Annotated in this window: 57 protein-coding genes (2 of these 57 only partly in view); 32 read left to right on the forward strand and 25 right to left on the reverse strand. The window is 63.2% G+C overall.

From position 1 onward, the window contains the following. A protein-coding gene (locus LMTR13_RS03470; RefSeq protein ID WP_065726686.1) for a hypothetical protein crosses the window boundary here: on the reverse strand, positions 1-216 show its start. Its footprint begins 555 nt before the window's first position; only the first 216 of its 771 coding nucleotides appear in the window; it begins with the start codon at positions 214-216; the stop codon falls past the left edge of the window. Positions 217-428: 212 nt separating this feature from the next. On the opposite strand from LMTR13_RS03470, the gene LMTR13_RS03475 reads away from it, so the two are divergent. From LMTR13_RS03475 to LMTR13_RS03490, 4 genes are all read left to right on the forward strand, one after another. After that, positions 429-1,193: a tetratricopeptide repeat protein gene (locus tag LMTR13_RS03475; RefSeq protein WP_065726687.1), complete on the forward strand. Its 765-nt coding sequence runs from the start codon at positions 429-431 to the stop codon at positions 1,191-1,193. Between the two features lie 199 nt (positions 1,194-1,392). Continuing rightward, positions 1,393-3,303, forward strand: coding sequence for a propionyl-CoA synthetase (locus LMTR13_RS03480; protein ID WP_065726688.1), 1,911 nt, complete (start codon positions 1,393-1,395; stop codon positions 3,301-3,303). A gap of 245 nt (positions 3,304-3,548) precedes the next feature. Continuing rightward, positions 3,549-3,818, forward strand: coding sequence for a hypothetical protein (locus tag LMTR13_RS03485; RefSeq protein WP_065726689.1), 270 nt, complete (start codon positions 3,549-3,551; stop codon positions 3,816-3,818). 12 nt (positions 3,819-3,830) lie between these two features. Then, positions 3,831-4,037, forward strand: a complete 207-nt coding sequence (locus tag LMTR13_RS03490; RefSeq protein WP_065726690.1) for a DUF6494 family protein — start codon at positions 3,831-3,833, stop codon at positions 4,035-4,037. Positions 4,038-4,236: 199 nt separating this feature from the next. Here the strand turns inward: LMTR13_RS03490 and LMTR13_RS03495 are convergent, their stop codons facing one another. Next, entirely contained in the window at positions 4,237-4,932 is a 696-nt protein-coding gene (locus tag LMTR13_RS03495; RefSeq protein WP_065726691.1) for a DUF1013 domain-containing protein, read from the reverse strand. Between the two features lie 218 nt (positions 4,933-5,150). Here LMTR13_RS03495 and ispH point away from each other — a divergent pair, with 218 nt between their 5' ends. The 3 genes from ispH to rnhA are packed head-to-tail and all read left to right on the forward strand — an operon-like array spanning position 5,151 to position 7,566. Further along, a complete protein-coding gene (gene ispH, locus LMTR13_RS03500) occupies positions 5,151-6,119 on the forward strand; it encodes a 4-hydroxy-3-methylbut-2-enyl diphosphate reductase (protein ID WP_065726692.1) in 969 nt (322 codons plus the stop codon). A gap of 5 nt (positions 6,120-6,124) precedes the next feature. After that, positions 6,125-7,105 (forward strand): homoserine kinase, encoded by a 981-nt coding sequence (locus LMTR13_RS03505; RefSeq protein WP_065726693.1) that lies wholly within the window; start codon positions 6,125-6,127, stop codon positions 7,103-7,105. Next, positions 7,102-7,566 carry a ribonuclease HI gene (rnhA, locus tag LMTR13_RS03510; protein WP_065732391.1) on the forward strand — a complete coding sequence of 155 codons (465 nt, stop codon included), beginning with the start codon at positions 7,102-7,104 and terminating at the stop codon, positions 7,564-7,566. The genes LMTR13_RS03505 and rnhA overlap by 4 nt, the downstream gene beginning before the upstream one ends. 212 nt (positions 7,567-7,778) lie before the next feature. On the opposite strand, the gene LMTR13_RS03515 is transcribed toward rnhA, so the two are convergent. From LMTR13_RS03515 to LMTR13_RS03550, 8 genes are all read right to left on the reverse strand, one after another. After that, positions 7,779-8,264 carry a peroxiredoxin gene (locus tag LMTR13_RS03515; RefSeq protein WP_028348108.1) on the reverse strand — a complete coding sequence of 162 codons (486 nt, stop codon included), beginning with the start codon at positions 8,262-8,264 and terminating at the stop codon, positions 7,779-7,781. 212 nt (positions 8,265-8,476) lie between these two features. Then, positions 8,477-9,028: a DUF924 family protein gene (locus LMTR13_RS03520; RefSeq protein ID WP_065726694.1), complete on the reverse strand. Its 552-nt coding sequence runs from the start codon at positions 9,026-9,028 to the stop codon at positions 8,477-8,479. Between the two features lie 20 nt (positions 9,029-9,048). Next, entirely contained in the window at positions 9,049-10,731 is a 1,683-nt protein-coding gene (locus LMTR13_RS03525) for a long-chain fatty acid--CoA ligase (RefSeq protein WP_065726695.1), read from the reverse strand. Between the two features lie 297 nt (positions 10,732-11,028). After that, positions 11,029-12,480 carry a D-alanyl-D-alanine carboxypeptidase family protein gene (locus tag LMTR13_RS03530; protein ID WP_065726696.1) on the reverse strand — a complete coding sequence of 484 codons (1,452 nt, stop codon included), beginning with the start codon at positions 12,478-12,480 and terminating at the stop codon, positions 11,029-11,031. Between the two features lie 210 nt (positions 12,481-12,690). Next, positions 12,691-14,469, reverse strand: a complete 1,779-nt coding sequence (locus LMTR13_RS03535; RefSeq protein ID WP_065726697.1) for a glucan ABC transporter ATP-binding protein/ permease — start codon at positions 14,467-14,469, stop codon at positions 12,691-12,693. Positions 14,470-14,786: 317 nt separating this feature from the next. Further along, positions 14,787-15,230 carry a hypothetical protein gene (locus tag LMTR13_RS03540; RefSeq protein WP_065726698.1) on the reverse strand — a complete coding sequence of 148 codons (444 nt, stop codon included), beginning with the start codon at positions 15,228-15,230 and terminating at the stop codon, positions 14,787-14,789. Between the two features lie 118 nt (positions 15,231-15,348). Further along, positions 15,349-15,708: an ElaB/YgaM/YqjD family protein gene (locus LMTR13_RS03545; protein ID WP_065726699.1), complete on the reverse strand. Its 360-nt coding sequence runs from the start codon at positions 15,706-15,708 to the stop codon at positions 15,349-15,351. Positions 15,709-15,774: 66 nt separating this feature from the next. Then, entirely contained in the window at positions 15,775-16,908 is a 1,134-nt protein-coding gene (locus tag LMTR13_RS03550; protein ID WP_065732392.1) for an AI-2E family transporter, read from the reverse strand. Between the two features lie 281 nt (positions 16,909-17,189). Here LMTR13_RS03550 and LMTR13_RS03555 point away from each other — a divergent pair, with 281 nt between their 5' ends. The 3 genes from LMTR13_RS03555 (at position 17,190) to LMTR13_RS40260 (ending at position 18,984) form a co-directional block, all read left to right on the forward strand. Continuing rightward, positions 17,190-17,960, forward strand: a complete 771-nt coding sequence (locus tag LMTR13_RS03555) for a L,D-transpeptidase (protein WP_065726700.1) — start codon at positions 17,190-17,192, stop codon at positions 17,958-17,960. Between the two features lie 35 nt (positions 17,961-17,995). Beyond that, positions 17,996-18,637, forward strand: coding sequence for a DUF2865 domain-containing protein (locus LMTR13_RS03560; RefSeq protein WP_083218661.1), 642 nt, complete (start codon positions 17,996-17,998; stop codon positions 18,635-18,637). Between the two features lie 191 nt (positions 18,638-18,828). Beyond that, entirely contained in the window at positions 18,829-18,984 is a 156-nt protein-coding gene (locus LMTR13_RS40260; RefSeq protein ID WP_156795419.1) for a Thivi_2564 family membrane protein, read from the forward strand. Between the two features lie 62 nt (positions 18,985-19,046). Here the strand turns inward: LMTR13_RS40260 and LMTR13_RS03565 are convergent, their stop codons facing one another. The 4 genes from LMTR13_RS03565 to cysD all read right to left on the reverse strand — a co-directional run bounded on the left by LMTR13_RS03565 (position 19,047) and on the right by cysD (position 24,364). Beyond that, complete coding sequence (locus LMTR13_RS03565; protein ID WP_065732393.1) at positions 19,047-19,247, reverse strand: CsbD family protein; 201 nt, start codon at positions 19,245-19,247, stop codon at positions 19,047-19,049. Positions 19,248-19,331: 84 nt separating this feature from the next. Then, on the reverse strand, positions 19,332-21,494 hold the full coding sequence (locus tag LMTR13_RS03570) for a malate synthase G (protein ID WP_065726702.1): 2,163 nt from the start codon (positions 21,492-21,494) through the stop codon (positions 19,332-19,334). Positions 21,495-21,628: 134 nt separating this feature from the next. Further along, the gene (gene cysC / locus LMTR13_RS03575; RefSeq protein WP_065726703.1) at positions 21,629-23,545 is read right to left on the reverse strand and encodes an adenylyl-sulfate kinase; all 1,917 of its coding nucleotides are present in this window, start codon (positions 23,543-23,545) and stop codon (positions 21,629-21,631) included. A gap of 24 nt (positions 23,546-23,569) precedes the next feature. After that, positions 23,570-24,364, reverse strand: a complete 795-nt coding sequence (gene cysD / locus LMTR13_RS03580; protein ID WP_065732394.1) for a sulfate adenylyltransferase subunit CysD — start codon at positions 24,362-24,364, stop codon at positions 23,570-23,572. A 253-nt stretch (positions 24,365-24,617) separates the two neighbouring features. Between cysD and cysG the strand changes: the two genes are divergently transcribed. The 12 genes from cysG (at position 24,618) to LMTR13_RS03640 (ending at position 36,167) form a co-directional block, all read left to right on the forward strand. Next, a complete protein-coding gene (gene cysG, locus LMTR13_RS03585; RefSeq protein ID WP_065726704.1) occupies positions 24,618-26,054 on the forward strand; it encodes a siroheme synthase CysG in 1,437 nt (478 codons plus the stop codon). Beyond that, positions 26,051-26,362, forward strand: a complete 312-nt coding sequence (locus LMTR13_RS03590) for a DUF2849 domain-containing protein (RefSeq protein ID WP_065726705.1) — start codon at positions 26,051-26,053, stop codon at positions 26,360-26,362. Before cysG ends, LMTR13_RS03590 begins: the two co-directional genes overlap by 4 nt. A gap of 12 nt (positions 26,363-26,374) precedes the next feature. Continuing rightward, entirely contained in the window at positions 26,375-28,030 is a 1,656-nt protein-coding gene (locus tag LMTR13_RS03595) for a nitrite/sulfite reductase (protein ID WP_065726706.1), read from the forward strand. Then, positions 28,017-28,532, forward strand: a complete 516-nt coding sequence (locus tag LMTR13_RS03600; RefSeq protein ID WP_065726707.1) for a DUF934 domain-containing protein — start codon at positions 28,017-28,019, stop codon at positions 28,530-28,532. Before LMTR13_RS03595 ends, LMTR13_RS03600 begins: the two co-directional genes overlap by 14 nt. Positions 28,533-28,534: 2 nt before the next feature. Next, positions 28,535-29,260, forward strand: coding sequence for a phosphoadenylyl-sulfate reductase (locus LMTR13_RS03605; RefSeq protein WP_065726708.1), 726 nt, complete (start codon positions 28,535-28,537; stop codon positions 29,258-29,260). A gap of 137 nt (positions 29,261-29,397) precedes the next feature. Beyond that, the gene (locus LMTR13_RS03610) at positions 29,398-30,387 is read left to right on the forward strand and encodes a sulfate ABC transporter substrate-binding protein (RefSeq protein ID WP_065726709.1); all 990 of its coding nucleotides are present in this window, start codon (positions 29,398-29,400) and stop codon (positions 30,385-30,387) included. A gap of 89 nt (positions 30,388-30,476) precedes the next feature. Beyond that, positions 30,477-31,262, forward strand: coding sequence for a sulfate ABC transporter permease subunit CysT (cysT, locus tag LMTR13_RS03615; RefSeq protein ID WP_065732395.1), 786 nt, complete (start codon positions 30,477-30,479; stop codon positions 31,260-31,262). A 10-nt stretch (positions 31,263-31,272) separates the two neighbouring features. Then, on the forward strand, positions 31,273-32,247 hold the full coding sequence (gene cysW, locus LMTR13_RS03620; protein ID WP_083218665.1) for a sulfate ABC transporter permease subunit CysW: 975 nt from the start codon (positions 31,273-31,275) through the stop codon (positions 32,245-32,247). Beyond that, positions 32,237-33,286 carry a sulfate/molybdate ABC transporter ATP-binding protein gene (locus LMTR13_RS03625; protein ID WP_065726710.1) on the forward strand — a complete coding sequence of 350 codons (1,050 nt, stop codon included), beginning with the start codon at positions 32,237-32,239 and terminating at the stop codon, positions 33,284-33,286. The genes cysW and LMTR13_RS03625 overlap by 11 nt, the downstream gene beginning before the upstream one ends. Positions 33,287-33,562: 276 nt before the next feature. Further along, a complete protein-coding gene (locus LMTR13_RS03630; RefSeq protein WP_065726711.1) occupies positions 33,563-34,060 on the forward strand; it encodes a CAP domain-containing protein in 498 nt (165 codons plus the stop codon). 137 nt (positions 34,061-34,197) lie between these two features. Continuing rightward, positions 34,198-35,373, forward strand: coding sequence for a DUF3734 domain-containing protein (locus tag LMTR13_RS03635; RefSeq protein WP_065726712.1), 1,176 nt, complete (start codon positions 34,198-34,200; stop codon positions 35,371-35,373). 5 nt (positions 35,374-35,378) lie between these two features. Next, a complete protein-coding gene (locus LMTR13_RS03640; RefSeq protein WP_065726713.1) occupies positions 35,379-36,167 on the forward strand; it encodes a 3-hydroxybutyrate dehydrogenase in 789 nt (262 codons plus the stop codon). 27 nt (positions 36,168-36,194) lie between these two features. On the opposite strand, the gene LMTR13_RS03645 is transcribed toward LMTR13_RS03640, so the two are convergent. Both LMTR13_RS03645 and LMTR13_RS03650 read right to left on the reverse strand, forming a co-directional pair. Further along, complete coding sequence (locus LMTR13_RS03645; RefSeq protein WP_065726714.1) at positions 36,195-37,025, reverse strand: sulfite exporter TauE/SafE family protein; 831 nt, start codon at positions 37,023-37,025, stop codon at positions 36,195-36,197. A gap of 299 nt (positions 37,026-37,324) precedes the next feature. Beyond that, entirely contained in the window at positions 37,325-38,692 is a 1,368-nt protein-coding gene (locus tag LMTR13_RS03650) for an oligosaccharide flippase family protein (RefSeq protein ID WP_065726715.1), read from the reverse strand. A gap of 342 nt (positions 38,693-39,034) precedes the next feature. On the opposite strand from LMTR13_RS03650, the gene LMTR13_RS03655 reads away from it, so the two are divergent. Together LMTR13_RS03655 and LMTR13_RS03660 are read left to right on the forward strand one after the other, a co-directional pair. Further along, positions 39,035-39,232 carry a hypothetical protein gene (locus LMTR13_RS03655; protein WP_065726716.1) on the forward strand — a complete coding sequence of 66 codons (198 nt, stop codon included), beginning with the start codon at positions 39,035-39,037 and terminating at the stop codon, positions 39,230-39,232. 91 nt (positions 39,233-39,323) lie between these two features. Continuing rightward, positions 39,324-39,578, forward strand: a complete 255-nt coding sequence (locus LMTR13_RS03660; RefSeq protein ID WP_065732397.1) for a hypothetical protein — start codon at positions 39,324-39,326, stop codon at positions 39,576-39,578. A 133-nt stretch (positions 39,579-39,711) separates the two neighbouring features. Here LMTR13_RS03660 and LMTR13_RS03665 read toward each other — a convergent pair whose 3' ends face one another. Further along, complete coding sequence (locus LMTR13_RS03665) at positions 39,712-40,545, reverse strand: protein-disulfide reductase DsbD domain-containing protein (protein WP_065726717.1); 834 nt, start codon at positions 40,543-40,545, stop codon at positions 39,712-39,714. Between the two features lie 137 nt (positions 40,546-40,682). Between LMTR13_RS03665 and LMTR13_RS03670 the strand changes: the two genes are divergently transcribed. Further along, positions 40,683-41,333 (forward strand): YqgE/AlgH family protein, encoded by a 651-nt coding sequence (locus tag LMTR13_RS03670; protein ID WP_065726718.1) that lies wholly within the window; start codon positions 40,683-40,685, stop codon positions 41,331-41,333. Between the two features lie 47 nt (positions 41,334-41,380). On the opposite strand, the gene LMTR13_RS03675 is transcribed toward LMTR13_RS03670, so the two are convergent. Both LMTR13_RS03675 and LMTR13_RS03680 read right to left on the reverse strand, forming a co-directional pair. Continuing rightward, positions 41,381-42,268 carry a TauD/TfdA dioxygenase family protein gene (locus LMTR13_RS03675; protein WP_065726719.1) on the reverse strand — a complete coding sequence of 296 codons (888 nt, stop codon included), beginning with the start codon at positions 42,266-42,268 and terminating at the stop codon, positions 41,381-41,383. Between the two features lie 99 nt (positions 42,269-42,367). Further along, complete coding sequence (locus LMTR13_RS03680) at positions 42,368-43,147, reverse strand: SDR family NAD(P)-dependent oxidoreductase (protein ID WP_065726720.1); 780 nt, start codon at positions 43,145-43,147, stop codon at positions 42,368-42,370. A 91-nt stretch (positions 43,148-43,238) separates the two neighbouring features. On the opposite strand from LMTR13_RS03680, the gene LMTR13_RS03685 reads away from it, so the two are divergent. Continuing rightward, positions 43,239-43,778 (forward strand): GNAT family N-acetyltransferase, encoded by a 540-nt coding sequence (locus tag LMTR13_RS03685; RefSeq protein ID WP_065732398.1) that lies wholly within the window; start codon positions 43,239-43,241, stop codon positions 43,776-43,778. On the opposite strand, the gene LMTR13_RS03690 is transcribed toward LMTR13_RS03685, so the two are convergent. After that, the gene (locus LMTR13_RS03690) at positions 43,729-44,424 is read right to left on the reverse strand and encodes a DUF1326 domain-containing protein (RefSeq protein WP_065726721.1); all 696 of its coding nucleotides are present in this window, start codon (positions 44,422-44,424) and stop codon (positions 43,729-43,731) included. The two genes, LMTR13_RS03685 and LMTR13_RS03690, sit on opposite strands and share 50 nt — an antisense overlap. A 51-nt stretch (positions 44,425-44,475) precedes the next feature. Next, entirely contained in the window at positions 44,476-45,318 is an 843-nt protein-coding gene (locus tag LMTR13_RS03695) for an MBL fold metallo-hydrolase (RefSeq protein ID WP_197520991.1), read from the reverse strand. Positions 45,319-45,695: 377 nt separating this feature from the next. Here LMTR13_RS03695 and LMTR13_RS03700 point away from each other — a divergent pair, with 377 nt between their 5' ends. The 4 genes from LMTR13_RS03700 (at position 45,696) to LMTR13_RS03715 (ending at position 49,426) form a co-directional block, all read left to right on the forward strand. Further along, a complete protein-coding gene (locus tag LMTR13_RS03700; protein ID WP_156795422.1) occupies positions 45,696-46,706 on the forward strand; it encodes an AraC family transcriptional regulator in 1,011 nt (336 codons plus the stop codon). A gap of 202 nt (positions 46,707-46,908) precedes the next feature. Continuing rightward, complete coding sequence (locus LMTR13_RS03705; RefSeq protein WP_065732400.1) at positions 46,909-47,943, forward strand: IS110 family RNA-guided transposase; 1,035 nt, start codon at positions 46,909-46,911, stop codon at positions 47,941-47,943. A gap of 292 nt (positions 47,944-48,235) precedes the next feature. Further along, positions 48,236-48,970, forward strand: coding sequence for an SDR family NAD(P)-dependent oxidoreductase (locus LMTR13_RS03710; RefSeq protein ID WP_065726723.1), 735 nt, complete (start codon positions 48,236-48,238; stop codon positions 48,968-48,970). 81 nt (positions 48,971-49,051) lie between these two features. Beyond that, positions 49,052-49,426, forward strand: a complete 375-nt coding sequence (locus LMTR13_RS03715; protein ID WP_065726724.1) for a CsbD family protein — start codon at positions 49,052-49,054, stop codon at positions 49,424-49,426. Between the two features lie 134 nt (positions 49,427-49,560). Here the strand turns inward: LMTR13_RS03715 and LMTR13_RS03720 are convergent, their stop codons facing one another. Next, entirely contained in the window at positions 49,561-51,273 is a 1,713-nt protein-coding gene (locus LMTR13_RS03720) for an SGNH/GDSL hydrolase family protein (protein ID WP_065726725.1), read from the reverse strand. A gap of 156 nt (positions 51,274-51,429) precedes the next feature. Further along, a complete protein-coding gene (locus LMTR13_RS03725; RefSeq protein WP_236843273.1) occupies positions 51,430-52,794 on the reverse strand; it encodes a lytic murein transglycosylase in 1,365 nt (454 codons plus the stop codon). 242 nt (positions 52,795-53,036) lie between these two features. On the opposite strand from LMTR13_RS03725, the gene galU reads away from it, so the two are divergent. Next, positions 53,037-53,915, forward strand: a complete 879-nt coding sequence (galU, locus tag LMTR13_RS03730) for a UTP--glucose-1-phosphate uridylyltransferase GalU (RefSeq protein WP_065726726.1) — start codon at positions 53,037-53,039, stop codon at positions 53,913-53,915. Between the two features lie 4 nt (positions 53,916-53,919). Here galU and LMTR13_RS03735 read toward each other — a convergent pair whose 3' ends face one another. After that, entirely contained in the window at positions 53,920-55,446 is a 1,527-nt protein-coding gene (locus LMTR13_RS03735; RefSeq protein ID WP_065732402.1) for a GGDEF domain-containing protein, read from the reverse strand. Between the two features lie 131 nt (positions 55,447-55,577). On the opposite strand from LMTR13_RS03735, the gene LMTR13_RS03740 reads away from it, so the two are divergent. Further along, positions 55,578-55,862, forward strand: coding sequence for a DUF7662 domain-containing protein (locus tag LMTR13_RS03740; RefSeq protein ID WP_065726727.1), 285 nt, complete (start codon positions 55,578-55,580; stop codon positions 55,860-55,862). Positions 55,863-55,957: 95 nt separating this feature from the next. Here the strand turns inward: LMTR13_RS03740 and LMTR13_RS03745 are convergent, their stop codons facing one another. Continuing rightward, on the reverse strand, positions 55,958-56,123 hold the 3' portion of the coding sequence (locus LMTR13_RS03745; RefSeq protein ID WP_065726728.1) for an EAL domain-containing protein. Its footprint extends 2,711 nt past the window's final position; 166 of the gene's 2,877 nt are visible here — the last part of the coding sequence; the start codon falls outside the window, past its right edge; it ends in the stop codon at positions 55,958-55,960.

Below are 56,123 nucleotides of genomic sequence, written 5' to 3' on the forward strand. Positions count from 1 at the left end.
GAATGCGAAATAGAGCGACCAGGCGAAGAATAGCAGGCCGTGAAAGTGCACGACCGGCGAGGCCGAGAACGATCGTTTCGCCAGCGGCAGCCAGTAGGTCGGCGCGAAGCCGAGAAAGGCGACGGCCGTGCAGGCCAGCGCCATGTAGAAGTAGAAGTAGCCTGATTGGGATTGCGCGATGGCGCGCGGCGGATGGAAGTCGGTCAATGTGGTCATGCTTGTTGAGTCCGCGAGAACTGCCAAAGGTTCACGGCAGATTTTCTCACGGATCGTATTCTTCCGTGTGTGAAGAGAATTACGTTCCCGCAGGTCACTTTTCGACCAAAGTCTGTTCTCGCGCGAACAGGAAATTTGCGGGCAGCTTGTCGAAAACGCAGGTCGCTTGCTAGGATCGCGGAGCAATCGATAGCGCTTTTCCGGATCAATTGATGCGAGGCAATCCCGATATCCGCAACCTGGTCGCGGCCTCTCTGCTGTGGATGGCGTTTGCGCATGGTGCATCGGCGACCGGGACCGAGCCAGCAAAGGATTTGCGGATCGATCCTGCGTCCTGTCTGGCTGCTGGCCTTGCACATGATCACGACAGGACGGTGCATCTCTGCGGTGCGCTGATCGACAATGCAAAGACCGAAAAGCCCGACCGCATCAAGGCGCTGATCGCGCGCGCCGCCGCCTACGAACGGAAGGACATGATCGATCGCGCCATCGCCGACTATGACGGCGTGTTGCGGCTCGATCCGGCGCACGCCGATGTTCACAACGCGCGCGGCGAACTCTGGCGCAAGAAAGGTGATCTGCCCAAGGCGGTGGCCGATTTTGCCGCGGCGATCAAGCTGAACCCGGACCACGTCGTCGCAAGAGCCAACCACCGGGCGCTGGCGCAGGAGGCGGAGCGGCAGGGCGCGCTGAAGGCGGTCGCCGGAAAGCCGAGCTTCAACTGCGGCACTGCCCGCCGCAAGGTGGAGAAGGCGATCTGCGCCAATCCCGAACTCGCCGATCTCGATCGCGAGGTTCAAGCGTCCTATATCAGGGCGGCCGCTGGGAAGATGACCCCACAGCAGGCGCGCAGGCTGCGGCGAGAGCAGGAGGAATACATCGCCCGCCGCAACGCGGAATACGGCCGGCCTGGCTATGATCTGAAGAAGGAGATGCAGCAGCGGCTGCAGCAGATCAACGGAATCGACGGATACTAGGCCGCCTCCGCCAGGCCATGGAGGACCGGAGAAGCTCAATAGCATCGCCGCCGGTAGAGCTTTAGCCGAACGGCCAAGCCCTTCCGGCTTGATCTGGCGCAACTTCCCGTGACAATGCCCTTGAAAGAATATCGCTCAGCCATCGTGGCCTGGACACGCCCGGGCATGACGACACAGGCGGGCTAGCGGGGAGTGCGCCATGAACATCCAAGACAACAGCCGCTACCACGAGGTCCATGCCCGCTCGCTGGCGGACCCGGAAGCATTTTGGGCCGAGGCGGCGCGCGAGATCGACTGGATCGAGCCGGCCAAAAAGATCTTCGATCCCTCGATGGGCGTCTATGGCCAATGGTTCGCCGGCGCCGCGGTCAATACCTGTTACAACGCGCTCGACCGCCATGTCGCGGGCGGACGCGCCGACCAGGTCGCGCTGATCCACGATTCGCCGCTTACCGATACCATCTCGAAATTCACCTACGCCGAGATGCTGAAGGAGGTGCAGACGCTCGCCGCCGTGATGACCGATTTCGGCGTCGCCAAGGGCGACCGCGTCATCCTCTATATGCCGCTGGTCCCGGAAGCGGTTTTTGCGATGCTGGCCTGTGCGCGCATCGGTGCAGTGCACAGTGTGGTGTTCGGCGGCTTTGCTGCGAAAGAACTTGCGACCCGGATCGAGGACGCCAAGCCCAAGCTGATCTTATCGGCGAGTTGCGGGATCGAGCCTGGCCGCATCGTGCAATACAAGCCGCTGCTCGACGAGGCGATCAAACTCTCCAGTGTCAAGCCGCAGGCTTGCATTATCCTGCAGCGGCCGCAGCATCTTTGCGAACTCACGGCCGGCCGCGATCACGACTGGGCGGCGCTGCGCCGCGCGGCGCTCGACGCCGGCAAGGCCGCACCCTGCACGCCGGTGCTCGCGACCGATCCGCTTTATATTCTCTATACCTCAGGCACCACGGGAATTCCCAAGGGTGTCGTGCGCGACAATGGCGGGCATCTGGTCGCGCTGAAATGGTCGATGTTCAATCTCTACGGCGTCAAGCCCGGCGAAGTCTGGTGGTGCGGCTCCGATATCGGCTGGGTGGTCGGCCACAGCTACATCGTCTACGGCCCGCTGATTCATGGCGCGACCTCGATCATGTATGAGGGCAAGCCGATCGGCACGCCGGACGCCGGCGCGTTCTGGCGCGTCATTTCCGAGCACAAGGCCGTCGCGCTGTTCACTGCGCCGACCGCCTTCCGTGCCATCCGCAAGGAGGATCCGGACGGTGCCTTCATCCGCAAATACGATCTGTCGAAGTTCCGCACACTGTTTTTGGCCGGCGAGCGCGCCGATCCGCCGACGGTGGAATGGGCGGAGGCGCAGTTGAAGGTGCCGGTCATCGATCACTGGTGGCAGACCGAGACCGGCTGGTGCATCGCCGGCAACCCGGTGGGCCTTGGCATGTTGCCGGTCAAGCATGGCTCGCCGACGGTGCCGATGCCGGGCTATCAGGTGGACGTGGTCGACGAGGCCTCCAGGCCGGTGCCGGCGGGCACCATGGGCTCGATCGTGATCAAGCTGCCGATGCCGCCCGGCTGCCTGCCGACACTGTGGCAGCAGGATGAGCGCTTCAAGGAAGCCTACCTCACCGAGTTTCCCGGCTACTACAAGACGTCTGATGCCGGCTACAAAGATGAGGACGGCTATGTCTGGGTGATGGGCCGTACCGACGATATCATCAATGTCGCCGGCCATAGGCTTTCCACCGGCGGCATGGAGGAAATTCTGGCCTCTCACCCCGATGTCGCCGAATGCGCAGTGCTCGGCATCAAGGACGCGATCAAGGGCGAAGTGCCTTGCGGCTTCCTGGTGCTGAAGGCCGGCGTCACACGCAAGCCGGCCGAGATCGAAAAGGAGATCGTGGCGCTGGTGCGCGAAAAACTTGGTCCCGTCGCAGCCTTCAAGCTCGCGATCACGGTCGGCCGTTTGCCGAAGACGCGTTCCGGAAAAATCCTGCGCGGCACCATCAAGAAGATCGCCGACGGCGAAAGCTGGACCATGCCGGCGACGATCGAGGATCCCAAGGTGCTCGACGAAATCGGCGATGCGCTGAAGGGCAGGGTGTGAGCGATCGTCGGCGTTCCGGGGCGATGCAAAGCATCGAACTATGGGGCGCCCTTGCGCCCTGAGAACCTCGAGATTCCGGGTTCGGTCCTACCGACCGCCCCGGAATGACGGTTCCTTGGGCTTGACCCGGACATTCATCATCGTCAAAGCAGGCTGCCATCTTTTCGATGGATTGCAGGGTCATCCCCGATCAAGTCGGGGACAGGCGCCCGGCAATGACGAGATCGGAAGAACGGGAGCCCCGCATGCAGTCCGGAGTCGCAAAGCATTTCGTCGCCCTCCTGCTCATCGCACCACTGCTCGCGGGCTGCCTCGAACGCGGCCAGCCGACCATGGTCGACACCAGCGCCGACGATGACGCGTTCTGTCGCTCCAACAATGTCGCGCCGGGCTCGAACGACTACGTCATCTGCCGCAAGAACCGCGACGTCCAGCGTGCCAATGCCAACGCGCGTACCGACCGCGCGCAGCGCAATCTCGCCGAGCAGATGTTGAACAATCCGACCAGGCCATAACGGGAGGCCACCATGAACGAAGACATCTTCAATACCAGCCTGCGCAAGTTCCTGAAGCAAGTCGGCGTCACCTCGCAGCGCGAAATCGAAAAGGCGGTGCGCGACGCGATCGAGACGGGCAAGCTGAAGGGCCATGAGAAGTTGCCAGCGAAGATGGTTCTGACCATCGGTGGCGTCGCGCTCACGCATGAAGTGAACGACGAGATCGAGCTGGGCTAGCCCAACGACTGTCATCACCCGCGAAAGCGGATGATCCAGTACCCCGGGAAAGCAGTGGTTAGATCGAGAGAGCGCGGCGTACTGGATGCCCCGCTTTCCGCGGGGTCGACGATTGAGTTAGCCGCGCTGTCCGCGGCCAAAAACAAAAACGCGGCAGGTTGCCCCGCCGCGTTCAACGTCAGCCGTAGCCGATAATCCCCTACTCCTCCTCGTCCTGCTTCTTGCCGCCGATATTCTTGAGCTTGGCGAACACGGCATCGACGTTGAGGTCGTCTTCCGTCTTTTCGCTCGGCTCGAATTCCGGCTCCTTCTTCGTGGTCTCGGAGGCCGGGAGCAGGGTGGCGCCGCCGTAGGCCGCGGGCACCGGCTTTTCCTTTGCCGCGCGCTGCACCTCGAAATCGAGCTCGATCTGCGAGCACAGGCCGAGCGTAACCGGGTCCATCGGGGTCAGCGTCGAGGCATTCCAGTGGGTGCGGTCGCGGACGCTTGCGATGGTGGTCTTGGTGGTGCCGACCAGGCGCATGATCTGCGCGTCCTTCAATTCGGGGTGATTGCGGACCAGCCACAGGATCGCGCTCGGCCGCTCGTGGCGGCGCGATACCGGGGTGTAGCGCGGGCCCTTCTTCTTGGCGGCCGGCGGCAGCACCACCTTGCTCTCGCCGAGCTTGAGACGGTAATTCGGGTCCTTTTCGCCCTTTTCGATCTCGTCCCGGGTCAATTGCCCGGTCGAGATCGGGTCCATGCCCTTGATCCCCTGGGCGGCGTCGCCGTCGGCGATGGCGCGGACCTCGAGGGGATGCATCTTGGTGAAATCGGCCACCTGGTCGAAGGTCAGTGCCGTGTTATCGACCAGCCACACGGCCGTCGCCTTGGGCATCAGCGGTGCATTGCTCATGGCAAATCTCCTTTGTGCCTCGCCCACCTCTTTTTGGAGGCGAAGCCTATGGTCATCGGTGATGACGGGAATTAGGGCGCTATATACGCCTTCCAACCCCTTTGGCGCAATGGTCTGCTAAAGTGCCTTGACACAGCCCGAAAGCAGTCCCAAGTCCTTATTCGAATTGGCCGTTCCCTGCCCGCCGGCAAGGGGTGATTCGGTCCCGAGATAGCCCCATGCCAGCCAAACCAGACCTCAGAATCGTGCTTTGTTCCCCCCGTGGCTTCTGCGCCGGGGTTGTGCGGGCTATCGATACCGTGGAGCGCGCGCTCGCCATCTATGGCGCCCCCGTCTATGTCCGGCACGAGATCGTGCACAACCGCTACGTGGTGGACAGCCTGAAGACCAAGGGCGCGATTTTCGTCGAGGAACTGGCTGAAATCCCCGACAATACCAACGCCCCGGTGGTGTTTTCGGCCCACGGGGTTCCCAAATCGGTGCCTGCGGATGCCAGGGCCCGCAATTTCTTCTCGCTCGACGCCACCTGCCCGCTGGTCACCAAGGTGCACCGCGAGGCCGCGATCCATTTCAAGCGCGGCCGTGAAATCCTGCTGATCGGGCATTCGCACCACCCCGAAGTGGTCGGCACGCTCGGCCAATTGCCGACGGGCGCGGTGACGCTGATCGAGACCGCCGACGATGCCAAGACATTTACGCCGAAGGATCCGAACAACCTCGCTTTCGTGACGCAAACGACGCTGTCGATCGACGATACCGCCGAGATCGTAGCTCTGCTCAAGGAGCGCTTCCCGAACATCAACGGCCCGCACAAGGAAGACATCTGCTACGCCACCACCAACCGCCAGCTCGCGGTGAAGAAGGTGGCGCCGGTGGTTGATGCCCTGATCGTGGTCGGCGCGCCGAACTCGTCGAACTCGCAGCGCCTGCGCGAAGTCGCCGAGCGCGAGGGCTGCCCGGTCTCGGTGCTGGCGCAGCGCGCCTCGGATCTCGACTGGTCGCGCTTCGAGGGCATCAAGAGTCTCGGCATCACGGCGGGCGCGTCCGCGCCGGAAGTGATCGTCGAGGAGATCATGGGCGCCTTCGCCGAGCGCTTCGAATTGCATGTGGAGACGGTGTCGGCCGCGGAGGAGAACGAGTTCTTCCCGCTGCCGCGCTCGCTGCGGCCCGAAGCTGCCGCCGAGTAGTCGCGATGGCGGTTTACACCGACGTCGCCGCCGAAGACCTCGCGGAGTTCCTGAAAGGCTACGACATCGGCGAGTTGCTCTCCTACAAGGGCATCGCCGAGGGCGTCGAGAATTCCAACTTCCTGCTGCATACCAGCAACGGCGCCTTCATCCTCACGCTCTACGAAAAGCGCGTGGCGGTGGACGATTTGCCGTACTTCCTGTCGCTGATGGCGCATCTGGCCGAGCGCGGCGTGCGTTGCCCGCAGCCCGCCCGTAACCGCAAGGGCGAGGTCTACAGCGAACTGGCCGGGCGTCCGGCGGCGGTCATCAACTTCCTCGAGGGCATGTGGCCGCGCCGGCCCAACGCCGTGCATTGCACCGGCGTCGGCGAGGCGCTGGCGAAGATGCATCTGGCCGGCCGCGACTTCCCGATGTTCCGCAAGAATCCGTTGTCGGTCGAGGGCTGGCGGCCGTTGTTCGATCTCGCGGCACCGCGCGCCGACAGCGTCGCGCCTGGCTTGCAGGACTTCATCACGCGCGAGCTCGATCACCTCGAGGCGTGCTGGCCGAAAGATCTGCCGCTCGGCGTCATTCACGCCGATCTGTTTCCCGACAACGTCTTCTTCCTCGGCGACAAATTGTCGGGCCTGATCGACTTTCCGTTTTCCTGTAACGACATCCTGGCCTACGACGTCGCGATCTGCCTGAACGCGTGGTGTTTCGAGACCGATCATTCGTTCAACGTCACCAAGGCCCGCGCGCTGCTCAACGCCTACGGCCGCGAGCGGCAACTGTCCGAGGCCGAACAGGAAGCGCTGCCGCTGCTCGCGCGCGGCTCGGCACTGCGTTTCCTGCTGACGCGGCTGGTCGATTTTCTCAACGTGCCGCCGGGCGCGCTGGTGAAGCCGAAAGACCCGCTGGAATATGTCCGCAAGCTGCGCTTCCACCGGAATGTCGCCAGCGTGCGCGATTACGGCCTGACGCAAGCGGGATGCGTCGCTTGAGCGAACTGCCTAACGTAACGGTCTTCACCGACGGCGCCTGTTCGGGCAATCCGGGCCCCGGCGGCTGGGGCGCGATCCTGAGGTTCGGCGACAAAGAGAAAGAACTGAAAGGCGGCGAGCCGCATACCACCAACAACCGCATGGAGCTGATGGCGGCGATCTCGGCGCTGGAAGCACTGAAAAAGCCGTGCGTGGTCGATCTCACTACCGACAGCCAGTATGTCCGCCAGGGCATCAGCGGCTGGATCCACGGCTGGAAGCGCAACGGCTGGCGCACGGCGGACAAGAAGCCCGTCAAGAACGTCGATCTCTGGCAGCGCCTCGACGCTGCGCTGAAGCCGCACCAGGTACGCTGGCACTGGATCAAGGGCCACGCCGGCCACGCCGAAAACGAGCGCGCCGACCAATTGGCCCGCGAGGGCGTGGCGATGGCGAGGCTGCAGCAGAGGGTGGGGAAATAGCGGGGATTCGTAGGATGGGTAGAGCGTACGCTCTACCCATCCTACACGCTGTCGTCACCCGCCAACGGGTCGCGCGAATGCGCGCCCGATGACAGGCTCCGGCGGGTGATCCAGTATTCCAGAGACGTTGAGAAAATTCGGAGAAGCCACAGCGTACTGGATCGCCCGGCCAAGCCGGGCGACGACAGTTCAGTTTGCGGTGAGCACTCCGCTCACAACTGCCCCAGCAGCGTATCGCCGCCGGAAACCTCGACCTTGCCGGGTGCCGGCTCGAGGTTGAGCTTCTTGACGACGCCGTCTTCCACCAGCATCGAGTAGCGCTTGGAACGGATGCCGAGGCCATTGCCGGAGGCATCTAGCTCCATGCCGATCGCCTTGGTGAAGTCGGCATTGCCGTCGGCGAGGAACACGGCTTCGTCGCGCTGGTCCGTGTCGCGCTTCCACGCATTCATCACGAAGGCGTCGTTGACGGAGACGATGGCGATGGTGTTCACGCCCTTGTCCTTGATCGCATAGGCGTTGAGGAAGATGCTCGGCAGGTGCATCTTGTGGCAGGTGCCGGTATAGGCGCCGGGCACCGCGAACAGCGCTACCTTCTTGCCCTTGAAAATGTCGTCGGTGGTTTTGACCTGCGGTCCTTCCGCCGTCATCACGCGAAACTTGGCTTCCGGCAGCTTGTCGCCAACTTGGATCGTCATCGTCAATTCTCCCTCAATGAGCGGTGTGTGTTTATAGCGTTTTCGAGCGAAGTGGGTACCGGTTCGCGTGAAGAAGAAGTGGGTACCGGTTCGCGTGAAGAAAACGCGTCAAAACAAGGATCTGGAGCGGACGCGCCAGACCGGGCGGGTGACCGGCACAATATTCGTCAGGCTCGAAACGGCAACGGTCGAGACCGTTCACGCTTGCGTCATCACGGCGAAAAGCCGCCTTCATCGAGGAATGCTTGCTCCTCGGGCGTGATGGCACGACCTAAAATCCGGTTGCGGTGAGGGAAACGCCCGAAGCGGCGGATGATGTCGGCGTGATGCTCGGCCCATTTCAGGCTTTCGGTATGGCCGGCCGCGCGCGACAGCTCGATACAGCGCAACTGGTCGCCCAGGTGCTCCGAATGCATGAAGGGCAGATAGAGGAATTCACGCAAGGCGGGATCGATCCGCACGTCCACGCCGCGATCGACGGCGCGGTGCGCCACCTCGCGCGCGAGGCGGTCGCTGGCGTAGGTCCTGATGTCGCCGCGGAACATGTTGCGGGGAAACTGGTCGAGCACGATGACGAGCGCCAGCGCGCCGTCATCGCTCGTCTCCCATGACGATAGTTCGCCGGCCGCCGCCTTCTGCCAAAGACCGAGAAAGCGCCGGTGCACCTCCGCATCGAAAGCGTCGTCGCGCATGTACCAGCGATCAGGGCCGGCGTCGCGCCAGAACGCCAGAATGTCGGCCGGCGCGACGGAAGCCTCGGTCATACAAGAACGCCCGGTGCGCCTTACGCCGCGGCCTTCTTCTCGTCGCGCAGTTCGCGGCGCAGGATCTTGCCGACATTGGTCTTCGGCAGATCGGTCCTGAACTCGATCTGCTTGGGGACCTTGTAGGCGGTGAGCTGCGTGGCGCAGTACTTGATGACGTCATCGGCGGTGAGGTTTTGGTCCTTCTTGACGATGAAGGCCTTTACCGCCTCGCCGGATTTGGCGTCGGCGACGCCGATCACCGCGCATTCCAGCACGCCCGGATGGCTGGCGATCACTTCCTCGATCTCGTTCGGATAGACGTTGAAGCCGGAGACCAGGATCATGTCCTTCTTGCGGTCGACGATCTTGGTGTAGCCCCGCTCGTCCATGACGCCGATGTCGCCGGTGCGGAAGAAGCCGTCCGCGGTCATGACGGCCGCAGTCTCTTCCGGCCGGTTCCAGTAGCCGGCCATCACTTGCGGACCCTTGGCGCAGATCTCGCCGGCTTCGCCGAGCGGCACTTCCTTGCCGTCGTCGTCGCGGATCGAGATGTAGGTCGAGGGCACCGGAATGCCGATCGAACCTGAGAACTGGTCGGTGTCCGCGGGATTGCAGGTCAGCGTCGGCGAGGTCTCGGACAAGCCATAGCCTTCGGACAGCGCGCAGCCGGTGACCTTGAGCCACTTCTCGGCGACGGGCTTCTGCGTCGCCATGCCACCGCCGAACGAGGTCTTCAGCTTGGAGAAGTCGAGCTTGTCGAAGCCGGGCGCGTTGAGCAGGGCGTTGTAGAGCGTGTTGACTGCCGGGAAGCTGTTTACCTGGTACTTCTGCAACTCCTTGATGAAGCCCGGTATGTCGCGCGGGTTCGGAATCAACAGGTTGACGCCGCCGGCGCGCATCGCCAGCAGGAAGCACGCCGTCAGCGCGAAGATGTGATAGAGCGGCAGCGCGCAGACGATGAAGAGCTGATCGACATGCGGCGGCTTCTTCAGCGCCGGCTGCAGCCAGGCGTCGTTCTGCAGCACGTTGGCGAGAATGTTGCGGTGGAGCAGGGTGGCGCCCTTGGAAACGCCCGTGGTGCCGCCGGTATATTGCAGGAAGGCGACGTCCTCGCGCGTGAGCTGCGGCTTGTTGAGCTTCATGCTACGGCCGGCGGCGAGCGCCTCGTTGAACGAGACAGAGCCTGGAAGCGACCAGGCCGGCACCATCTTCTTCACCTTGCGCACGACGAGGTTGACGATCACGCCCTTGAAGCCGAGCAGATCGCCCATGCTGCCGACGATCACGTGCTTGACGGACGTCTTCGCGATGACCTGCTGCACGGTGGTGGCAAAATTCTCCAGAACGATGATCGCTTCCGCGCCGGAATCCTTGAGCTGATGCTCGAGCTCGCGCGGGGTGTAGAGCGGATTGACGTTCACCACCGCATAGCCGGCGCGCAGCACGGCGGCGGTCGAGACCGGGTATTGCAGCACGTTCGGCATCATCAGCGCGACGCGGGCGCCCTTTTGCAGGCCCTTGCTCTGCAGGTAAGCGCCGAGTGCGGCCGACATCTCGTCGAGGTCGCGGTAACTGATCGACTTGTCCATGCAGATGAACGCCTTGCGATCGGCGAACTTCTTGAAGCTTTCTTCCAACAGCTCGACCAGCGACGAGTATTGGGTGACGTCGATCTCGGCTGGCACGCCGGCCGGATATTGCTTGAGCCAGATCCGCTCCATGGTATTTCCCCTCTGGTTCCGAGCCCGGCTCCGATTGCATCGGATCCGTGCTCCAAATCTTGTTTTGACGCGTTTTCGTCATGCGAACCGGTATCCACCCCCGGATCAAGTCCGGGCATGCTTCGCTCGAAAACGCTATGGCTCCCTGTTTGTCGGCCGGGCGTGCCTTGTTTTGGGCAGTATTGTGAATGCCGCCGCCGATGGCAAGCGGCTGCGCGCTATCGACGCATTCGTCGACCTAAAATCGCAGCTCGAACCTCAACGAAAACCGGCTATTTGTGCGGCTTCGTGGGCCCGTTAACCAGCCGGCTTGGTTTCGCCCTTGGGTTTAGCAGCCGCCTTGGGTTTGGCAGGCTTCGGCGCGGGCTTGTCACCGGCGGCGACGGGTTTTTCTGCGGGCTTGGCGGCTGGTTTGGCAGCGGCTTCCGGCTTGGCGCCGGCATGCCGCACCGCATCCGGCTTGGCCGCAGGTTTTGCTGCTATCGCGGGCTTGGCTGCGGCCGCAGGCTTTCCTGCAGGTTTGGCGTTGGCCTCCGCCTTTGGCGCTGCTGCGACGTCGGGCTTTTTCGCCGCAATGTGCGGTTTCTTGCCGCGCTTCGCCGGAGTCTGCTTCTCGGCATCGGCCGCGACCGCCGCGATCAGCGCCGGTCCGGTCTTGGTCGGGCCCGTATAGACCGGCACTGGTTCAGAGGGCGCCGCTGCGGCAGCGAGCAATTCCGAAGGTTTTGCCGTCGGCGGCTGCAGCCCGGCCGTGAAGAACGTCACCGCGGTTTCGCCTGTGCTGGCGTTGCCGTTGGAAGCGACGATGTCCGGGTCCTCATCGGTCGCCGGCCGCTTGCGCTTGCCGTTGCACATCTCCTCGCGCAGGTTCGGCGGCGATGCATCGATTGGAACCAGATTGTCGACGGTGCCGAGCGAAGGTTTCAGCCAGCCCAGTCCGTTGCCGAAACCGCGCTCCAGCAATTGCGCCGCGCGAATCGCTCGCTGCTGCCCCGAGGACGAGCCGAGCACGACGGCGATCAGCCGCTTGCCGTTGCGTGTCGCGGACGCAACCAGATTGTAGCCGGAGGCGCAAATGAAGCCGGTCTTGAACCCGTCGGCGCCGGGATAGCGTCCGATCAGCTTGTTGAAATTCTGCGTCACCCTGCGGCCGTAGCGGATCGAGGGGATCTGCATGAAGTATTCGTATTCCGGCAGGTCGCGAATCACGGCGCGTGCCAGGATCGCGAGATCGCGCGCCGAGGTGACCTGTTCATCTGCCGGCAGGCCGTTGGGATTGACGTAGTTCGTCTGCGTCATGCCGAGCCTCGAGGCGGTCTGGTTCATCATCGCCGAGAAACCGTCGACGGAGCCTCCGACGCCCTCGGCGAGCACCACGGCCATATCATTGGCCGACTTCACCATCATCATCTTCAGCGCGTTATCGACAGTGACCTGAATGCCCGGACCAAAACCCATCTTGGATGGCGACTGCGAGGCGGCGACCGGCGATACCGTCAAGAGCGTGTCGAGGGACAGACGTCCTTCTTTCACCGCCTTCAGGGTGACGTAGGCCGTCATGATCTTGGTCACCGAGGCGGGATACCAGGGCATGGTGGCATTGTCGGCCTGCAGCACCTTGCCGGTATCGGCTTCGACGACCAGCAGCGCTTCGGCATGCACGGCGCGCGGCGTCACGATGGCAAGCGCCATCGCCAGGAAAATCAGGTTCGATGAGGAAGCGCGAAGCAACGGGCGAAGAAGATGCACTTTTCCGTTCCGGTCCTTTGAGACCCGCCTTCGAAAAGGAGAGGTCCTGAAATCAATGTTCGGGTTTCAAGCGTGTCCGGCGCCGTCGCATTGCGGCAGGTCGCAAACCTATACCGGCTTGGCGATTCAGAACAGAGGCCCGGCGATTTAATCGTGGACGAAATGGGCGCAATTTCGGCAATAATTGAACCGCAACAGATGCTTGCGGGCCTATTTGACCTTGATGTTGGCCCGCGCATTCTCCTGCACCATGAACTGGGCCTTTGCTAGTTCCGCAAAGCGTCCGCCTTTGGCCACCAGTTCATCGAAAGTTCCGCTTTCGATCACCCGGCCATTGTCGAACATGAGGATGCGGGTGGCATTGCGGATGGTCGAAAGCCGGTGCGCGATCACAAACGTGGTGCGGCCCCTCATCACCTCGTCGAGCGCGGCGTTGACCTTGGCCTCGGTGACGGCGTCGAGTGCGCTGGTTGCTTCGTCGAGGATCAGGATCGGCGGGTCCTTCAATAGCGCGCGGGCGATCGACAGGCGCTGCCGCTCGCCGCCGGATAGCATCCGGCCGCGCTCGCCGGCATGGGTCTCGAATTTCTTCTCGCTGCGCTCGATGAAATCCAGCGCTTGCGCGCGGCCTGCGGCGATCCGCATTTCCTCGTCGGTCGCGTCCGGCTTGCCGACGAGCAGATTGTCGGCGATCGAGCGGTTGAACAGCAAGGCCTCCTGGAACACCACGCCGATGTTTCGCCGCAGTGCCGTCAGCTTCAACGCGCGAATGTCCATGCCGTCGATCTTGATGATGCCGGACTGCGGATCGAAGGCGCGATGCAGGAGCGCGATCGCAGTCGACTTGCCGGCGCCGGTCGGGCCGACCAGGGCGATGGTCTGGCCGGGCAACGCGGTAAACGAAACGTCTTCGACCGCGGGCCGTTTGCCGTCATAGGAAAACGAGACGTCGTGGAATTCGACGAGGCCGGAAAGCCGTCCGGTATCGACCGCTCCGGGCCGGTCGCGCACCGCGGGCACAGCATCCAGCACGTCGAAGAATTCCTGCAGTCTTGGGGCCTCCATGAACACGCTGTTGATGAAGCTCACCACCTGTTCCAGCTTCTGGATCAGCATGGTCGCAAAACTCACGAACATCACGATCTCGCCGACCGTCGTCTGTCCCTGCGCGTGCAGGTAGATGCCGACAGTGAAGATCGCGAGCACGGTGATGGTGGTGGAAGCACGGGTGATGACGGTCACCAGCGCCCACCAGCCTAGCACCGGCATCTGCGCGGCGAGCAGCTTGTCGGCGACGAAACGCAAGCCCTGAACCTCCGCATCGATCCGCACGAAACTCTGCACCAGTGCGACGTTGCCGAGCGCATCAGACGCGCGCGCCGAGAGATCGCTGTACTGCGCCTCGACCTCGCTCTGCATGCCGTAGGTCTTGCGTACCACCATCGTGGTCAGCGCGGTAAACACCACGCACAGCGCGAACAAGAGGATCGCCAGCCGCCAATTGATGTAGAGCGCCAGCGGCAGCAGCACGACCAGCGACAGGATCGCCGCAAAATGCTCGCGAAAGAATGCGAGCCAGAGCCGCCACAGCGCGTCGGTACCGTTCAGCATCACCTTCATCAGCCGGCCGGAATGGGTGCCGGTGTGGAAGGTCAGCGGCAGTTGCATGATGTGCTCGAAATAGTCTGTCAGCACCGCCTGGCGCTGGCGGTGCGCCAGCTTGTCGGCGTGGAGCGCGACGGCGGCGCTGCAGCCGATGGTGAAGAGCCCGAACGCGACCCAGGCTGCCAGCAGCGGCCAGGCCGAGTTCGTGGCCAGCGGCCCGGTCTGCGGCTTGCCGGAGAGCACGTCGACGATCTTGCCGAACAGTACCGGCTCGGCGAATTGCGCGCCGGCCAGGAGGAGATTGGCGACTGCGAGAATCCAGCCCAGCCGCGCCTCCTTGCCAAGCAGTTCGAGGACGCGGATGTAGAGGCGCAGCATGGACATCAGGTGAGGACTCGCAAAGACGATTCAATCGCCCATTGTAAGCAGGGATCGCTTGGGACGACTAGTGAGGCCGGGCGCATTCGTCAGGCGCATGAGCAAGCGGCGCCTCCTTTCCTCACCCTCGCCCTTGCGGGGAGGGCCGGGGAGAGGGGTAAGCCAGAGCACAGCCGATGCCGCCAGCCCGCTCCCTACCTAGCCTTGCCCCGCAAAAGAGGTGGGAATGCAGCGAGTTGCCGCACCCTGTTGGCTCAAGAGGACGACTTCGAGATACGATGCGGTCGCTTCGCTCATGCGGGCCACGGGAGGGCCGCGTGCAGCTACTCCGCGGGCGACTCGCCGCTGCTCGCGTTGGCGCGGCTTGCCAAAAATCCCAGCGCCAGTCCGCCGATTGCGAGAATCGGGATCAGCTTCTTGACGCCGATGGCGCGGATCACCTGGATGCCGGTCGCGACCAGCACCGGATCGGACAGCACCGCCTGCGCGGTGGATCTCGCCTTCGCCGCCTGCTTGGCGCGCGCCTCGATCTGCTTCTTGCGCACCATGTAGCTGCCGGCCGCGATCAGCGCGACCACGAAGAAGATGGCGGCACCGGTGAGACAAGCCTGCACGGGACCGTACCGCTCCAGCACGAACACGAAGGCGGCTGCGCACAGAAAGGCGGCCGTGACCAGCAATGCCATCGCCGCCGCTGCCGCCAGCGAAGTCAGCCGCAACGCGGTGCCGGTCGATTCCTTGAAATCGTCGATCAGTCGCTGAAACATGGCCACGCCTCGATCTGAAAACCGCGTCAACAAAACACGCCGCAGCGCTTCGTCGCCACGGGAATGCAAGAGGCGATGCGAGGCATGGCTGCCCGGCGCACGCGATCCGTCGCCAAACCTACCTACGCCACGCCACACCGATCAGAAAGCCGATCCCCAGCGCCACGGCGACGGTTGCCAGCGGACGCTGCGTGATGGCGTCTTCCAGCGTCTCCTCGATCGAAGATGCGGCGTCCTGGGCGGCGTCCATCATCGCGCTGCCGCGCTCGGACACGTCGTCGACCACTTGTTCCGCATTGGCGCGCGCATGCCGGTAGCCATGTCGCGCCTGCTTGCCGGCGGTGCCGGCAAAACTGCTCAGCGCGTCGGTGATCTGCTCGGTCAGGGCTGCGATATCGTTTTTCACAGCGGTCACATCCCGCTGCAGGCGCTCGTAGGTCGCTTTGTCCGTCAGATTCTTCATTGCGGCGTCAGACATCGAAAGCTCCCGGGTACTGAGTTCATCCGCGGAACAAACGCTCCGCCGAATGGGAAGTTCCTTGCCCTAGTCCTCCGGCAGTTGCGGCGAATCCGGCGGCATCAAGTGCTCCTTCACGATCAGCGCGACGATCAGAAGCGGCGACGACAGGAACGCGCCCATCGGGCCCCACAGCCAGGTCCAGAACGCCACCGCCAGGAATACTGCAAGCGCGTTCAGCGCCAGCCGGCGGCCGACGATCGTCGGCGTCAGGAAATGGCCTTCCAGGAAAGTCATCACGGCAAATATGGCCGGCGCCAGCAGCCCGGCGCTGATGGTCGGGAACGCGACAATGCCGACCACGACCAGCACGGCAAACATCGCCACCGGGCCGATGATCGGAATGAAATTCAGGATCGCCGCCAGTGCGCCGAGACTGGCCGGGTTGGGCATGCCCGTGACCGCGCAGATCAGGCCTGTGGCGATGCCGACGCCGACATTGATCATGGTCACCAGCAACAAATAGTTGCCGAGATGCTCCTCGATCTCGTTGAGGATCCGCAGCGTGCGCAGCCGCCATGCCCGCTCGCCGAAATTCAGGATCAGGGCCCGGCGCAGGTCCCGCCAGCTCGCGATGAACAGGAGCAGCGTTGCGATGAACAGCAGGAATTCGGCAAAGGTCGGCGACAGGAATTCCAGCGTCGGCTGCACCCAGTCGACCTTGGGCAGATGCAGTGTCGTCAGCGTATCGGGCCCGCCGAGCGTGCTCTGCAGCTCCTGCCAGAGCGCGAGCGGCCGGTCAAACACGCGCAGCTTGTCCCTCAAGAGCGCTCCCAGCTCCGGAAGCTTGCTGCTCCATTCGATCGCGGGCGAGGCGATCAGGCCGACCATGAAAGCGGTGGCGGCGCTCGCGGCAGCCACGATCAGCACCGCGGCGACCGCGCGCGGAATGCGGTAGCGCTCCAGGAGGTTGGCGGCCGGGGAAAGCATAGTTCCGACGATAAAGGCCATAGTGATCGGCAGAAGGAATGCCTTGGCAAGATAGAGGCCGGCAATGATGCAGATGACCAACAGGCCGATGAGCGAGATCGCCACCACTTCAGTGCGGCGGATGAGCGGCGGCAAATCGAGCTTGCTTTCGGGGACCGGCGTGCCTTCCTGCTCGTTGGGAAGCTGGCGTTCACCGGGCAACGGCTTTGTCGGCGGGGATTTGGCGGCCAAAGGCTTGGCAGGCGAAGGCTTGGTGGGCGAAGGCTTGGTGGGAATGACGCTCACAATGGCTTTCCCTCGCCCGAAGCGGCGGTGACACGGCAAAAGCGACGTCGCAAACCGGACTGCGATCATAACGTGACGCTAAGGTGCGAGTTCCAATCGCGCTGGCGTGAGCGGTGTCGCACTTGACGTGATGCGACGCGACATCGGCGGTTGGGAACCGCCGGCTTGTGGCCGCGTTTGTTGGTGCATGAGCATCCAATGATGCACACGTCCCACGGGGCAGTCCCATGACACAGTCCTCTGATCGCCGGCGTTCGTCGCGCGCGGCGAGCGTGTTTGTCCTCGTCGCCGCCGTCTTGCTGACGCCGTCGACGCTCTCGAGCGCCGCGAACGCGCAGACGCTCGGCCACGCATCCACCCGGCCGAATGTCTATCCCACCGATGAGGTAATCGCCTCCGACGAGGGCGCGACGCCCGAACGGCTTCGCCGCGCCGTCGTCCCGTTCGGCACGACGGAAGCGCCGGGCACCATCGTCATCGATACCGGCAACACCACGCTCTATTACGTGCTCGGCCAGGGCCGGGCCATCAGGTACGGCGTCGGCGTTGGCCGCGAAGGCTTTACCTGGGCGGGGGTGCAGACCATCAGCCGCAAGGCGGAATGGCCGGACTGGCATCCGCCGGCCGAGATGATCGCGCGACAGCCCTATCTGCCGCGTTTCATGGCCGGCGGTCCCGGCAATCCGCTCGGCGCGCGGGCGATGTATCTCGGCACCAGCCAGTACCGCATCCACGGCACCAACGATCCCTCGACGATCGGAAAATTCGTCTCGTCCGGCTGCATCCGCCTGACCAATGAGGACGTTATCGACCTGTTCAGCCGCGTCGATGTCGGCACCAGGGTTGTGGTGCTGCCAAAGAACGCGCCGGTCATGGCGCGCGGCGGGGATTCCAGGACCGGCATAGCGGCTCGTCCGGCCGGTGCGCATCCGCGCCCGGTCGCGGTCGCGCCTTCGGGCCGCCAGGCGATGAACCTGACGCCGCCGGAGCTGAACTGATGTGATGCGTGATGTGGCGTGAGAGGAGAGCGTTGATGCGATCGGGAAAACTGGCGGTATGGGGAGCAGCCGCGCTGGCCTGCGCGTCGGCACTGGCGCCAGCCGCGCAGGCGCAGGACTTCTTCTCGCAACTGTTCGGCGGCTTCGCCCGCCCGCGCCATCAGCCCTATGTCCAGATGCCGTTCGCCAATAACGACGGCCAGGTGTATGCGCCGCGGGGCGAGGGGCGGGTCCGGTACGGCGGTGGCGGCCAAGCGTATTGCGTACGAACCTGCGATGGGCGCTACTTCCCGCTCACAGCGTCCGACAACGCAAGCCGGGCCGCCTCCTGCAACAAGCTATGCCCGGCGAGCGAGACCAAGGTGTTCTACGGCAGCAGCATCGACGACGCGGCCGCCGAAAACGGCAAGGCCTACTCGGAATTGCCGAACGCGTTCCGCTATCGCAACGAACTCGTCAGCGGCTGTACCTGCAACGGCAAGGACCAGGTCGGGCTCGCCCAGGTCAAGATCGAGGACGACCCGACGCTGCGCAAGGGCGACATCGTCGCCGGCGAGAACGGCCTTCTGGTCGCAGGCCGCAGCGGCGACAAGCGCGGCGCCGAACTGAACTTCTCACCCGCATCGGAAAAGGTCCGCGCCAAGTATGGGCGCGTGCCGGTCGTGGCGCGGGATTGAGAGTGACTGGGTACCGCGCGATCCGTTTGTCTAAGCCCGTCATCTCAGGAATAAGCGCAAGTGCGCTTATTCCGAAGGTGCGAGCAACTTTACAGTGATTGACAGTTCCCTGCGTGGAACCCGGCGCGTCGCTTCACGTTAACAAAACACTACACCAGCGCATTTTCGGCCAAGCCGAGCGGGGACTTCGCATGCTTGTCAGTATCCTGATTACGTTCCTGGTCGTTATCCTCGTCCTCTATCTCATCAACCTCCTGCCGCTCGACGGCCGCGCCAAGCAGATCGCCCGCGTCGTGGTGATCATTCTGGGTGTGATCTCGTTGTTGAGATACATCGCGGTGATCTAGCCGCCGCCCCGAACGAAAAAGCCCCGGCGCAGGCCGGGGCTTTTCATGTTCGGAAGGTGCTCTTATTTCAAGGTCCTGAACCAGTCGTCCACGTCCTTGCGGATCTGGTCCTTGGCGAAGCCGTAGCGCTGCTGCAGCTTGCCCTCGAGCTGGTCGCGGCGGCCCTCGATCACGTTGAGATCGTCATCGGTGAGCTTGCCCCACTTCTCCTTGGCGGAGCCCTTGAACTGCTTCCAGTTGCCTTCGACCCTGTTCCAATCCATCATCATCTCCTCCTCTATCGAGATGACGATCAACGACGCTTCGCGCCGGACGTTCCTGCCGGAACCGCGGCATCATGACATGGCTCAGCCCGCCGCTTTTGCCTCGCGGCGGCGTGCGGTGAGGATGTATTCAGTGTAGCCGTTCGGCTGCTCGCGGCCCTTGAAGATGAGATCGCAGGCGGCCTGGAAGGCAACGCCGTCGAACGAAGGCGCCATCGGCCTATAGAGCGGGTCGCCGGCATTCTGCTTGTCGACCACGACCGCCATGCGCTTCAGCGATTCCATCACCTGGTCTTTGCTGACGACGCCATGCGCCAGCCAGTTCGCCAGATGCTGGCTGGAAATTCGCAATGTCGCGCGGTCTTCCATCAGGCCGACGTCGTGGATGTCGGGCACCTTGGAGCAGCCGACGCCCTGGTCGATCCAGCGCACGACATAGCCGAGGATGCCCTGGCAGTTGTTGTCGATCTCCTGCTTCACGTCATCGGGCGCCCAGTTCGACTGCGACACCGGAATGGTGAGGATGTCGGAGAGCTTTGCACGCTGGCCGCCCTTGGCGAGTTCCTGCTGGCGCGCGATCACGTTGACCTGGTGATAGTGCAGCGCGTGCAAGGTGGCGGCGGTGGGCGAGGGCACCCATGCCGTGGTCGCGCCGGCCTGTGGATGGCCGAGCTTCTGGCTGAGCATGTCCGCCATCTTGTCGGGTGCTGCCCACATGCCCTTGCCGATCTGTGCATGGCCGGGCAGGCCGTCGATCAGGCCCATGTCGACGTTCCAGTCCTCATAGGCCTTGATCCAGGGCTGCGCCTTCATGTCGTTCTTGCGGATCATCGGACCCGCTTCCATCGAGGTGTGAATCTCGTCGCCGGTGCGGTCGAGGAAGCCGGTATTGATGAAGCAGATGCGCTTCGATGCGTTCTGGATGCAGGCCTTGAGGTTGACCGTGGTGCGGCGCTCCTCGTCCATGATGCCAACCTTCATGGTGTTTTCCGGCAGGGCGAGCAGCTTTTCGACTTCGCCGAACAATTCACAGGTCAGTGCGACTTCGTCGGGGCCGTGCATCTTTGGCTTGACGATGTAGACCGAGCCGGTGCGGCTGTTCTTCACCTTCGAATTGCCCTTGAGGTCGTGGATCGCGAGCAGGCCGGCGACGGCGGCATCGAGCAGGCCTTCCGGAATCTCCTCGCCCTTTTCGTCGAGCACGGCATCGGTGAACATGTGATGGCCGACATTGCGCATCAACAGCAGGCTGCGGCCGTGCAGCGTCAGCTCCTTGCCGTCCGGCGTCTTGTAGACGCGGTCGGGGTTGAGAGATCGTTGAACAGTCTTGCCGCCCTTTTCGAAATCGGCCGAGAGCGTGCCGTTCATCAGGCCGAGCGTGTTGCGATAGACCAGCACCTTGTCTTCGGCGTCGACGGCGGCAACCGAGTCTTCCATGTCGAGGATGGTCGAGACCGCGGATTCCAGGATCATGTCGGCGACGCCGGCCGGATCGTCCTTGCCGATTGCGTGGTTGCGATCGATCTTCACTTCGACATGCATGCCGTTGTTGACCAGCAGGACCGCGGAAGGCTGAGCGGCATCGCCCTGATATCCGGCGAACTGCGAAGCAGATTTTAGCGCGGTGGCGTTGCCGCTCTTCAGTTTCACCGCGAGCTGTCCGGCGATCACGCTGTACGACGTTACGTCGGTGTGGCTGCCAGTCGCGAGCGGAGCGGCGGAATCGAGGAAGATCTTGGCCTTGGCGATCACCTTGTCGCCGCGCGCCTTGTTGTAGCCCTTGCCGGTTTCACTCGGATCGTGCGGAATCGCGTCGGTGCCGTAGAAGGCATCATAGAGCGAGCCCCAGCGCGCATTCGCGGCGTTTAGCGCATAGCGCGCGTTGGTCAGGGGGACGACGAGCTGCGGTCCGCAGATCTTGCCGATCTCATCGTCGACATCTGACGTCTCGACCTGCTGCGTGGCGGGCTCGGGGAGGAGATAGCCGATCTCCTTCAGGAACGCCGTGTAGGCGTTCATGTCGAACGCCTTGCCCTTGTTGGCGCGATGCCAGCCGTCGATCTTGACCTGCAGCGCGTCGCGGAGGGCGAGCAGCTCGCGATTTTTCGGCCCGAGCTTCTTGATGATATCGGCGACACCGGCCCAGAACGCGTCGGGGGATATCCCGGTCTTGGGGGTCGCCTCCTTTGCGATGAAATCGAACAGGACGGGGGCGATCTTCAATCCGTGGGCATCGACACGATTCATGACGGGCTTTCTCAGGTAAAAACTGGCGTTTAAAGGCTGGTTTTCAGGTGAAAACAGCAAAAAACGCGCCAAAGGGGCGGCGTTGGCCGCCCTTTTAGCCCTAAAGCCGGGTCGATGAGAAGGCCCCAAAAAGCCTAGATGTTTGCTGCCAGATCCACCAGTTCATCGAACAAAATACCGGTCTCAGCCAGCATTCGTTCGATCTCGTCGGTTGCGTCCGAAACCGTGCGCGCAGAGGTGTCGATTTGCAGCTCCGCCTGGGCCGGCGGCTGGTAGTCGTTGCCGATGCCGGTGAAGGCCTGCAACGTGCCGGCGCGCGCCTTGGCGTAGTGGCCCTTGGGATCGCGGCTCTCGCAGACTTCGGCCGGCGTCGCGACGTAGATCTCGCGGAACGAGGCGTCGGCGATGCGGCGCGCGGCGGCGCGATCGTCCGCCGATGGCGAGACCGCCGCGACGACGGCGATGTGGCCGTTGCGCGCCAGATGGGTCGCAACTTCCGCCAGCCGGCGGATGTTTTCGGTGCGGTCGTGCGCCGAGAAGCCGAGATCGCCGTTGAGGCCGGCGCGCAGCGTGTCGCCATCGAGCAGGATCGGCGAGCCGCCACGCGAAAACAGCCGCCGCTCCAGCGCACGCGCCAGCGTCGATTTACCCGAGCCCGGCAGGCCGGTCAGCCAGATCACCGCGCCATTGTGACGGTAGCGCGCCGAGCGTTCTTCGGGACGTAGTGCGGATTCCACCGGCACGATGTCGATCGGGACGGCGCGCTGTCCGGCGTCGACCGACAGCACGAGGCCGCCGCCGGCAATGCGGCCATTGACCTCGATCACCAGCCGTCCGGTGCGCGGATTGTCCTGATAGGGGTCGGCTGCGATCGGCTGCGCCAGCGAAATGTCGATTTCGCCGACATGATTGCGCGCGATCGCTTTTGTTTCCTCGTTGGAGAGCTCGCCGGGATCGACCGCCTTCTCGATCGCCACCACGCTGGCGCGGGTTTCCCGCGTGCCGAGGCGGACCAGGATTTGGTCGCCCTTCGACAGCGGCTTGTCGTGCAGCCAGAAAATGCGGGCACGAATTCGCCGCGTATCGCGCGGGGTAGCTCCCGCATGGGCGATCACATCGCCGCGCTCGATGAACAATTCGCGGTCGAGCGTGATGCCGACCGAACGGCCGGCGCCGTGGCTGCCCTTGAGCGGCGTCACCGGCCAGCTCTCCACCGTCTTGATCTTCGCGATCTTGCCGGCGGGCATGATGACGATTTCATCGCCGGTTGACAGATGACCGGACTCGATGCGGCCCGCCACGATGCGGCGGTCGTCGAACTTGTAGATCGCCTGCACCGGCAGCCGCAGCGCCAGTTGCTCCAGCGGTCGCGCCGGCTCGAGCGCGTCAAGTGCTTCGACGACGGTTGGTCCCTGGTACCAGTCGATCCGTGGCGTCTGCTCCGCAACGCCGTCGCCGTCGCGGGCGGAAATCGGAATCACCGCCGTGGGCGTCACGCCAAGGCCGATCAGGTGCGCGGAAATCTCGTCGCTGATCTCCTTGAAGCGATCAGCACTGAAATCGACGCGATCCATCTTGTTGACGACGATCGCGACCTGCTTGATGCCCAAGAGATGCAGCAGATAGCCATGACGCCGGGTCTGGTCGCGCACGCCTTCCAGCGCGTCGATGATCAGCACCGCACCGTCGGCCTGCGAGGCGCCGGTGATCATGTTGCGCAAAAATTCGGCATGGCCGGGCGCGTCGATCAGCACGACGTCGCGCGAGCGGGTGCGGAAACGGATTTGCGTGGTGTCGATGGTGATGCCCTGGTCGCGCTCGGTCTGCAGCGCATCGAGCAGGAACGACCATTCGAACGGCATGCCGCGCCGCGCGCTGACGGCTTTGAGCATCTCCAGCTTGCCCTCGGGCAAGCTGCCGGTTTCGTGCAGCAGGCGTCCGACCAGCGTGGATTTGCCGTGATCGACGTGGCCGACGATGACGATGCGGACTTGCGGGCGGGTGGTGCCGTTCGGTGTTGCCGAAACGCTGGCAGGCAGGATCATGTTCATCGCAACGCTCACAGCAAATGTCCGTTAGAGATAGCCGGCGACGCGCAGCCGCTCGAACGCATCTTCGGTTTCATGATCCAGCGCGCGGCCGGCGCGCTCCGGCACCTTGGTGCCGTCGAGTTCGGCGAGGATCTCGTCGATGCTGGAGGCGGTCGACGCCACCGGATTGGTGATGTCCTGATCGCCCAGCGAGCGATAGCGCTTGCCGTCCTTCGAGAGGTAGAGCGGGATGATCGGAATGTTTTCCCGCTTGGTGTAGGCCCAGATGTCGGCCTCGGTCCAATGCAGGATCGGGTGAACGCGTAAGTGTGCGCCTTGCGGCACCGATGCGTTGAACTGATCCCAGAACTCCGGTGGCTGATCGCGCACGTCCCAGCCGCCTTCGAGCCCGCGCGGCGAGAACACGCGTTCCTTGGCGCGCGTCGCCTCTTCGTCGCGGCGGATGCCGGCGATCAATCCGTCGAAGCCATATTTGTTAAGCGCCCACTTGAGTCCCTCGGTCTTGCGGGCGGCGGAGCGCGCGGCTGGCGGCAAGGTTGGATCGACGGCATCGATCGGCGGGCAGGGCTCAATCTTAAGATTCAGGTCCCACTCTTTCCCGAAGCGATCGCGGAAGGCGTACATCTCGGCAAATTTCTTGCCGGTGTCGACGTGCAGCGCCGGAAACGGCACGCGGCCGAAGAAGGCCTTGCGCGCCAGCCAGATCATCACGTTGGAATCTTTTCCGAGCGACCACAGCAGCGCGAGCTTTTTCAACCGTGCGAAGGCCTCGCGCAGAATGTAGATGCTCTGCGCCTCGAGCTCGTCGAGATGATCCATCGAGGGCGGCGGCAGCCGTCCATCAGTGAAAATTTGTTCGACGGTGGCGCCGCTTTTGCGGTCGGCGCCACGCAACCGATCTTTGGCAGAGTCGGGATTGAGAAGATGCATCTCTGGGCCTTGGCCTTGGTGGGCGAAAATTCTATAGTCGCGATGCAGCAGAGAAGAAAAAATTTTCTCTTTGCGAGCGCTGAACGACACATATATAGAAAATAATTCCAGTCAACCCCGAAGTGGGGGAAGCGAGTTTCGCATGCGATTCCTGCCCGTGTTTCTCGATCTGCAAAGCGGCGTGGTGCTGCTCGTCGGAGCCGGCGAACTCGTGCGTGCGAAGCTGCGCCTATTGGCGTCGGCCGGTGCAAACATTCGCTGGTATGCGACCGACGGCAGCCATGACGTTTCGGGACTCGATGCGGCCGCTGCCGCGAGGATCGAACGCGCAACCGGCGATCCGCTCACGGCCGATCTCTCAGGCGTCATCGCGGTGCTCTGCGCCGGTGCTGGTGATATCGGCGTTGCGATGTCCGTGCGCGCGAAAGCGGTCGGTCTGCCTGTGAACGTGATGGATGATCTCGCGCACTCCACTTTCATCGTTCCGGCGATCGTCGATCGCGGCGACGTCGTCGTCGCCGTCGGCACCGGCGGTGCGTCGCCGGTGGTCGCGCGCCGCGTGCGCGAGCGCATCGAAGCGGTGCTGCCGGCGCGCATCGGCGATCTCGCCGCCTTCATTGGCAGGTTTCGTAAATCGATGCATGCGCGGATTCCCGAATTTGCGTTGCGCCGCCGCTTCTGGGAGCGCGTGATCGACGGCCCGATCGGTGCGCTGGTTCTGGCCGGGCGCAAGGCCGAGGCGGAAGCCGCGCTGAATGAAATCGCCGATCCCTCCGCCTTCGCTGGCGCGAGCAAGGACGGCAAGGCCGAGGGCGCGGTGACGCTGGTCGGCGCGGGGCCGGGCGATCCGGATCTGCTCACCATCAAGGCGCTGCGCGCGCTGCAGGATGCCGACGTGGTTTTTTACGACGAGCTGGTGTCGTCGGAAATTCTTGATCGCGTGCGCCGCGATGCATCACGCATTCCGGTCGGCCGCCGCGTCGGCAAGCCGGGTATCGGCCAGGATGCAATCAACAAGCTGCTGATCGAGGCTGCGAAGGCCGGACAGCGCGCGGTGCGGCTGAAGGGCGGCGATCCCTTCATCTTCGGCCGTGGCGGCGAGGAGATCGAAGTGTTGCGCGCCGCAGGAGTCGCCTATTCGGTAGTGCCGGGCATCACCGCAGGTCTCGGCGCTGCCGCGCAATTCGAAGCGCCGCTGACCTATCGGCACGAAGCGCTGCGCATCACCTTCCTGACCGCGCACAAGGCAAAGGACGCCGAAGCCGTCGACTGGTCGGTGCTGACTGACAAGAAGATGACCATCGTGGTCTACATGGGCATGACGGCTGCCCCCTCGGTCCGCGCCGGGCTTCTCGCCGCAGGGCGATCGCCACAAACGCCGGTCGGAATATTTGCGCGCGTGACGCGGCCGGATGCGCAGGCCGTGGTCGGAACGCTCGAAAACCTTCCCGTACTGGTCGAAAAAATCGATGGCGGGCCTGCCATCCTCATCATCGGCGACGTCGTCGCGCATTCCGCGCCATGGCGTCAGTCAGACCTCAACCAAGTCATCTCCAAACTGCTGGATGCTGCCGAATGACCTCTCCGCTCGAACAAAAGAAGATCAGAATCACGGGGCCCTCGGTGGTGACCGCCAACCGCACCTGGGATGGTGTCGTGGTCTATCGGACCGCACAACAGGGTTGGTCGACCGCTCTGCCCGACGCCGCGATCGTGAGCACTTCGGATGATGCGCGTGCATTGCTCGCTGAAAGCGCGGCCGATGACGTCGGCGCGGTCGGTGCCTATATCGCGCCGGTCGAGCTCAAAGGCGGGGTGGTCAAGCCCGGCAATCTCCGCGAACACATCCGGTCGAAGGGCCTCACCATCGACCTTCTTCCGGCCTAAGGCTGATCCATCATGTATGCATATGACGAACTCGATCGCACGCTGATCAACGAGCGCGTGTCTGAATTCCGCGATCAGGTGAAGCGCCGTCTCTCCGGCGAACTCACCGAGGACGAATTCAAGATGCTGCGGCTGCAGAACGGCGTGTACCTGCAACTGCACGCCTACATGTTCCGCGTCGCGATCCCCTACGGCACGCTGTCCTCGAAACAGTTGCGCCGGCTTGCGCATGTCGCCCGCCGCTACGACCGCGGTTACGGCCATTTCACCACGCGGCAGAACATCCAGTTCAACTGGATCAAGCTCGCCGAATTGCCAGATGCGCTGGCCGAACTCGCCGAAGTCGGCATCCACGCGATGCAGACCTCCGGCAACAACATGCGCAACGTCACCTCGGACCAGTGGGCGGGCGTGGCGCCCGGCGAGGTCGAGGATCCCCGCATCTGGTCGGAGATCCTGCGTCAGCACACCACGCTGCATCCGGAATTCTCGTTCCTGCCGCGCAAGTTCAAGATCGCGATCACCGCATCCGAGCACGACCGCGCCGCGATCAAGATCCACGACATCGGCCTGCGCCTGCACAAGAACGCCGACGGCGAAACCGGCTTCGAGGTGCTGGTCGGCGGCGGCCTCGGCCGCACGCCGTTCATCGCCAAGACCATCAAGCCTTTCGTCCACGGCCGCGACATCCTGAGCTATGTCGAGGCGATCCTGCGCGTTTACAACCAGTACGGCCGCCGCGACAACATCTACAAGGCGCGCATCAAGATCCTGGTGCATGAGCTTGGCATTGAGAAGTTCGCGCGTGAGGTCGACGAGGAATGGAGGCAGATGGGCCACAGTGCTCTGACGCTCGACCATTCCGTCATCGAGGAGGTGCGTTCGCGCTTCTCCTATCCGGCTTACGAGAAGCTTCCGCACATGCCGGACGAGCTGAAGCAGGCCGCGCATGATCCGCTGTTCGAGCGCTGGCGCAAGAACTCGGTGGCCCCGCACAAGGTGCAGGGTTATTCGATCGTGACGCTGTCGCTGAAGCCGGTGGGTGGCCCGCCCGGCGATGCCACCGCGGACCAGATGGATGCGATCGCCGATCTCGCCGACAAGTATTCCTTCGGCGAAATCCGCGTCGGCCACGAGCAGAACCTGGCGTTGCCGCATGTTGCCAAGCGCGACCTGCCTCAGTTGTGGAAGGCGCTGGACCGCCTCGGGCTCGCCACGCCGAACGTCAACCTCGTTACCGACATCATTGCCTGCCCCGGGCTCGACTACTGCTCGCTGGCTAACGCGCGCTCGATTCCGATCGCTCAGGAATTGACCCGCCGTTTTGCCAACCACGACACTGCCGACATGATCGGCCGGCTGCACATCAACATCTCCGGCTGCATCAACGCATGCGGCCATCACCATGTCGGCCATATCGGCATTCTCGGCGTCGAGAAGAACGGCGAGGAATTTTACCAGATCACGATCGGCGGCCGTGCCGACGAGAACGCGCAGATGGGCGTGCTGATCGGTCCGGCCGTTCCCTACGCCGAAGTTGCCGATGTGATCGAAGATATCGTCGAAGCCTATCTCGCGCTGCGCGACCGTCCCGAGGAGTTGTTCGTGGACACGGTCAAGCGCCTCGGCGTCGAGCCTTTCAAGGAGCGGGTCTATGCCACTCGTTAAGAACGGAAGAATCACGACCGACTTGTTCGTCCATGTTGCCGAAGGCGCCGAATTGCCGGGCGACGGAGCAGTCCTCATTTCGGCGGCGCGGTTCCTCGAAGATCCGGAAGCCATTCTCAAGCGCGCCGGCAAGACCGGCGTGATCTGGCCGAACAGTCGCGCCGTCGACGACCTCGTGCCCTATCTCGATCGCCTGGCCGCCGTCGCGCTGGTATTCCCGACGTTCCGCGACGGCCGCGCCTACAGCCAGGCCCGCCTGTTGCGCGAGCGGCATGGCTATGATGGCGAGCTGCGCGCCACCGGCCAGGTGCTGCGCGACCAGTTCGTGTTCATGTCGCGCGCCGGCTTCGACGCGTTCGAGGTGAAGAAGGATGCCGACGCCGAGGCCTTCGCCGAAACCGTGAAGCGCTACTCGGTGTTCTACCAGCCGACCGGCGACGGCCGCGTCACCGCGCTGAACCGGCGGATGCAGTTGCGTCATTCGGAGAGTGCCGGCCAGTGACCATGATCGGACAGCATGCCGTCGCCGCTGAAGCGGCGATCCTTCCTTCGGCGCAGACGCTCGACCATAACTTGCGCGACGCTTCGCCGGCGCATGTCATTGAAACCGCGCTGAAGACGGTGGGCCGCGAGCAGCTTGCGCTGGTGTCGTCGTTCGGTACGGAATCGGCGGCGTTGCTCAAGGTGATGGCCGATGTCGATCCCGCGATTCCCGTGATCTTCCTCGATACCGGTTGGCTGTTCGAGGAGACGCTCGCCTATCGCGATACGCTGATTGCGACGCTAGGCCTTCGCGACGTTCGCTCGATCAGGCCGCTGGAAGAAGCGCTCTCGCGCCAGGATCCCGATCGCGAATTATGGTTCTCCGATCCCGACGCCTGCTGCCGTATCCGGAAAGTTGAGCCGCTGGCGCGGGCGCTCAAGCCATTCTCGGGCTGGATCAATGGACGCAAGCGCTTTCAGGGCGGCGCGCGCGCCGAGATTCCCGTGGTGGAGGAGGACGGCGCGAGGCTGAAGTTCAATCCGTTCGCCAACGTGTCGCGCGAGGAGATCGAGGCGATCTACAAGCTCGCCAAATTGCCGCCGCATCCCTTGGTCGCCTCGGGTTACCTGTCGGTGGGATGCATGCCGTGCTCGAGCCGGACGGCGCCGGACGAGGACGCCCGCGCCGGCCGCTGGCGCGGCCGAGGCAAGACGGAATGCGGTATCCATACGATCAAAGCTTCGTAGAGTCCGGACTTCGTAGGACAAGGAAGCTGCGGAACCGCAAACAATGAAATGCGGTTTCGTTGACTAAGTGGCCTTTCGTCGCGACTTATGCGTTCGTGGTTGATGATATGCTTCGTCAAGCCGAATGGAGATCAACGATGATCCGTCGCATTCTGCCGCTTGCTGCCGGATTGCTCTGGGCGGGTTCGGCCTTCGCTGCCGATTATACCCTGCTCAACGTGTCCTACGATCCGACGCGCGAGCTCTACGCCGATTTCAACAAGGCGTTCGCGGCGGCCTACCGGAAGGAAAACGGCAAGAGCGTCGAGATCAAGCAGTCGCATGGCGGCTCGGGCTCGCAGGCGCGCGCAGTAATCGACGGGCTGCAGGCCGATGTCGTCACGCTGGCGCTGGCCTATGACATCGATGCCATCGCCGCCAAGGGGCTGGTGGCGCCGGATTGGCAGAAGCGGCTGTCGCTCAATGCCTCGCCGTATACTTCGACGATCGTTTTCCTGGTGCGCAAGGGTAATCCCAAAGCCATCAAGGATTGGGACGATCTGATCAAGCCCGGCGTGCAGGTGATTACGCCTAACCCGAAGACCTCGGGCGGCGCGCGATGGAATTACCTGGCGGCATGGGGCTTTGCTGAAAAGAAATTCGGTTCCGCCGACAAGGCGAAGAAGTTCGTCGCCGATCTGTTCAAGAACGTTCCGGTGCTCGATACCGGCGCGCGCGGCTCGACGGTAACTTTCATCGAGCGCGGCGTCGGCGACGTGTTGCTGGCATGGGAGAACGAGGCGTTCCTGGCGCAGCGCGAGTTCGGCAAGGACAAATTCGAGATCGTCGCGCCGCCATGGTCGATTCTCGCCGAGCCGCCGATTTCGGTTGTCGACAGGGTTGCCGATAAAAAAGGCACGCGCGCCGTCGCCGAAGCCTATCTGAAGTATTGGTATACCAAGGAAGGCCAGGAAATCGCCGCGCGCAACTCCTATCGTCCGCGCGATGCGGAAATGGCGAAGGAGCACGAAAAATCCTTCGCCAAGGTCGAACTTTTCACGATCGATGACGTTTTCGGTGGTTGGACCAAGGCGCAGAAGGATCACTTCGGCGAAGGCGGCATTTTCGACCAGATTTACAAGAATTGATCTGGCCAACGTCGGCCGTAGCGGAAGCAGGGGGATTTGTGAGCACAGCGGTCGCACGGCGCACGAGCTTGCCCGGGTTCGGTCTGACCATGGGCCTGACGCTGACGTGGCTCTCCGTTATCATCCTCATTCCGCTCGCCGGCCTGTTCCTCAAGACGCTCGAGCTTTCGCCCGCGCAGTTCTGGGAAATTCTCTCCAGCCGTCGCACCCTGAATGCGCTGAAGATTTCGTTCGGTCTCTCGTTTGCCGCAGCCTGCGTCAACCTGGTGATGGGCACCATCATCGTGTGGGCGCTGGTGCGCTACCGCTTTCCGGGCCGCCGGTTGTTCGATGCCATCGTCGACATTCCCTTTGCGCTGCCGACCGCGGTTGCGGGTGTGGCGCTGACGCAATTGTTCGCACAGAAGGGATGGCTCGGCGCGCCGCTGGCTGAACTCGGCATCAAGGTGGCGTTCACGCCGATCGGAATTTTCGTCGCGATGGTCTTCATCGGCATCCCCTTCGTGGTGCGCACGGTTCAGCCTGTCCTGATCGATCTCGATCCGGAAATCGAGGAAGCGGCGGCAAGCCTCGGCGCCGACCGCTGGCACACCGTGTTCCGGGTGATCTTGCCGAGCCTGATTCCAGCGCTGCTGACCGGCTTCGCGCTGGCGTTCGCGCGCGCGGTCGGCGAGTACGGCTCGGTGATCTTCATCGCCGGCAATCTGCCGAATGTGTCGGAGATCGCGCCGCTCCTGATCGTGATCCGGTTGTCCGAATTCCGCTACGCCGATGCGACGGCGATTGCCGTCGTCATGCTGCTGGCCTCGTTCGTGATCATCTTCGCCGTCAATCGCCTGCAACGCTGGGCGCAAACCCGCATTCCTGCGCATTGAGGGCCGATCGATGTCGACGCAAACGAGCTTGGTGACTCCGGCGACGCCGCTAAAGGCCTACGCGTCCACGGCGGGCGTGGCCATTTCCGCGCTGTCGCGCCGCGACGTGCGCGAAGGTCCGCGGGCAATTGCTTCTCCCAAGGACCTGCGGAGCGAACCCGGGCCGGTCCGCTTCGTCATCATCGCGCTTGCCGTCAGCTTCCTCACCGTCTTTGTCGTGCTGCCGTTGGTCGTGGTGTTCGCATCGGCTTTGTCGAAAGGCTTCGGCGCCTATTTCACCGCGCTGGCCGAGCCGGAGGCGCTGTCGGCGATCCGGCTGACCCTGCTGGTGGCGGCGATTTCGGTCGGTCTCAATCTGCTGTTCGGGGTGATCGCGGCCTGGGCGATTGCAAAGTTCGATTTCCCCGGCAAGACCTTCCTGGTCACGCTGATCGACCTGCCGTTCTCGGTCAGTCCGGTCATTTCGGGTCTCGTCTTCGTGCTGCTGTTCGGCGCGCAGGGCTATTGGGGCACCTGGCTGCAGGCGCACAACGTCCATATTCTGTTCGCCGTGCCCGGCATTGCGCTCGCGACCATCTTCGTGACGTTTCCGTTTGTGGCCCGTTCGCTGATCCCGCTGATGCAGGAGCAGGGCACGCAGGAGGAGGAAGCCGCGATCTCGCTGGGAGCATCAGGTCTGCAGACGTTCTTCCGCGTCACTCTGCCCAATATTAAATGGGGCCTGTTGTATGGTGTGCTATTGTGCAACGCGCGTGCCATGGGCGAGTTCGGCGCGGTATCGGTGGTGTCGGGCCATATCCGCGGCGAGACCAACACCATGCCGCTGCTGGTCGAGATCCTCTATAATGAGTATCAGTTCGTAGCGTCATTTGCGATCGCCTCGCTGCTGGCAATGCTGGCATTGATCACGCTGGTCGTGAAGACCGTTCTCGAAGAGCGCCTGGACGAAGGACAAATTCCAAGGGACGATCCAAGTGACCATTGAAGTCAAAAACATCGTCAAGAAGTTCGGCGCGTTCGCCGCACTCGACACTGTCGATCTGAAGGTCGGCAAGGGCGAGTTGCTGGCGCTGCTCGGCCCGTCCGGTTCGGGCAAGACCACGCTGCTGCGGATCATCGCCGGCCTCGACTGGCCCGATGCAGGCGAGGTGCGGATCGACGGCGAGGACGCACTTGGCCATGGCGCCAGCGAGCGCCATGTTGGATTCGTGTTTCAGCACTACGCGCTGTTTCGGCACATGACGGTGTTCGAGAACGTCGCCTTCGGTCTGCGCGTGCAGCCGCGCGCGGTCCGCAAGGACGAGGCCACGATCCGCGCCCGCGTCAAGGAGCTGTTGGATCTGGTGCAGCTCGACTGGCTGGCAAACCGCTATCCCAGTCAGTTGTCCGGCGGCCAGCGCCAGCGCATTGCGCTCGCCCGCGCGCTTGCGATCGAGCCGCGCATTCTGCTGCTCGACGAGCCGTTCGGCGCGCTCGACGCCAAGGTGCGAAAGGAGCTGCGGCAATGGCTGCGCTCGCTGCATTCTGAAATTCACGTCACCTCGATCTTCGTCACCCACGACCAGGAAGAGGCGCTGGAAGTCGCCAACCGCGTGGTTGTCATGGACAAGGGCCGCATCGAACAGATCGGCACTCCCGGCGATGTCTACGACAACCCGGCGACCGCGTTCGTCCATGGTTTCATCGGCGAATCCATCGTGCTGCCGGTGGAGGTCTCAGGCGGCTCGGTGCGGCTCGGCGGCCGGCCGCTCAACATTGCCGCCCAAGGCGTGGCCTCCGGCGCCTCGAAACTTTTCGTCCGCCGCCACGACATGCAGATCGGGCCGGCCGGGACCGGCTCGCTGGAGGGCGCGGTGCGCCACGTCCGCTCGTTCGGCCCGATCCAGCGGGCGGAGATCGCGTTGACGGGCGGGGAGGGCAAGACCGTGATCGAGATCGACGCCCCCCGGGACCGGGAACTCCAGGCCGGTGAGATCATCGGCCTACAGCCCCGCCGCTACCGGATCTTTACCGCGCAGGATTAGATTCTGACCCGACATGCCGCCACAAAAGCGGTCGTCGTACCCGCGAAGGCGGGTATCCAGTAAATCACCGCTGCCCATAATTGCGACGACGCGGAGTACCGGATCGTTCCGCCGGAGCCTGTCATCGGGCGCGCATTCGCGCGACCCGTTGACGGACGATGACAGCGGTGGGTGCCGTTAATGGCCAAAATTCGCTTCCCGTTCACCATTCAGCCACGGTTGGTATGCAACAAGCGGCCATCCAGGCTTCGGGGATTCTATCGGGGGATTCTTTCAGTGAAACGGGCGACCACCGCCATTATCGGCCTATTGCTACTTGCCGGCTGCTCGGCAGACGTCAAGATTCCGGAACAGCCGGCCATGTATCTCGACATGGCCCAACCCGGCGCCACGCTTGATCCCGTCGCCGCGGCGATTCTGATCTCGCAATATCGCCAGAACAACGGCCTCGGCGCCGTCGTGGTCGATCCCGATCTGATCAAGCTGGCGGAGCAGCAGTCCCAGGCAATGGCGGTCCGTAACAAGATGGACCACAATGTGAAGGGCCCGCTGGAGAAGCGGCTGGGGGCCTCGGGCTATCCGGCAAAGCTTGCCGTCGAGAATATCTCGGCCGGCTATCATACGATGGCGGAAGCCTTTTCGGGCTGGCGCGACTCGCCGCCGCACAAGGCCAATATGCTCAAGAACGGTGTCACAAAATTGGGCATCGCCGCGGTTTATGCTCCAAACACCAAATACAAGGTGTTCTGGACGCTCATTCTCGCGTCAACCTGAAACAGTCCTGGATACGGGCTTTCGTGCCTCACAAGGCGATAAACTGGGCGTGATCTTTGCTTCCAATCTAGTCAATTGACGCCGTCGCGAACTGCCGCCACGGTGCCGGCCTCATTACGCTTTGATTGACGGTCCCGATGGATTATTCCCCCACACGTCCAGCCACCACGCCCGCCAAGGCGCAGCGTGTGCTGGTTCTGCAAGGCGGCGGCGCGCTCGGCTCCTACCAAGCGGGCGCCTTCCAGGCGCTATGCCGCTCGGGGTTCGAACCTGAATGGATCGCGGGCATTTCGATCGGCGCCGTCAATGCCGCGATCATTGCCGGCAACGAAGGCGAAAAGCGCGTCGACCGGCTGAAAGAATTTTGGGAGATGGTATCATCTCCGGTGCCATGGAAGCCCGTTGCATCGGGCGACCGCGCGCGCTCGCTGTTCAACGAGACCAGCGCCGCGCTGATTGCGACCTTCGGCGTGCCGGGCTTCTTCACGCCGCGCATTCCGCCCGCGCCTTTGTGGCCGCCGGGCAGCCCGCAATCGCAGAGCTATTACGACACCGCGCCCTTGAAGAAAACATTGGAGAGGTTGGTCGACTTCGACCGCATCAACGACCTGAAGACGCGGCTCAGCGTCGGTGCGGTCGGCGTGACCTCGGGCAATTTGAAATATTTCGACAATTTCGAGTTCAGGAAGCGCGGCAAGAAGATCGGCCCGGAGCACATCATGGCCTCCGGCGCGCTGCCGCCTGGGTTTCCTTCCGTGCAGATCGAGGGCGAGCACTATTGGGACGGCGGCATTGCCTCCAACACGCCGCTCGATTACGTGCTGGGCGGAGAAACCAACCGCGATCTCCTGATCTTCCAGATCGATTTGTTCAGCGCGCGCGGTGAATTGCCGACGTCGCTGCTGGAGGCCGCCGAGCGGGAAAAGGACATCCGCTATTCCAGCCGCACCCGCATGGCCACCGACAAGAACAAGCAGGTGCACAACACGCGGAAGGCGTTGCGCGAGCTGCTCGGAAAGCTGCCCGATGATCTCAAGAACGATCCGTCAGTGGCAGTTCTCTGCAACGCGGCCGAGGAAAACACCGTCACCGTCGTGCATCTAATCTACAAGAGCAAGAACTACGAAACGTCATCCAAGGACTACGACTTTTCGTATGTCGCCATGGTCGAACACTGGAACGCGGGCGTCCGCGACGTCTATCAGTCGATGCGTCACAAGGACGTGCTGGAGCGTCCGCAATCCGGCCAGACCATGATGGCCTACGATATGACGGCGGATGGCTCGAAGACAGCCGCAGGCAAGCAGGAGTAAATGGAATGGGTACGTTAAAAGGCAAGACCGCTGTCGTAACCGGCTCGACCAGCGGCATCGGATTGGCTTACGCACGCGCCTTCGCCGCCGCCGGCGCCAATGTCGTCCTCAACGGCATGGGTGTGCCGGCCGATATCGAGCGCGAGCGCTCCGGCATCGAGACCGACTTCAAGGTCCGCGCCGTGCACTCGCCCGCTGACATGACCAAGCCCGCCGAGATTGCCGAAATGATCGCGCTCGGCGAGAAGACGTTTGGTTCGGTCGATATCCTCGTCAACAATGCCGGCATCCAGTTCGTGTCGCCGATCGAGGAGTTTCCGCCCGAGAAGTGGGAAGCCATCATCGCCATCAACCTGTCGTCGGCGTTCTACGGCATTCGCGCCGCGGTGCCCGGGATGAAGAAGCGCGGCTGGGGCCGCATCATCAACACGGCTTCCGCGCATTCGCTGGTCGCGTCGCCGTTCAAGGCGGCCTACGTCTCGGCCAAGCACGGCATTGCCGGTCTCACCAAGACGGTGGCGCTGGAGCTTGCGACCTTCAAGATCACCTGCAACTGCATCAGCCCCGGCTATGTCTGGACGCCGCTGGTCGAGAAACAGATTCCCGACACCATGAAGGCGCGCAACATGACCAAGGAGCAGGTCATCAAGGACGTGCTGCTGGAGGCACAGCCGACCAAGGAATTCGTGACCTCGGAGCAAGTCGCAGCGCTGGCGCTGTTCCTGTGCAGCGACGATGCCGCCCAGATCACCGGCGCCAATCTGTCGATCGACGGCGGTTGGACCGCGGCATAGGAATTGCGATGGCCCCGGGAAGCGCGCCTAATGGGCGGCGCTCCCGGTGACGGCTGCGATACTCTCCTGGGAAAAATGCAGCTCATTGAAGCCGAGCTTGCTGGCGACCAGAATCAGAACGGAAGCCAGCACCACCCTCAGCACCGTCTCCGGCACGCGAACCGCGCAGTAGCTGCCGATCACGATGCCGGGCAACGATCCGATCAACAGCACACTCATCAGCGCCCAATCGACCGAACCCAGCGCCCAGTGTCCGATGCCGGCCACCAGCGTCAGTGGCACTGCGTGTGCGATGTCGGAGCCGACGATGCTCGCCATCGGCAGGCGCGGATAGAGCAGCAGGAGCGCGGTGACGCCAACCGCACCGGCGCCGACGGATGAAATCGAGACAAGCACGCCGAGCGCCACGCCGACCATCACGGTCGCGCGGTCGGTCGTCGCGGCATCGAACCCTTCCATGCGGCGACGGTAACGATCCATAATCGCCCTGCGGAAGACCAACGATGTCGCCGTGAGGAAGAGCGCAAAGCACAGCACCAGATTGATCAGGCTGCGCGCGGAATCCCCGTTGAGGTCGAGTTGCCACAGCACAAGCAAGGTAACGACGCTTGCCGGGATGCTGCCGCTGGCAAGGCGGATCACCGCCGGCCAGTGAATGCTGCGTGCAAAGCCATGCACCAGGCTGCCGCCCGTCTTGGTGGCCGCGGCATATAGAAGGTCGGTGCCGACAGCGGTGGACGGGTGGATGCCGAACAGCAGGATCAGCAACGGCGTCATCAGCGAGCCGCCACCGACACCGGTCATCCCGACAAGCAGGCCAACGCCGAAACCCGAAACAACGTAGAGAGGATCAATCATTCCAGAATCAAACCATGGTTTAGTGTTCGATTATATAGCAGCGTCGGCATCGACGTCCCGCCCTGGCCGCAGCCGGAGTGAAAATAAGAAAGTTTCATGCGCGCACGGGAATTGGATGGATATATTCCCCTACTGCGCCCGTGATCGGGGGAGCGTCCCACCGTCGCCAAATGAGGCGGCAACGTGGCATGATGGGCCAAGGCGGCCCGCCGATGCCTATTGCCCGCTTTGAGGGTTATCCGTCGGTGGGTAGTACTCTCGCAGATGCGCGCCCGCCCACCATGCTCCGTTGTCGCAAGTCAGCGCTTGCCGAACGCCAACACGTGCAGCCCGAGCCGCCGGCGCACGATCCAGAACAGAAGCACCGTCTCGAACGCAAGCGAGATCGAGGTCGCCGCCGCCGCGCCGTGGCCACCGAAGCGCGGCACCAGCATCACGCACAGCACCAAGTTCATGACGAAGGCGAGCGCATAAGCCAGCGCGCAGATGTGCTGGTGGCCGAGCATGTTGAGCAGCCGCTCGACCGGGCCGATTGCCGCGCGCACCAAAAGCCCGATCGCGGCAATGAACATGATGTCATAGCCGACGACGAACTGCGGTCCGAACAGCCACAATAGCGGCTTGCCGAGCGCCAGCAGCAGAATGGTCGCGCCGAGCGAGGGCCAGAACGTCCACTGGATCGCGTGCGCCACATAGGCCGACAGCCGCGCCTTGTCGCCTTGCGCGTTGTACTCGGCAAAGCGATGCGCCGTCGTCGCCGCCATCGCGTAGTGAATGAAGGATACCAGCGCCAGCGTCTTCACCACCGCAAAGTAGACGCCGACCTCCTCCGAGGAGCGGAATTGCTGCAGCACCAGCACGTCGGTGTAGGACAACAGCAGATAAAAGCTCTCCACCAGCAGGATCGGCAGCGAGACCGCGAGCCAGCCGCGGAAGTCGTAGGCCCGGGGGCCGGGCTCGATGTGGCCGCCGAGCTTGCGATTGAGCACGATCATTTGCCCGATCATCGCGGCCCATACTGCCGCGGCGCTGGCCCACATCGCGGCCGTGGCGCCGAGATTGAAGCCGAGCACGAACGCGCCGGCGGTCAGGCCGATGATCAGTGACTGGCGCACGATGAACTGCGGCACCAGGCCAAGCCGCATCCAGTCATGCGAGCGGGCGATGCCGTCCTGGGTGTTGGCGACGACGAACGCCGGCAGAGTCAAGCAACCGATGTAGAGGGGCACGATCGCGTTGCCGTCGATCCACGGCGACAATCCCTTCACCGCGCCCGCCAGCAGCAGCGAGACGATGGAGGAGACTGCAAACGTCATCCATCGGCTGCCGGAGAGGAAGCCGCGCAACAGCGCGTGTTCGCCGCGTGTACGATATTCCGGAATGAGCTTCTGCGCGGATGCCGAGATGCCGAAATCCATCATGCTGCCGAGCAGCAGCACCCAGGTCCAGACATAGACGTAGACGCCGTAGTCGGAGCCGCCCATCCAGCGCGCCAGCAGGATCTGCGAGAAATAGGCAAGCGCTGCGCTGAAAACGCGGATGACGAAGATCGTGCCGGCCAGCCGCTTTGTGACGGAGGCTTCACTGGAGCCGCCAAGCAGCGCACGCAGGCGCGCGATCACGCCGGCAGGCGGAGCGGTTGCGGATTGCGTATCCATCACGGCCACAGCGGTACATCCCCGAAACGTGCCGCGAGGCGGCGACGGTCGGATGTATCAACCATTCGTTAAGATTCGGTTGGGTGGGCCGGTGAGGACCGGTACCGATATGGCTTTGCGGAACTGCAAAGTCGCACCAACCTGGCCTGCTGATCGCTCCGCGAATCGCATCCGGCGAATTGCTGCGGCCTGGAGCTGCGAAACGACCAAGTCAGGAACAAAACGGCTGAGCCGTCGTTTGATGCCGCGGAGCCATCGCCGGCCGTTCACAACGGCGCATGTCGCGGATAGCCAAAGGTCTTCGGACCCGCCGTTATTCATTGCAGGCGCTCGCGCGGATAGCCAAAGGCGATGGCTGCCGTCCCACCCGAACAGCCCGCGTGTCCGGGCCGCGAGATGGATGACCCGAACGATCTGGTCCTGGCCATGTTGGGATTGGCGATCGCTGCCATCATGCTGGTGGCCGGCGCGCTCTATGTCATCAACGCGCCCGATCCCATACCGACCCGCAGGCCCCCGCCAGCCGTGCAGGTATCTCCGGTTTCCTAGCTTGATGCTGGTTGGCCCCGGGTTGGTGGAACTGTTCCGGTTTTTTCGTAATTTTGAGCGTCGGCCACATTGTGCGGCCGGGGAGGAGAATATGAAACTGCTTGTCACCGCTGTAACGATCACCGCCGCGCTGGCTGTCAGCCCGGCTTCTGCCCAGAAGACGGCTTGCACAAGCGAAAACATGGCCAAGCTCGTCACGGCCAGCAACGCTATGCCTGACAGTCCCGGCAAATTTGCGATGATGAAAGAGATGGGCGCGGCGAATGCCGCGATGGCAAAGGGCGACATGCGGGGCGCTTGCAAGAGCTATATGCGCGCCCAGCAAATGAGCGGGCAGAAAGGCTAGGAGTACACGTTGCCGAAGAGGAGAGCTGCCAAGCGCCGGCTCTCCTCGCGCCAGAAAGCGTCGCTGCACCCGGCGGAAACGCGTCGCGGCATCGTGGTGCGGCCGCGCACGTCCACGGGGACGGCAGGTTGCGTCAATTCAAACTGACGTTGAACTCGTAGGCCCGGTCGCCGCCGACCAGCGTCAGCTTCAGTGCGGCACCTTCCGGGCTGGCGCCGGGCGGCAGGCCGTCGAGTTCGAAGGCAAAGCGTTTGACGCCGGGCGGGCCTTGCTCCACGAGCTTGGGAACCGGCAGCGCCCAGTCGGGCGTCGGCCCCTCGGCGAGCAGGCTGACCTCCTTGGCCTCGGGCGCGGTCACGTCGACCAGCACGTTCTTTCCCTCGCGTTTGACGTCGCGGATGGTCAGCGGACTGGGGTCCCCGACATTGGCCGGCTTCGGCACCGCATTGAGCGCATCGGACAGTGTGCCGTCCTCGGTGCTTGCCACGCTGGCAAACGCCAGTTCGGCATGGGCTTCGACGGGAATGCAGATCTTCTCGCAAACCGCGTAGCTGATGTGGGTGCGCAGCGTCACCGGCTTGTCGGCATTCTTAGCGACGATCCGCAACGGCAGGACGACCTGCTGCTTGTATCCCAGCGCGATGCCGCCCGCGCCGTCGTCAAATTTCATCGGTGCCGGCCACAGCACGGTCACGGCTTCTACATTGTCCGATTTGGAAAAGTCGAAGCGGGGTGGCACGCCGGAATCCCCCGGCGTCCGCCAATAGGTCTTCCACCCCGGCTGCAGCTGGATGGCTACGCCGCCGAGCAGCACCGGGCCGCTGCGTGATCCCGCCAGCAACCGGACCGCGGAATGGGTATCTCGTTGCCACGGCGAGGCATCCTCGGCGCGAACTTCCGACGTCGCACACGCGACAGACACGGCGGCGACGCCGAGTGCGGCGCGCAAGGGAACTAGGACGCTCATGGCACGTCTTTACAGGCAAGTTTCGACGCAAACCATTGAATTGCGTGTGATCGGCAGCCGAATGATGCCGGAAGCTTGATTGACAGAAACCGCACCCGATATCAGGATATGAACCTGCAAGAGAAAGGCCTTTGCGGATGAGCCCTGAAGGCAAGACACCGAAGCCTGTTCGCCGCAAAACCGCTGGCTTTGGCGATAATTCGTTCGGCGAGGGCTATCTGGACGGACGGCTGCTGATAGCCATGCCAGTCATGGGCGATCCGCGCTTCGAGCGCTCTGTCATCTACATGTGCGCGCACTCGTCGGAAGGGGCGATGGGTATCATCGTCAACCGTCCGGCCGGCAGCATCGACTTTCCCGGACTGCTGGTGCAACTCGATATCATCGAGAAGGCTGACCAGATCAAGCTGCCGGAAAATGCCGAGACCATGCAGGTGCTGAAGGGCGGCCCGGTCGATACCGGCCGCGGCTTCGTGCTGCACTCGAGCGATTTCTTCATCAAGGACGCGACGCTGAATATCGACGAAGGTATCTGCCTGACCGCGACGGTGGACATCCTCAAGGCGATCGCCAAGGGCACCGGGCCGAAGCACGCGATCCTGGCGCTCGGCTATGCCGGCTGGGCGCCCGGGCAGCTCGAGAACGAGATCCAGCACAATGGCTGGCTGCATTGCGACGCCGATCCGGATCTGATCTTCGGCGACGACGTCGACGAGAAATATCAGCGCGCGTTGCGCAAGATCGGCATCGACCCCGGCATGCTGTCAAACGAGGCCGGGCACGCTTAATTGTCGTCCCTGCGTTCTCGCAGGGACGACATCGATTTTGCGGCTACCTACTCCGCCGCCTGCTGCGTCACCGTCGGTTCGGTACCCGCCACCGTCGCGCGGCGCATGTCGCGCGGCTGCGACTGGTCGTAGCGCCGCACCCGGTGCATGGTCTGGCGGTTGTCCCACATCACGAGGTCTTGCACGGTCCATTTATGGACGTAGACGAACTCCTTCTGCGTGGCGTGCTCGGTCAGGTCGCGCAGCAATAGCCGCGCCTCGGGCATGCTCATGCCCAGAATCGTGCCCGCGTGCGATGACAGATACAGCGACTTGCGGTGGTGTACCGGATGCGTCCGCACCAGCCGCTGCAGCACCGGCTTGAACATCTCTTTTTCTTCGTCGGTGTAATCCAGGAAGCCCAGCGAGCCGCGCGAATACATCAGCGAATGTTCGCAGATCAGGTCCTCGATCTCGGCCTTGGTCTCGTCATCGAGCGCGTCATAGGCCGCGCGCATGTCGGCGAATTCGGTGTTGCCACCCTTCGGGTTCACCACCCGCGCCGACAGAAGCGAGAACTTTGCCGGGATCGGCCGGAACGAGCTGTCGGAATGCCAGAGGCAATTGCCGAGGTTGAACAGATGCGCGCGGCTGTCGCGCGGCAATGGCTTGCCGTCCTTACCGAGGTTGGAGACATCGTTGAGGCCGGTCGAGAGGCGCGAATCCTGAGGCTTGACGATATTGCCGCCGCGAGCGTCTTCGCGCTGGCCGAAATTCAGCGCGAAGGCCAGTTGCTGTTCGTCCGTGATGTCCTGGTTGCGGAACAGCAGCACGGCGTATTTGTCCATGCCGGCTTCGACGTCGGCCGCTTCCTGCGGCGTCAGGGGTTTTCGCAGATCAAGTCCGGATACTTCGCCGACAAAATGCGGATGCAACTGCCGGATTGCGATCGCCATGGCGTGTCTCCCGAAGCGGCGGGCGGTGTGTCTCCCACTCTCTTTGTAAGAAAAGTTACTCCGCGAAACGTCCAAGTCAACGCTGCGGACGCATGCCCGCTACGCATTCCGTGCCATCAGCCCGCCATCCACCGGAATCACCGCGCCGGTCAGGAACGAAGCCGCCGGCAGACACAGGCTCAGCGTCATGTGCGCCACTTCCTCAGGCTCGCCGTAGCGGCCGAGTGCGGTGCGGCGCTTGGCATAGATCGTTTTGTGCTCTTCGGAAATCCGCTCAGTGATCGCGGTGCGGATCGGGCCCGGGCAGATGCAGTTCACGGTGATGCCTTCGCGGCCGAGCTCGACGGCGAGCGAGCGCGTCAAGCCGGTGACGCCGGCCTTCGCCGCCGAATATGGGCTATGCAGCGCGGTCGCGCCGAGCGCCTCGGTCGAAGCGATATTGACGATCCGCGGATTCTTCGATCGGCGCAGATGCGGCAGCGCAGCCCGGATGATGCGCGGGTGCGCAGTCAGCATCACGGCCAGCGCCTTGTCCCAGGCGGCTTCATAACCTTCGTCGCCGATCGCCACGCGCACGGAGATCCCGGCATTGTTGATGACGATATCGAGCGAGCCGAAATGCGCGGCGACGCCGTTGACCACCTTGATGATCTCATCAGGTTTGGCGACGTCGAGCGCCCATGCTTTCGCCGCGCCGCCATTTGCTGCGATTTCGCTGGCAACCGCCTCGGTGGGCTCGGCGTTTAAATCGGTGACGGCGACATTGGCGCCCTCGGCCGCGAACACGAGCGCGGTGGCGCGGCCCATGCCACTGGCAGCGCCGGTGACGAGAACGGTCAGGCCTTTGACCGAACGGCTGAGCTCTTTGAAATCTGACATGACGGATCCGGACAAGGCTGGGTACGTGGCAGGATTGACAAGGCTGGCACCGATCCGCAGACAGGTCAAACGAAGCCGAGCGAGGTGCAACGTGACCGATACTGGCGGGGCGCAGATACGTCGCCTTGAGCTTGCCGACGCTGCCCTGTACCGGGACATCCGGCTGGAAGCGCTCCAGAAAAATCCCGAAGCATTCGGCAGCACGTTCGAGCGAGAAAGCGCGCAACCACTATCGTGGTTCGAAGCAGTCATCGACCGGGCCGATATCTTCGGCGCTTTCCTTGACGGGAAGCTCACCGGAATAGCCGGATTTTCCGCGCAGGAAGGTTCGAAGCAGGCGCACAAGGGGCGGCTTTGGGCGATGTATATTCGAGACACCGCGCGAGGTTCGGGCCTTGGAAAGTTGCTTGTCGCGGCCGTTCTCGACCATGCGCGCGGGCGCGTGGAGATGGTTCAATTGACTGTCGTGAGCGAGAACGAAGCGGCGCGCCGGCTTTACAGCGCCATGGGCTTTGTTGAGTACGGCTATGAAAAGCGAGCCCTCAAGCAGGGTGGGCGATATTACGACGAGATTCTGATGGTCAAATTTCTCGACGAGGGGACCGCGGGGCCGGCCCAAGCCATGCCGTGAGTCTTGATCTTTCCCTGACCAAGCCATCCTGATTGAAGTGATGAACACAGAAGTGTGCCCATGAATCTTCGAACGCCATTTCCATGTCACCTGTGACCGACGTGGTACCTAGCCCGATTTCTGCGTAGGTAAACTCGAAACTGCCGCTAGGACGCGCCAGCGCAATGTGGAATGGTTGACCCGTAAACTCATTGATCTTCGGCCTGCCGGTGCTCCGCATGACGCCGGGGATCTCTACCCTTGCGGTTCTGAGTTCAAGGTTCGCTTCGAGGTCTATCGGCAGGAACAACGTCTCGCAAAATTCCGAGCATGTGGACGCGAATACGGCGAAAAGATTGCTCAATGGTTCGCATGCCTTGCCCGAGATGATCATTTCAAGCGCGACCCGTTGAGCTTCGTCTGCACGCTCGTCGATAACGATCTGGCGCCGGCCGTTTCCGTCCTTGATTTCGCCGGGCCACTTGTACAGCGCCGCCCAGTTCAACCCTGAGAGCGGCGTATCGTTGAAGCGGCCTTCAACGACGGTGCCGACGAAGGCCGACTGGCAATAGCCGTGGGTACTCGGCAGGTTGAACTGGCAACCGCAATTCATGGCGCAATTGCAATTATCGTAAGTCTCGCTCTTGAATAGCCATTGATCCGCCATCTCACTGCACCTTCCGAAAGCGATGATGCTCAACTCGACTTTGCGCGACCTTCAAGTCGGAACGAAGCGATAGGCGCCATCCTTGCGCTCGACGAAGCCGGTGCCAGGGAACGGTAGGTGAGCGCCGATCAGCCGGCGCTTCTCAATGACGAGGCGATCAAGCAGGCGTAGGCGGGTCGAGATGCCGCGATCGGGTTCATGGTCGACTGGCACCGGCCACGACGGATGCTGGAATGAGATCACAGCGTGCGTAAGCGCGTCCGCAACGACGACGATGCCATCCCCACCGGCGATTTCGACCGAGATGTGGCCCTGCGTATGCCCCGGCGTATCGATGACCCGCACGCCACTGACAATCTCATCGCCATCCCGTACCGCCCTCATCTTGTCCTTGACGTGCGAGAAATGGTTCCTGGCGCCATTGATGATGCGATCGTTGGTTGCCAAGACTGCCGGCAACCTTCGCATCGCATCCGGGTCGGTCCAGAGGTTCCACTCGACGGCCGAAACGAAATAGCTCGCGTTCGGATAGATCGGGTTGTCATTCGCGTCGAGGATGCCCCAGAGGTGGTCGGGATGGCCGTGGGTCAGGACGATCTTGGTAACGGCCGCCGGTGGGATGCCGGCAGCTTTGAGGTTCTCCGCAAGCTTTCCCGCCGTGGGCTGGTGGCGCGGGCCGGTGCCCGTGTCGACCAGGATCACATCGGACTGGCTACGGATCACTGCGACAGTGTTCACGAGCTGGAGCTGTTCGCCGGTTTGTCCGGCTGCGTTCAGGGCGGCTTCGCGCTCGGCTGGTGGAGAGTCCGGCGTCACGAGGAAGCCCGCTGGAAGGAGGAAATGGCCATCGCTTACGACCAGAGTCTCAAGGCTGCCTGATTTGTGGACCGGCACCGTATGGACGGCTGCCCTTGTCGGTCGCAGTGAAGACGCGCACGTAGCCGCGGCCAGAGCCGCTGCAGCCGATTCACCCAGAAATTGGCGACGGGCTATTCTGTGGACATGCCCTGCAGTCACGAGTGCTTCCCTCCTTGATGGGCCACTCCTATCGATGGGCACCGCCCCGTTGGGCCCGAAGCTTAACTTGCGCATTTGGCTGCTGGATATCCGAGTGCCGCGAGGTTCTATCCGGAAAGCGCGTAAAACGTGGAAATCCCCCACGGAAAGCGCCAACGATCATTATCCAAAAACTGCAAGAATGATCGGAACATTCCCGGCCCGGTGCCCATGCCTCGGCATGCGTGATACGCTCGATCAACACGGAGGCGAGCATGCAGCTTGGCACAGCGCCGCTTCTGGAGCGGATGCCCATCTTCCACAGCCGCAATGTGGAAGAGACCGGTGCATTTCTGCGCGCGAAAGGATACCGCTTCGACATCGCAGGGCGGCAGGCCCGCCGGCTCGATGCGCGCCTCAACGGCGTTTACATGCCGGGCCTCTACATGGGTTACGTGCAGTACGGCGGCGCGTCGGTTGTGCTGTCTCCGAGCCCCGCCCGCACGGACACCTGGATCCACCTGCCGCTTCGCGGGCAACTTGAAGCCACCATTGGCCGTGACAACATCGTTTGCAATCCGAACCTTGCTACGATCATCTCGCCGATGCGCGAGAGATGTCGGCTGGTATCGGAAGCCGATAGCAGCCGCATCCAACTGTCTTTGACCAAATCCAGCGTTACAGGTCAGCTTGCCGCCCTTCTAGGCGAGCCACCAACCGCTCCCCTCGACTTTGCGCCTACCATCGACCTCGCCGCGGGGTACGGCCGCAGCCTGGCACGCTACGTGCTGATGGCCATCGCGGACCTGGAACAGGCGGGATCGGTGCTCTGGAGCCCGACGGCAATGAGCAAATTCGAGCAGTTCATTATTACCGCACTGCTGCTGTCGCACCCGCACAATTACAGCAGCGCGCTGCGACGCCTCGAGAGGCCGATTGCGCCGCGTGACGTAAGGCGCGCGGTCGACTACCTCGAAGCCCACCTCGATCAGGCAGTCACGGTAGCCGACCTCGTTACGGCGACCGGGGTTGCGGGCCGAACGCTCTTTATGCACTTCAGGGATTTCAAGGGCGTCTCGCCGATGCGCTACCTACGGAACGCCCGCTTGAGGCAAGCTCGCCAAGCCTTGCTGCGGGCCGATCCGGAAGCGAATGTCACCGAGATTGCCATGAGCACGGGGTTCACCCACATGGGCCGGTTCTCGGTCACGTATCGCATGTATTTTGGGGAAAGTCCTTCGGAGACGCTGAGAGGTCAGCCGCAGCAGCTTCGGAAGCAACCGTAGTTTCAAAAAGCTCGAGGCCCGCAATTGCGTTCGCTCAATCCACCGAAGCAACCAGGTTGGTTCGTGTTGAGGTCACCTAATGAGCGTAATGCGGACATCGCTAGGTACATGGCCCTTTTGGATTTATGATGGGGTGGACGCCCCGCCGACGGCATCGATGTGCCAAAGTGGAGATGTTGAGCACCACTTAAGGGAGGCGTCCGTGTCAGAGGTTATCATAATCGGTCTGGATATCGCCAAGCATGTTTTTCACGCGCACGGAGCGGATGAGCGGGGTCGAGCGATATTCAGCAAGCGGATCAGCCGAGGAAAGCTGCTGGATTTCTTCGCAGCCCAGCCGAGTTGCACGGTAGCGCTGGAGGCATGTGGCGGAGCACATCACTGGGCCCGTCAGCTCACCCAACTCGGCCATGAAGTTCGGCTGATCCCGCCCGCCTATGTAAAACCGTTCGTGAAGCGGCAAAAGAACGACGCGATCGATGCCGAGGCGATCTGCGAGGCAGCGCAGCGGCCGAGCATGCGGTTCGTGGCCGTGAAGAGCGAGCAGCAACAAGCGGCGGGTCTGGTGTTTCGGACCCGTGATCTGTTAGTGCGGCAGCGAACCCAGCTCATCAACGCGATTCGGGGACACCTCACTGAATATGGTTGGGTCGCACCCAAGGGACCATCGCATGTGGCGATGCTTGCCGACATGATCGAGGAAGAAGAGATGGTCAGCTCGCTTCCAGAAGCGGCCCACACCATGTTCCGAGTGATGTTAGACCTGCTCGCCGGCCTCAATGGCAAGATCGCGGATCTCGACAAGGAGATCGCCCGACGTGCCCGCGAGGACGAAGTATCGCGAAGGCTGATGACCATTCCCGGCATTGGCCCAATCTCCGCTACCGCGATCACCGCTCTAGCACCGCCGGCCGAGACCTTTGCCAAGGGCCGGGACTTTGCCGCCTGGCTGGGTCTTACGCCTCTTCAAAGATCGACAGGCGGCAAGCAGAAGCTCGGTGCGACATCCAAAATGGGTGAGCGCACACTCAGGCGCCTCCTCATCATCGGCAGCAGCGCCGTCGTGCAGCAGGCAAGCAAACGGGGCGCACCAAAGGGTTCGTGGCTCGAACAGATGCTGGCTCGCAAACCACGCATGCTGGTAACCGTCGCGCTCGCCAACAAGATGGCGCGGATTGTCTGGGCACTACTTGTAAAGCAGGAAAACTACAGAGCTCCGGTCGCCGCCAAGGCGTAAGCCTGGTGGGCCTGAGGTCGTCAGAGATGTAGTCGGTCGAAGGAGGGTATGGCGCAACAGTCGGCGAGACGGGGCCGGAAGAACCAGATGTACTCATCGTGCCTGGAGCACGTATTTATGATTTGGTTCCGGTCCGCGAACTCCCATACGGGCCCGCAGCTCCATCGCTGCATCAGAGGCCGGACAGATGGCAGCATCCGACTACGCGCCAATCTTCTTCAAAAACCGCTTGCATCTCGCGGGGCGTCCACAGATGAGTACGCGCTAGAACGCACAAAAAAGGATCGCAGGGATGAACGAACTGGATTTCAGCGGCAGGCAGGTGCTGGTAATCGGCGGCTCCAGCGGGATCGGCAATGGTATCGCGCAGGCGTTCCGCGCCAAAGGCGCGCGTGTCTGCGTCTGCGGGACCCGCGAACGCGCCAACGACTATTCGCCCGACGAAGGCTCGCATCTTGACGGGCTCGATTATTTCCAGCTTGACGTCAGCAACGCACAGGCCATTGAGTCCTTCCAGCCATCCTTCGCAAAACTGGACGTGCTGGTGCTGGCGCAGGGCGCGGTGATCTACCGCCGCGGCGAATTCGAGATGGACGGCTTTCGCAGGGTCGTGGAAGTCAACCTGATGAGCCTGATGGCCTGCGCAACCAAATTCCATGCGATGTTGAGCACCAGCAAAGGCTCACTCATCATCGTCAGTTCGACCGCCGCGTATCATTCCACCATGGGCAATCCGGCCTACAACGCCTCGAAGACCGGCGCGGTCGGGTTGACGCGCACGCTCGGCGAGGCGTGGGCCGGGAACGGCATCCGCGTCAACGGCATCGCGCCCGGTCTGGTCGACACCAAGATGACCAAGGCGACGACGGCGAATCCAAAGAGGCTCGAAGGCGCGCTCGAGCGGATCCCGTTGAAGCGGCTCGGCACGCCGGCCGATATGGCCGGCGCCGCGCTGTTCCTGGCCTCGCCGCTGTCATCCTACATCATCGGCCAGACCATCGTGGTCGATGGCGGGCTGATCCTGTAAGCCCGGCATAGGCATTCCCAGCGCGGCAGGAACCCCGGCGCGTCTCGTCGGTTACATCCTCCGAAAACGGGAGTGACCGCGATGGACAAGGATCGGATTGCCGGCTCGGCCCAGGATTTTGCAGGTAAGGTCGAAAGCACCGTCGGCGACATGGCTGGTGACGCGAAGACCCAAGCCGAGGGCCGCGCGCGCGAAGCGGCCGGCACGGTGCAAAATCTCTACGGCCAGGCCAAGGATGCCGCCCGGGATGCCACCGACGCCGCGGTCGGCTATGCCAAGGATGCTTATGAGAACAGCGGCGACACCGTTCGCAGCAGTCAGAAAGCGATAGCGAAAACCGTCCAGGAAAATCCGCTCGGCGCGCTGTTGGTCGCAGGTGGTATCGGGTTCGCGCTGGCGCTGCTGATGACGCGCCCGCCGCGCCGCCCGCCGTCGCGCTGGCGCTATTACGGTTAACCTCATCCCGAGGAGCGGCCTCCTGGTCGCGTCTCGAAGGATGGCGGCATCGGGGCTTCATGGTTCGCGCGGCGATGTGAAGCATCGTCCTCAGACGCGCAAAGACGCGCGCCTCACCATGAGGCCCACCTAAATCATCGCATGAAATTACCCGGCGGAACCTCTGCCGAGCGTCCGACATTGCCCGGCGGGCGCGGCGCGCCCGGAAGAGCAGCGGGTCCACGCGGCGGTGCAGCCGCGGGCGGTGCAGGCGGCCGCGGCGTCGCACCGAAACCGCCGAAGAAGTCACGCAGTGACGGACCGTTGTTTTGCGTCGGACGAATCTGCGTCGGCGGCGGCGGCAGTCTCCTCTGTTGTTGCTGCAGCGTTTGCTGCGGCGGCGGCAGCAAGAGCTGCTTCTGTGCGGGGGCGGCCGCCGCGGTTCCGTTCGGCGCGGTGGTTGCTGCCACCGGCGTATCGCCCTTCGCCGGCTCGCGGCCGATTTCCCTGCGAGGCCACACGTAGTCGTCGGCGCGGCCGGCCGGCGCGGCCAGTGCTTCACCCTTCACCAGCGTGCGCGCAGCGAGCGCATCGACCGCTGCCGGACGCGAGCCGGGACCGCCGAGCAACTGATCGGTGCCGACGGAAGAGGCGACCAGCGGCATGACCGGTCCGGCCAGCGGCCGCGGCGCCGGCTGGCCGGGCGCGACACTGGCCTCCGGCGTTGCCGGCTCGATCGGCACGGCTATCGGCCCGGAGCGTGCGGCCAGCAGGCGCGTCACCTCGCGCTCGACATAATGCGCGAGCTTGCGCGCGCCGGGTTTGGTGAAGAAGACGCCGTCGGCCGTACGGAGCTGGCGGATCTGGCCTTCGAAGTCGGGGCCTTTTTGCAGGAAGCGGCCGGCTTCATCGACAAAGCCATCCCAGATATCGACATAGGTGATACCGGCCTTGCCGGCGCCGTCGCGATATAACGCATCGAGGAACAGCATGTCGGCCGTTCCCCTTTGCCCGCGGATCGCAGGCAGGCCGACCCACAATACCGGAACGCCCTTGGATTTCAGCACGCCGATCAGCTCTTCGATCTTCTTGGCGTAGAGTTCGACCCAGCGCTCGTCGCGGAATTCGTAGAGTCCGCCGCCCGCTCGCGCGGGCGCGGCGATTTGCGGCGTATCGTTGTCGGCAGCATCGTCCGGCGACAATTCGGCGTCGGCAGGCTTCTCGTCGCGTTTTGCGGCGTCAGCCGAGCCTTCCGGCTTCTTGGCATCCGCCGGCTTGGCATCCGGCTTGCCGCGCGCGTCCTTCTTGTCTTCCTTCTTGTCGGTCTTCTTCTCGGTGATCGCCTCACGGATGGCCTGGCGGTCGTGGAGGCCGAGCATGACGACGATGGCGTCCGGGTTTTCGGTGGCGAGGATGCCCTTGGCGGCCGCGGCCCAATCGGCGGGCTCGCCGCGCGGCTGATACTTGATCAGGCCGGAGACGGTCTTGTGCTTGCGGATCACGCCCATGTCGGGCTGCTCGGCGTAGGCGTCTTCCAGGCCATAGCCGAGCCAGTCGGCCATCGCGTCGCCCAGCACCAGCACGTTACGTTCCGGCACCGTGTCGCGCTTGGCCGGCGCGGGCGCACGGGAGAAATCCTGGCGCGGCGCCTGCGGGGCCTGCTGCTGGAACGGCGCAAAGAAATCGCCGCCGAACCAGCCGCCGCCGCGTTGCGGTGCTTGCCGCGGCGGGCCGCCGAATCCGCCGAAATTGAAAAACTGCGCCGAAGCAGGGCCGACGATCCCGACCAGCAGCGCGACCGCAACCGCCAGCGCCACCAGCGGACCGGTGTCGGTAAACACGCGCAAGAAGGACTTTGGCTTTCGCATCCGGCTCGGTCGCAAATGGATCGTGAAGCGTCAAATGTAGTAGCGGAATCGGGCCGCAAGCGGGCAGATTTCCTCATAAACCGGGGTTCCGGCCCCGTCGTCAAGGCTCCTGCGGAATCGTGGTTTTCAGCGCCCGTTTCGGGCGGAAAGCGGGGGTTACCGGCTCCGCAACCGCTCCAATACGTCGGAGGAGGCAAATCCGTCCGCCGGCGTCCCGATCGAAGCCTGGAAGCTGCGGAGCGCCTCTCGCGTCAGGCCGCCGAACTGGCCATCCGGCGTGCCCTTATAGAAGCCACGCTGGGCCAGGAGCTGCTGCAGTTCCAGCCGCTCCGCCCGCGACAGCACCCGTTCCTGCCGCGGCCAGGGCTGCACGAACGGCGCTCCGCCGCGCAGGCGGTCGGCAAAATGTCCGATCGCCAGCGCATAGGCCTCCGCCGGATTGTATTTCATGATCACCCGGAAATTCTGCAGCATCAGGAAGCCGGGCCCCTGCATGCCGGCCGGTGCCAGCAGATAGGCCTTCTCGGTGGTGTCAGGAAACTGCCTGCCATCGGCCCGCTTCAGCCCCTGGCTCTGCCACTGCGCGATCGTCATCGCCTTGGACTTGTCCGCCAGCATGAAATTGAAGCCTTCCGGCAGCACCACCTCGTAGCCCCAGCTCCGCCCGGTCTGCCAGCCGTCCTTTCTGAGGTTGTTGGCGGTGGAGGCGATCAGATCGGCGGCATTGTCGACGACGTCGCGGCGGCCGTCGCCGTCGCCATCCACCGCGTAACGCTTGAAGGCGGTCGGCATGAACTGGGTCGGCCCGAATGCGCCGGCCCAGGAGCCGCGCATCTGCTCGGGACGCAGGTCGCCGCGGTTGAGGATTTCGAGCGCGGTGAGGAATTCGTCCTTGAAATAGGGCTGGCGGCGGCCGACGCAGGCGAGCGTCGCCGTCGATTGCACGACGTTGCGGTCGCCCATCTGGGTCGAGTAGTTGGATTCGATGCCCCAGATCGAGGCGATGACGTAGCGGTCGACGCCGCTGGCTTTCTCCACCGCATCGAATAGCGGCTTGTATTGGGCGAGGATCTCGCGCCCCTTGGCGAGGCGGTTGTCGTTGACGAGGATGTCGAGATAGTCCCAGATCGCCTTGGTGAACTCGGGCTGCGAATCCATCAGGTCCATGATGCGCAAATCAGGCTCGAGGCCGGCGGTGAAGCGCTCGAAATTTTGCGGGGTGATGTTGCGCCGTGCGGCATCCGGCCACATCGAGGCGACGCAGTTTTGAAAATTCGCCGCCGCCTGCCGGATCGCGCTCGCGGTCATCAAAGGGTGACCGGACGCCCCGTCTTCGCCGCTCCAGGGAGGCGGACCGCCGTTCGGGCGGGGCGCGGCCTGCTGTGGCGGGCCGGACTGCTGGCCTTGGAAGATGTTGCCGAGAAAGTTCGAAATCCCGTCGCCGGAGGATTGGGCCTTGGACTGCCCGGAGGAACACAACAGCGCGACCGCGATTAAGATCGCGCCGGTTCGATTGCCCATCATTCGTTCCATCAGACCCATGCCGTACCCGTCCGTTGCAACCAACCCCGTGTCAGAAGGCCTTGCCACGGTTTCCAATAGCTTAACAAAGGGCATTTTGTTGTTGCGCCCGGCGCGCGCAAGGGGAGGTGAGCAGTCACCATACATCCGCCTTTGTTCAGGCGTGCAAACCGGCTATCAACGTGCAATCAAAGCACTTTCCTCATTTCCAAGTTTCTCTATGTCAAGGCTCCCGACATCCCATGAAAATCCGTAAAGCCGTCTTCCCGGTCGCCGGCCTCGGCACCCGCGTCCTGCCCGCCACCAAGGCGATGCCGAAGGAAATGCTGACCATCGTCGACAAGCCGCTGATTCAATACGTGGTCGACGAGGCCAGGGAGGCCGGCATCGAGCATTTCGTCTTCGTCACCGGGCGCAACAAGGGCGTGATCGAGGACCATTTCGACCGGATGTTCGAGCTCGACACCACGCTGGCCGCGCGCGGCAAGAAGGCCGAGCAGGACATTCTGGCGCGCGACCAGCCCGAAGCCGGCGCCATGAGTTTCACCCGCCAGCAGGCGCCGCTCGGCCTCGGCCACGCGGTCTGGTGCGCGCGCGACATCGTCGGCGATGAGCCGTTCGCCGTGGTGCTGCCGGACGAACTGGTGCTCAACAGCCCGGGCTGCCTGAAGCAGATGATCGAGGCCGCGGCAAAACTCGGGAGCAAATCCAATCTGCTCGCGGTGGAGGCGGTGCCCGACGATCTCACCCATCAATACGGCATCTGCGGCGTCGGCAAGCGCCACGCCAAAAACATGTTCGAGGTCGACGGCATGGTCGAGAAACCGCCGAAGGGGACGGCGCCGTCAAACCTCTCCATCACCGGGCGCTACATCCTGCAGCCGGAAATTTTCAAGATCCTCGAAACCCAGGAGCGCGGGGCGGGCAACGAGATCCAGCTCACCGATGCAATGAAAGCTCTCGCCAAGACGCAAAAATTCTACGGCGTGGAGTTCGAGGGCGAGCGGCACGACTGCGGCTCGAAATCAGGCTTCCTGCGCGCCAACATCGCCTACGGCATGGCCCGCGCCGAATTGCGTGACAGCCTGCGCGCGGAGATGAAGAAGTATCTGGAGGAATGACGGCTCAAGCCACGAGCGCGAGCTGCGGGACCGTGGCGACCACGGACTGATTGCGGCCGTTGGCCTTGGCCGCGTAGAGCGCCTTGTCGGCCGCTTCGATGAGGTAGGCCCAATCGATCGCTGCCGTGGGCGTCATGCTCGCCAAGCCGATGCTGACCGTGGTGACCTTGGGATCTTCCGCCCATTGTTCGACTTTCACGCGGATGGTTTCAGCGACGGTGAACGCTTCCACCGCCGAGAGACTGGGCAGAAGTACCGCGAATTCCTCGCCGCCGTATCTGGCCGGACAGTCGCCGGCCCGCCGCACCGAGTCCGAAATGCAGATCGCAATGCCGACCAGCACCTGGTCGCCGGCTTGATGTCCGTAGCTATCGTTGTAAGCCTTGAAATGATCCGCATCGATCATCAGCACCGCGACCGGCGTCCCGTTGCGTGCCGCCCGCCGCCACTCTGCATCGATCTCGGCATCGAATTTGCGCCGGTTCTTCAGCCCCGTTAGCGCGTCTGTCGTTGCGAGTTCCTCGAGCTTCTCTTCTGCTTCGGCGCGGCGGCCGATCTCACGCGCGAGAAACAGCGTGGTTCCGACCACGAACAGGATCAGCACCATCATGATCGCGCCGATCCGCAGCACCTCCCTGTGCCAAAGGCTCAGGATGCTCGCCAACGGCTTTCCGACCACGACGAAGAACAAGCTGGTGCTGCCGCTTCGAACGTAAAGCCGCGGTGTCGGATCGACCGGCCCGACGCCAGCATAGGCTCCGCCTTCCTTCAGGTTGGCCGGATTCCAGCTTTTCCGCTCCGCCAAATTCCTGCCGATGATGTTCAGGTCGAACGGCGTCCGCATGATGACCATCCGGTCGCGGCGCAGCACGGTAACCGTATCGCCTGGATTGAGAGTCAGCCGGCTGAACAGTTCGTGGAAATAGCTGAAACGGATCGAGCCCACCACGACGCCAAGGAAACCGCCATCGGAATCGTTGATGCGCCGGCTGAGCACGATCGAATAGGCGCTTCGATGCAGCATCGGGCGGCTCATGTACAGGCCTGCACCGGGATTGGCGCGATGGACCTGGAAATACTCCTCGTTGCTGCGATCCTCCGGCGCCGGATCGAGGGTCGCCGCATCGTGCGTCAGCTTGCCCTCCGCGTCGAATACCTGGATCACGCCGAAATGTTTGGCGGTCGCGGCATGATCGAACAGGATCAGGTGCCGGATCTCCCTGCTGACGCCCTTGATCTCCGGCATCACCAGATTGCTGGCGACGGCGCGCAGCGACAGATCGTAGAGTTCGATATTGCGGCTGATGTCGGCATCGATGCTAGATGCGAGATTTTCCAGCGTCTGCCGCGCGAGCTCTTCCTCGCCGCGGCGCATGTCGAGCATGACGCTGGTGCAAATCGCGGAGAAGCCGATCACGGTCGCAATCGACGATGCGATCAACAGCTTTACGGACAATCGCCAGGGGCGGCGGCCGGAGTCTTTCCTGAACCAACCCTTTCTGGCCACGTCGCTTTGCCGCTCGAACAGCATCATCCGCTCCAGCCTTAGGGTATGCGCCGGATAACTTGTTGCGGTCTTAAGCGGCGACGGCGATATGGTAGACAGTTAACATTCGGTTGCCGGCGTCGACGGTTTTGTGCAATTCGCTTAAGAGGACACGCGTGAACGTTTACGATCCGTTGCGGGACTATCTGAAAGCGCAGAAGCGCGCCGAATTCGTGCTGAGCTTTGAAGAGATCGAGGAGATCATCGACGCGGCGCTGCCGCGCGCCGCGCACCGCGCGTCGTGGTGGGAGACCCTACGCAGCCCGCAGGAGAAGATGCCGCAGCGCGAGGCTTGTCTCGAAGCCGGCTACATCGCAACGCGGCAGGCGGATGGGAAGAGCGTGAAGTTCAAGAAGATGCCTCAAGACCGCCGTCGTCCTCGCGAACGCGGGGACCCATAACCACCGCGCGTTGTTGTAGCGAAGGCAATTGGCCCCATCATTCACGGCAAAGCCGCGGCGTATGGGCCCCTGCTTTCGCAGGGGCGACGAAGATACTAGCTCGCCGCTTCCAGCCGTTCTTCCGTCAATAGCCGCATCGCGGCGTCGGCATCCATCGGCTCGCCGAAGGCAAACCCTTGCGCGTATTCGCAGCCCAACTGATAGAGCTCGACCGCGTCCGAATCCGTCTCCGCGCCTTCCGCCACCACGTCCATGCCGAGG

The organism is Bradyrhizobium icense (assembly GCF_001693385.1).
Classification (GTDB): domain Bacteria; phylum Pseudomonadota; class Alphaproteobacteria; order Rhizobiales; family Xanthobacteraceae; genus Bradyrhizobium; species Bradyrhizobium icense.

Bases quoted from the DNA above. Each gene is read 5' to 3' on its own strand.
- LMTR13_RS03475 (WP_065726687.1), top strand. From the start codon at position 429: ATGCGAGGCAATCCCGATATCCGCAACCTGGTCGCGGCCTCTCTGCTG.
- LMTR13_RS03480 (WP_065726688.1), top strand. From the start codon at position 1,393: ATGAACATCCAAGACAACAGCCGCTACCACGAGGTCCATGCCCGCTCG.
- LMTR13_RS03485 (WP_065726689.1), top strand. From the start codon at position 3,549: ATGCAGTCCGGAGTCGCAAAGCATTTCGTCGCCCTCCTGCTCATCGCA.
- LMTR13_RS03490 (WP_065726690.1), top strand. From the start codon at position 3,831: ATGAACGAAGACATCTTCAATACCAGCCTGCGCAAGTTCCTGAAGCAA.
- LMTR13_RS03495 (WP_065726691.1), bottom strand. From the start codon at position 4,932: ATGAGCAATGCACCGCTGATGCCCAAGGCGACGGCCGTGTGGCTGGTC.
- ispH (WP_065726692.1), top strand. From the start codon at position 5,151: ATGCCAGCCAAACCAGACCTCAGAATCGTGCTTTGTTCCCCCCGTGGC.
- LMTR13_RS03505 (WP_065726693.1), top strand. From the start codon at position 6,125: ATGGCGGTTTACACCGACGTCGCCGCCGAAGACCTCGCGGAGTTCCTG.
- LMTR13_RS03515 (WP_028348108.1), bottom strand. From the start codon at position 8,264: ATGACGATCCAAGTTGGCGACAAGCTGCCGGAAGCCAAGTTTCGCGTG.
- LMTR13_RS03520 (WP_065726694.1), bottom strand. From the start codon at position 9,028: ATGACCGAGGCTTCCGTCGCGCCGGCCGACATTCTGGCGTTCTGGCGC.
- LMTR13_RS03525 (WP_065726695.1), bottom strand. From the start codon at position 10,731: ATGGAGCGGATCTGGCTCAAGCAATATCCGGCCGGCGTGCCAGCCGAG.
- LMTR13_RS03535 (WP_065726697.1), bottom strand. From the start codon at position 14,469: ATGTCCATGCTGCGCCTCTACATCCGCGTCCTCGAACTGCTTGGCAAG.
- LMTR13_RS03540 (WP_065726698.1), bottom strand. From the start codon at position 15,230: ATGTTTCAGCGACTGATCGACGATTTCAAGGAATCGACCGGCACCGCG.
- LMTR13_RS03545 (WP_065726699.1), bottom strand. From the start codon at position 15,708: ATGTCTGACGCCGCAATGAAGAATCTGACGGACAAAGCGACCTACGAG.
- LMTR13_RS03555 (WP_065726700.1), top strand. From the start codon at position 17,190: ATGACACAGTCCTCTGATCGCCGGCGTTCGTCGCGCGCGGCGAGCGTG.
- LMTR13_RS03560 (WP_083218661.1), top strand. From the start codon at position 17,996: ATGCGATCGGGAAAACTGGCGGTATGGGGAGCAGCCGCGCTGGCCTGC.
- LMTR13_RS40260 (WP_156795419.1), top strand. From the start codon at position 18,829: ATGCTTGTCAGTATCCTGATTACGTTCCTGGTCGTTATCCTCGTCCTC.
- LMTR13_RS03565 (WP_065732393.1), bottom strand. From the start codon at position 19,247: ATGGATTGGAACAGGGTCGAAGGCAACTGGAAGCAGTTCAAGGGCTCC.
- LMTR13_RS03570 (WP_065726702.1), bottom strand. From the start codon at position 21,494: ATGAATCGTGTCGATGCCCACGGATTGAAGATCGCCCCCGTCCTGTTC.
- cysC (WP_065726703.1), bottom strand. From the start codon at position 23,545: ATGAACATGATCCTGCCTGCCAGCGTTTCGGCAACACCGAACGGCACC.
- cysD (WP_065732394.1), bottom strand. From the start codon at position 24,364: ATGGATCATCTCGACGAGCTCGAGGCGCAGAGCATCTACATTCTGCGC.
- cysG (WP_065726704.1), top strand. From the start codon at position 24,618: ATGCGATTCCTGCCCGTGTTTCTCGATCTGCAAAGCGGCGTGGTGCTG.
- LMTR13_RS03590 (WP_065726705.1), top strand. From the start codon at position 26,051: ATGACCTCTCCGCTCGAACAAAAGAAGATCAGAATCACGGGGCCCTCG.
- LMTR13_RS03595 (WP_065726706.1), top strand. From the start codon at position 26,375: ATGTATGCATATGACGAACTCGATCGCACGCTGATCAACGAGCGCGTG.
- LMTR13_RS03600 (WP_065726707.1), top strand. From the start codon at position 28,017: ATGCCACTCGTTAAGAACGGAAGAATCACGACCGACTTGTTCGTCCAT.
- LMTR13_RS03605 (WP_065726708.1), top strand. From the start codon at position 28,535: ATGATCGGACAGCATGCCGTCGCCGCTGAAGCGGCGATCCTTCCTTCG.
- LMTR13_RS03610 (WP_065726709.1), top strand. From the start codon at position 29,398: ATGATCCGTCGCATTCTGCCGCTTGCTGCCGGATTGCTCTGGGCGGGT.
- cysT (WP_065732395.1), top strand. From the start codon at position 30,477: ATGGGCCTGACGCTGACGTGGCTCTCCGTTATCATCCTCATTCCGCTC.
- cysW (WP_083218665.1), top strand. From the start codon at position 31,273: ATGTCGACGCAAACGAGCTTGGTGACTCCGGCGACGCCGCTAAAGGCC.
- LMTR13_RS03635 (WP_065726712.1), top strand. From the start codon at position 34,198: ATGGATTATTCCCCCACACGTCCAGCCACCACGCCCGCCAAGGCGCAG.
- LMTR13_RS03640 (WP_065726713.1), top strand. From the start codon at position 35,379: ATGGGTACGTTAAAAGGCAAGACCGCTGTCGTAACCGGCTCGACCAGC.
- LMTR13_RS03645 (WP_065726714.1), bottom strand. From the start codon at position 37,025: ATGATTGATCCTCTCTACGTTGTTTCGGGTTTCGGCGTTGGCCTGCTT.
- LMTR13_RS03655 (WP_065726716.1), top strand. From the start codon at position 39,035: ATGGCTGCCGTCCCACCCGAACAGCCCGCGTGTCCGGGCCGCGAGATG.
- LMTR13_RS03660 (WP_065732397.1), top strand. From the start codon at position 39,324: ATGAAACTGCTTGTCACCGCTGTAACGATCACCGCCGCGCTGGCTGTC.
- LMTR13_RS03665 (WP_065726717.1), bottom strand. From the start codon at position 40,545: ATGAGCGTCCTAGTTCCCTTGCGCGCCGCACTCGGCGTCGCCGCCGTG.
- LMTR13_RS03670 (WP_065726718.1), top strand. From the start codon at position 40,683: ATGAGCCCTGAAGGCAAGACACCGAAGCCTGTTCGCCGCAAAACCGCT.
- LMTR13_RS03675 (WP_065726719.1), bottom strand. From the start codon at position 42,268: ATGGCGATCGCAATCCGGCAGTTGCATCCGCATTTTGTCGGCGAAGTA.
- LMTR13_RS03680 (WP_065726720.1), bottom strand. From the start codon at position 43,147: ATGTCAGATTTCAAAGAGCTCAGCCGTTCGGTCAAAGGCCTGACCGTT.
- LMTR13_RS03690 (WP_065726721.1), bottom strand. From the start codon at position 44,424: ATGGCGGATCAATGGCTATTCAAGAGCGAGACTTACGATAATTGCAAT.
- LMTR13_RS03700 (WP_156795422.1), top strand. From the start codon at position 45,696: ATGCAGCTTGGCACAGCGCCGCTTCTGGAGCGGATGCCCATCTTCCAC.
- LMTR13_RS03710 (WP_065726723.1), top strand. From the start codon at position 48,236: ATGAACGAACTGGATTTCAGCGGCAGGCAGGTGCTGGTAATCGGCGGC.
- LMTR13_RS03715 (WP_065726724.1), top strand. From the start codon at position 49,052: ATGGACAAGGATCGGATTGCCGGCTCGGCCCAGGATTTTGCAGGTAAG.
- LMTR13_RS03720 (WP_065726725.1), bottom strand. From the start codon at position 51,273: ATGCGAAAGCCAAAGTCCTTCTTGCGCGTGTTTACCGACACCGGTCCG.
- LMTR13_RS03725 (WP_236843273.1), bottom strand. From the start codon at position 52,794: ATGGGCAATCGAACCGGCGCGATCTTAATCGCGGTCGCGCTGTTGTGT.
- galU (WP_065726726.1), top strand. From the start codon at position 53,037: ATGAAAATCCGTAAAGCCGTCTTCCCGGTCGCCGGCCTCGGCACCCGC.
- LMTR13_RS03735 (WP_065732402.1), bottom strand. From the start codon at position 55,446: ATGCTGTTCGAGCGGCAAAGCGACGTGGCCAGAAAGGGTTGGTTCAGG.